At 53.2% G+C, this 57,671-nt stretch carries 49 protein-coding genes and 1 rRNA gene (1 of these 50 running past the window's edge); 20 read left to right on the forward strand and 30 right to left on the reverse strand.

Annotated features, from left to right (window positions below; all coding sequences use genetic code 11):
- Positions 1-109: ribosomal RNA gene (rrf, locus tag Q9245_RS00005) — 5S ribosomal RNA — on the forward strand; the annotation flags it as partial.
- Between the two features lie 201 nt (positions 110-310).
- On the forward strand, positions 311-688 hold the full coding sequence (locus Q9245_RS15935; RefSeq protein ID WP_371824773.1) for a hypothetical protein: 378 nt from the start codon (positions 311-313) through the stop codon (positions 686-688).
- A 678-nt stretch (positions 689-1,366) separates the two neighbouring features.
- On the opposite strand, the gene Q9245_RS00015 is transcribed toward Q9245_RS15935, so the two are convergent.
- The 11 genes from Q9245_RS00015 to Q9245_RS00065 all read right to left on the reverse strand — a co-directional run bounded on the left by Q9245_RS00015 (position 1,367) and on the right by Q9245_RS00065 (position 14,418).
- The gene (locus Q9245_RS00015) at positions 1,367-4,225 is read right to left on the reverse strand and encodes an EAL domain-containing protein (protein ID WP_371824774.1); all 2,859 of its coding nucleotides are present in this window, start codon (positions 4,223-4,225) and stop codon (positions 1,367-1,369) included.
- Between the two features lie 18 nt (positions 4,226-4,243).
- The gene (locus tag Q9245_RS00020) at positions 4,244-5,479 is read right to left on the reverse strand and encodes a hypothetical protein (protein ID WP_305895239.1); all 1,236 of its coding nucleotides are present in this window, start codon (positions 5,477-5,479) and stop codon (positions 4,244-4,246) included.
- The gene (locus Q9245_RS00025) at positions 5,476-5,829 is read right to left on the reverse strand and encodes a substrate-binding domain-containing protein (RefSeq protein WP_305895240.1); all 354 of its coding nucleotides are present in this window, start codon (positions 5,827-5,829) and stop codon (positions 5,476-5,478) included. Before Q9245_RS00025 ends, Q9245_RS00020 begins: the two co-directional genes overlap by 4 nt.
- A 127-nt stretch (positions 5,830-5,956) precedes the next feature.
- On the reverse strand, positions 5,957-8,281 hold the full coding sequence (locus Q9245_RS00030; RefSeq protein WP_305895241.1) for a xanthine dehydrogenase family protein molybdopterin-binding subunit: 2,325 nt from the start codon (positions 8,279-8,281) through the stop codon (positions 5,957-5,959).
- On the reverse strand, positions 8,274-8,777 hold the full coding sequence (locus Q9245_RS00035) for a (2Fe-2S)-binding protein (protein ID WP_305895242.1): 504 nt from the start codon (positions 8,775-8,777) through the stop codon (positions 8,274-8,276). Before Q9245_RS00035 ends, Q9245_RS00030 begins: the two co-directional genes overlap by 8 nt.
- 36 nt (positions 8,778-8,813) lie before the next feature.
- Positions 8,814-10,100 carry a cytochrome c gene (locus Q9245_RS00040; RefSeq protein WP_305895243.1) on the reverse strand — a complete coding sequence of 429 codons (1,287 nt, stop codon included), beginning with the start codon at positions 10,098-10,100 and terminating at the stop codon, positions 8,814-8,816.
- Positions 10,101-10,219: 119 nt separating this feature from the next.
- Complete coding sequence (locus Q9245_RS00045; RefSeq protein ID WP_305895244.1) at positions 10,220-11,146, reverse strand: LysR family transcriptional regulator; 927 nt, start codon at positions 11,144-11,146, stop codon at positions 10,220-10,222.
- Between the two features lie 135 nt (positions 11,147-11,281).
- Positions 11,282-12,532: an outer membrane beta-barrel protein gene (locus Q9245_RS00050; protein ID WP_305895245.1), complete on the reverse strand. Its 1,251-nt coding sequence runs from the start codon at positions 12,530-12,532 to the stop codon at positions 11,282-11,284.
- 185 nt (positions 12,533-12,717) lie between these two features.
- Positions 12,718-13,167: a hypothetical protein gene (locus Q9245_RS00055; protein WP_305895246.1), complete on the reverse strand. Its 450-nt coding sequence runs from the start codon at positions 13,165-13,167 to the stop codon at positions 12,718-12,720.
- On the reverse strand, positions 13,164-13,820 hold the full coding sequence (locus Q9245_RS00060) for an anti-sigma factor (protein ID WP_305895247.1): 657 nt from the start codon (positions 13,818-13,820) through the stop codon (positions 13,164-13,166). Before Q9245_RS00060 ends, Q9245_RS00055 begins: the two co-directional genes overlap by 4 nt.
- Positions 13,821-13,830: 10 nt before the next feature.
- Complete coding sequence (locus Q9245_RS00065; protein WP_305895248.1) at positions 13,831-14,418, reverse strand: RNA polymerase sigma factor; 588 nt, start codon at positions 14,416-14,418, stop codon at positions 13,831-13,833.
- Between the two features lie 276 nt (positions 14,419-14,694).
- Here Q9245_RS00065 and Q9245_RS00070 point away from each other — a divergent pair, with 276 nt between their 5' ends.
- From Q9245_RS00070 to Q9245_RS00100, 7 genes are all read left to right on the forward strand, one after another.
- Positions 14,695-17,694 carry a hypothetical protein gene (locus Q9245_RS00070; RefSeq protein ID WP_305895249.1) on the forward strand — a complete coding sequence of 1,000 codons (3,000 nt, stop codon included), beginning with the start codon at positions 14,695-14,697 and terminating at the stop codon, positions 17,692-17,694.
- 132 nt (positions 17,695-17,826) lie between these two features.
- A complete protein-coding gene (locus Q9245_RS00075) occupies positions 17,827-19,719 on the forward strand; it encodes a DUF1302 domain-containing protein (RefSeq protein ID WP_305895250.1) in 1,893 nt (630 codons plus the stop codon).
- A 28-nt stretch (positions 19,720-19,747) separates the two neighbouring features.
- Complete coding sequence (locus Q9245_RS00080; RefSeq protein ID WP_305895251.1) at positions 19,748-21,109, forward strand: DUF1329 domain-containing protein; 1,362 nt, start codon at positions 19,748-19,750, stop codon at positions 21,107-21,109.
- A 75-nt stretch (positions 21,110-21,184) separates the two neighbouring features.
- Positions 21,185-21,727 carry a hypothetical protein gene (locus Q9245_RS00085; RefSeq protein WP_305895252.1) on the forward strand — a complete coding sequence of 181 codons (543 nt, stop codon included), beginning with the start codon at positions 21,185-21,187 and terminating at the stop codon, positions 21,725-21,727.
- A 141-nt stretch (positions 21,728-21,868) separates the two neighbouring features.
- Positions 21,869-23,428 carry a DUF4139 domain-containing protein gene (locus Q9245_RS00090; RefSeq protein WP_305895253.1) on the forward strand — a complete coding sequence of 520 codons (1,560 nt, stop codon included), beginning with the start codon at positions 21,869-21,871 and terminating at the stop codon, positions 23,426-23,428.
- A 124-nt stretch (positions 23,429-23,552) separates the two neighbouring features.
- Positions 23,553-25,532, forward strand: coding sequence for a diguanylate cyclase (locus tag Q9245_RS00095; protein WP_305895254.1), 1,980 nt, complete (start codon positions 23,553-23,555; stop codon positions 25,530-25,532).
- Positions 25,533-25,560: 28 nt separating this feature from the next.
- The gene (locus Q9245_RS00100; protein WP_305895255.1) at positions 25,561-26,400 is read left to right on the forward strand and encodes a putative RNA methyltransferase; all 840 of its coding nucleotides are present in this window, start codon (positions 25,561-25,563) and stop codon (positions 26,398-26,400) included.
- A gap of 19 nt (positions 26,401-26,419) precedes the next feature.
- Here Q9245_RS00100 and Q9245_RS00105 read toward each other — a convergent pair whose 3' ends face one another.
- From Q9245_RS00105 to Q9245_RS00145, 9 genes are all read right to left on the reverse strand, one after another.
- The gene (locus Q9245_RS00105) at positions 26,420-27,112 is read right to left on the reverse strand and encodes a pseudouridine synthase (protein ID WP_305895256.1); all 693 of its coding nucleotides are present in this window, start codon (positions 27,110-27,112) and stop codon (positions 26,420-26,422) included.
- Between the two features lie 13 nt (positions 27,113-27,125).
- Positions 27,126-27,836, reverse strand: coding sequence for a DUF3581 family protein (locus Q9245_RS00110; protein ID WP_305895257.1), 711 nt, complete (start codon positions 27,834-27,836; stop codon positions 27,126-27,128).
- A 9-nt stretch (positions 27,837-27,845) separates the two neighbouring features.
- Positions 27,846-28,706: a PA4780 family RIO1-like protein kinase gene (locus Q9245_RS00115; protein ID WP_305895258.1), complete on the reverse strand. Its 861-nt coding sequence runs from the start codon at positions 28,704-28,706 to the stop codon at positions 27,846-27,848.
- Between the two features lie 173 nt (positions 28,707-28,879).
- Positions 28,880-29,086 (reverse strand): cold-shock protein, encoded by a 207-nt coding sequence (locus Q9245_RS00120; RefSeq protein ID WP_011784828.1) that lies wholly within the window; start codon positions 29,084-29,086, stop codon positions 28,880-28,882.
- Between the two features lie 258 nt (positions 29,087-29,344).
- Positions 29,345-30,904 (reverse strand): FGGY-family carbohydrate kinase, encoded by a 1,560-nt coding sequence (locus Q9245_RS00125; protein WP_305895259.1) that lies wholly within the window; start codon positions 30,902-30,904, stop codon positions 29,345-29,347.
- Between the two features lies 1 nt (position 30,905).
- On the reverse strand, positions 30,906-32,486 hold the full coding sequence (locus Q9245_RS00130; RefSeq protein ID WP_305895260.1) for a glycerol-3-phosphate dehydrogenase/oxidase: 1,581 nt from the start codon (positions 32,484-32,486) through the stop codon (positions 30,906-30,908).
- Between the two features lie 7 nt (positions 32,487-32,493).
- Complete coding sequence (locus Q9245_RS00135) at positions 32,494-34,098, reverse strand: FAD-binding oxidoreductase (RefSeq protein ID WP_305895261.1); 1,605 nt, start codon at positions 34,096-34,098, stop codon at positions 32,494-32,496.
- Positions 34,099-34,215: 117 nt separating this feature from the next.
- Complete coding sequence (locus tag Q9245_RS00140) at positions 34,216-34,875, reverse strand: transglutaminase-like cysteine peptidase (RefSeq protein WP_305895262.1); 660 nt, start codon at positions 34,873-34,875, stop codon at positions 34,216-34,218.
- 8 nt (positions 34,876-34,883) lie between these two features.
- On the reverse strand, positions 34,884-35,540 hold the full coding sequence (locus tag Q9245_RS00145) for a type II secretion system protein N (protein WP_305895263.1): 657 nt from the start codon (positions 35,538-35,540) through the stop codon (positions 34,884-34,886).
- A 203-nt stretch (positions 35,541-35,743) separates the two neighbouring features.
- Between Q9245_RS00145 and gspE the strand changes: the two genes are divergently transcribed.
- The 10 genes from gspE to gorA are packed head-to-tail and all read left to right on the forward strand — an operon-like array spanning position 35,744 to position 44,886.
- A complete protein-coding gene (gene gspE, locus Q9245_RS00150; protein WP_305895264.1) occupies positions 35,744-37,252 on the forward strand; it encodes a type II secretion system ATPase GspE in 1,509 nt (502 codons plus the stop codon).
- Between the two features lie 3 nt (positions 37,253-37,255).
- Entirely contained in the window at positions 37,256-38,467 is a 1,212-nt protein-coding gene (gene gspF, locus Q9245_RS00155) for a type II secretion system inner membrane protein GspF (RefSeq protein WP_305895265.1), read from the forward strand.
- Between the two features lie 58 nt (positions 38,468-38,525).
- Positions 38,526-38,993, forward strand: coding sequence for a type II secretion system major pseudopilin GspG (gene gspG, locus Q9245_RS00160; RefSeq protein ID WP_305895266.1), 468 nt, complete (start codon positions 38,526-38,528; stop codon positions 38,991-38,993).
- Positions 38,994-38,999: 6 nt separating this feature from the next.
- On the forward strand, positions 39,000-39,530 hold the full coding sequence (gene gspH, locus Q9245_RS00165) for a type II secretion system minor pseudopilin GspH (protein ID WP_305895267.1): 531 nt from the start codon (positions 39,000-39,002) through the stop codon (positions 39,528-39,530).
- Positions 39,524-39,901, forward strand: a complete 378-nt coding sequence (gene gspI, locus Q9245_RS00170) for a type II secretion system minor pseudopilin GspI (protein ID WP_305895268.1) — start codon at positions 39,524-39,526, stop codon at positions 39,899-39,901. Before gspH ends, gspI begins: the two co-directional genes overlap by 7 nt.
- Positions 39,901-40,638 (forward strand): type II secretion system minor pseudopilin GspJ, encoded by a 738-nt coding sequence (gene gspJ / locus Q9245_RS00175; RefSeq protein WP_305897137.1) that lies wholly within the window; start codon positions 39,901-39,903, stop codon positions 40,636-40,638. The genes gspI and gspJ overlap by 1 nt, the downstream gene beginning before the upstream one ends.
- The gene (gspK, locus tag Q9245_RS00180) at positions 40,635-41,642 is read left to right on the forward strand and encodes a type II secretion system minor pseudopilin GspK (RefSeq protein WP_305895269.1); all 1,008 of its coding nucleotides are present in this window, start codon (positions 40,635-40,637) and stop codon (positions 41,640-41,642) included. Before gspJ ends, gspK begins: the two co-directional genes overlap by 4 nt.
- 2 nt (positions 41,643-41,644) lie before the next feature.
- A complete protein-coding gene (gene gspL / locus Q9245_RS00185; RefSeq protein ID WP_305895270.1) occupies positions 41,645-42,952 on the forward strand; it encodes a type II secretion system protein GspL in 1,308 nt (435 codons plus the stop codon).
- Between the two features lie 3 nt (positions 42,953-42,955).
- Positions 42,956-43,489, forward strand: coding sequence for a type II secretion system protein M (locus tag Q9245_RS00190; RefSeq protein WP_305895271.1), 534 nt, complete (start codon positions 42,956-42,958; stop codon positions 43,487-43,489).
- Positions 43,490-43,509: 20 nt separating this feature from the next.
- Complete coding sequence (gene gorA / locus Q9245_RS00195) at positions 43,510-44,886, forward strand: glutathione-disulfide reductase (RefSeq protein ID WP_305895272.1); 1,377 nt, start codon at positions 43,510-43,512, stop codon at positions 44,884-44,886.
- Here gorA and Q9245_RS00200 read toward each other — a convergent pair.
- Genes Q9245_RS00200 through Q9245_RS00210 form a run of 3 tightly spaced genes read right to left on the reverse strand, consistent with a single transcriptional unit; the run spans position 44,879 to position 49,534 of the window.
- A complete protein-coding gene (locus tag Q9245_RS00200) occupies positions 44,879-46,375 on the reverse strand; it encodes a HAMP domain-containing sensor histidine kinase (protein WP_305895273.1) in 1,497 nt (498 codons plus the stop codon). The two genes, gorA and Q9245_RS00200, sit on opposite strands and share 8 nt — an antisense overlap.
- Positions 46,368-47,315: an ABC transporter substrate-binding protein gene (locus Q9245_RS00205; protein WP_305895274.1), complete on the reverse strand. Its 948-nt coding sequence runs from the start codon at positions 47,313-47,315 to the stop codon at positions 46,368-46,370. Before Q9245_RS00205 ends, Q9245_RS00200 begins: the two co-directional genes overlap by 8 nt.
- Positions 47,312-49,534, reverse strand: coding sequence for a TonB-dependent siderophore receptor (locus tag Q9245_RS00210; RefSeq protein WP_305895275.1), 2,223 nt, complete (start codon positions 49,532-49,534; stop codon positions 47,312-47,314). The genes Q9245_RS00205 and Q9245_RS00210 overlap by 4 nt, the downstream gene beginning before the upstream one ends.
- A gap of 126 nt (positions 49,535-49,660) precedes the next feature.
- Here Q9245_RS00210 and Q9245_RS00215 point away from each other — a divergent pair, with 126 nt between their 5' ends.
- On the forward strand, positions 49,661-50,284 hold the full coding sequence (locus Q9245_RS00215) for a J domain-containing protein (RefSeq protein ID WP_305895276.1): 624 nt from the start codon (positions 49,661-49,663) through the stop codon (positions 50,282-50,284).
- On the opposite strand, the gene Q9245_RS00220 is transcribed toward Q9245_RS00215, so the two are convergent.
- The 7 genes from Q9245_RS00220 to Q9245_RS00250 all read right to left on the reverse strand — a co-directional run.
- Entirely contained in the window at positions 50,237-51,259 is a 1,023-nt protein-coding gene (locus tag Q9245_RS00220) for a bile acid:sodium symporter family protein (RefSeq protein ID WP_305895277.1), read from the reverse strand. The two genes, Q9245_RS00215 and Q9245_RS00220, sit on opposite strands and share 48 nt — an antisense overlap.
- Positions 51,260-51,273: 14 nt before the next feature.
- Complete coding sequence (locus tag Q9245_RS00225; RefSeq protein WP_305895278.1) at positions 51,274-52,758, reverse strand: NAD(P)/FAD-dependent oxidoreductase; 1,485 nt, start codon at positions 52,756-52,758, stop codon at positions 51,274-51,276.
- Between the two features lie 122 nt (positions 52,759-52,880).
- Positions 52,881-54,002, reverse strand: a complete 1,122-nt coding sequence (locus Q9245_RS00230; protein ID WP_305895279.1) for a sulfate/molybdate ABC transporter ATP-binding protein — start codon at positions 54,000-54,002, stop codon at positions 52,881-52,883.
- A gap of 1 nt (position 54,003) precedes the next feature.
- Complete coding sequence (cysW, locus tag Q9245_RS00235) at positions 54,004-54,861, reverse strand: sulfate ABC transporter permease subunit CysW (RefSeq protein WP_305895280.1); 858 nt, start codon at positions 54,859-54,861, stop codon at positions 54,004-54,006.
- On the reverse strand, positions 54,862-55,734 hold the full coding sequence (cysT, locus tag Q9245_RS00240; protein WP_305895281.1) for a sulfate/thiosulfate ABC transporter permease CysT: 873 nt from the start codon (positions 55,732-55,734) through the stop codon (positions 54,862-54,864).
- A 9-nt stretch (positions 55,735-55,743) separates the two neighbouring features.
- Positions 55,744-56,745: a thiosulfate ABC transporter substrate-binding protein CysP gene (gene cysP, locus Q9245_RS00245; protein WP_305895282.1), complete on the reverse strand. Its 1,002-nt coding sequence runs from the start codon at positions 56,743-56,745 to the stop codon at positions 55,744-55,746.
- Positions 56,746-56,856: 111 nt separating this feature from the next.
- Positions 56,857-57,671: the 3' portion of a beta-ketoacyl-ACP synthase III gene (locus Q9245_RS00250; protein ID WP_305895283.1), read on the reverse strand. The gene runs 154 nt beyond the window's last position; only the last 815 of its 969 coding nucleotides appear in the window; the start codon falls outside the window, past its right edge; it ends in the stop codon at positions 56,857-56,859.

Genomic DNA, 57,671 nt, shown 5'->3' on the forward strand with positions numbered 1-57,671 from the left:
ACCATAGCGGCTTGGAACCACCTGATCCCATCCCGAACTCAGAAGTGAAACAAGCCTGCGCCGATGGTAGTGTGGCACTTGCCCATGTGAGAGTAGGTCATCGTCAGACTCTTAATACCAAAACCCCAGCTTCGAAAGAGGCTGGGGTTTTTTCATTTCTGTTTGCTTGAATTATGAACAGCCGCACATCTATCGACTGAACGTTAAGTTAATATTTCTTTCAGTTCGCCACAATAAAAGACAAGAGCGAGCATGCAGAGACACTCATCAGCTTATTTTCGCCGTTAAACGTTTTTATGGTGGATGGGCTATGAGCATACCAATAAAGGCTACGCTGGCGATTACGTTGGTATGGCCTGCCGCTGTGGTTGCAGGGCTTGAGCCCATCAGCGACCGCCAATTGTCCGAGGTAACCGGTCAGGCATTCGTGTCTGTCGATCGCCAGTTTCATCCTGATCCTGCAGATAATACCGCCTACACTCGTGTGAACCTTGGTATGGATATAGAGGTTCAGACGAATGAGGCTGATTTCCAGCGCCGAGTTTTCCGGCTAAGCTATTACCTGACGCTACCGATATGTCAAACATCGCCAATCGGCAATGTGAGCGAAGCGCATTGTGGCTCTCACGCCAGCCGGATCGAGAATCTGTTCGGCTCCTTTCATACCGGTCAGCAGCATCGGCTCTGAAAACCAGTCGTGGTTAGGGTAATCAATGGTATGCTTCAATCCGCGCGCTTTTAGGTAATCCTGTTTACCAGGGCTTGCGGTGCCTATGGTTTCAGCACCAATGTGTTGTGCAATATCCAAGTGCTGCGAGGCCCACTCCGCTGCCAGCGTTATTAATCAGAACAGTATTTTAGGACTGCTGAGCGGCGCAGATAACGATGGCCTGCCATGCTATCAGGTAATTAAGGGAAATAACGGCCGTCTTTTGAAAAGAGAGGCTATCGGGAATTCAAATATCTGAGACTGCGGCACCTCCACCTGTGAGGCGTGCCCGCGGAATCTTGATAAAGCGAACACAAATGTGGCTTAAGTCGTGGCTCGACTCCGAAGCCAATTTAATCGATCACTCCAGAGACCTCGTCACTCTGCAATAAACGGAAAGGCAGGAATTTCCTGATAGAGGCGCTTGAAGCGCCATGATGCCAGCTAAATTAATTCTTGCTGCATGTACGGCGATGCGACTTTCTTTGACCGGGTTGCAAGTCAGGACACTCTTCAAAATTAAGAACGCCGCTTTCGCCGGCTTTAGGAATGGTTACGCGTTTCATGGAGGCTCTAACGGCTGAAAGAGGATAGAGTTCGAGCACCCCGAAACGCAACAGTTAGTCAATAATTCAGGGACAGGTAATCAATGCCATTTTACGTATGTGCCTGACGGGCGTTAATCTTGGCGCTGTTTCCTTTGGTCATCATGTCATCGAGAACAGGCAAGGGTTTCCCGATGTAATAACCCTGAGCGTATGCCACGCCGAGTTCGTGGAGTTTCTTCAACGTGGCGGCGTCTTCTACAAATTCTGCAATTGTTTTCATACCGAACGCATTGACCATATTGGTTAAGCTTTCAACGAACACCTGATTGTCCGGGTTTTTCTCAAGATCGAGAATGTAAGACCCGTCCAGCTTTACGTAACTCAATGGCAACTTCTTGAGATAGCTGAAAGAGGAGAATCCAACTCCAAAGTCATCCAATGCGACCAAAACGCCTGCTTCGCTGATCTTTTGCAGGTTACTGAGCACCATTTGGAAATTTTCGATGTATGCCGTTTCCGTCAGTTCCACAACGATATATCTCGGCGCTACCTGGTGTTTTTTGAGTAGACTGGAGAGAACTTTCGGGAAATCTGCCGACTGGAGGGTAGGGGCCGAGATGTTGATCGAGAAGGTATAGCTGGCTCCGTTTTGATGGTCTTTCGCTAATTTTTCAACCGCACTGTCTAGCACCCATTCGTCCACCAGGCGAATGAGCCCCATACGTTCAGCCGCAGGAATGAAATCGCTGGGATATACCGCGTTTCCATCTGTGTCCTTTAATCGGAGTAATACTTCGTAGTGGCTGACGGAGGCCTCTTCGATGGCGTAGATCGGCTGGAAATTCAACTGAAACAGATCGTTGCGTTTCAGAGCTAGTTTCAGTAGCGACGTTAAATCATGGTCGCGCCTCAAATTGGCGAGATCGTTGTTGTCCGGGTCGAAGATCTGCCAATGGCCGTTTCCCTTTTTCTTCGCCTGATACATAGCCATGTCAGCGTGGACAATGAGGTCTTGCTCGGTGGTTCCATGCTCATTGACCAGCGCTGCACCAATGCTCACGTTATATTCAACGCTGCGGTTTTCATTTTCCAACACGACCTGACCGGCTAGATTGTGGGACAGTTTTTCAAGGAATTGACTGAGCCGAGAGGCATCGATGTTTGGCAAAATCACGGTGAATTCATCACCGGCTAAACGGCTAATCGAATCACTGGACCTTACACTGTCACCGAGAGTGTTTGCGATTTGGATTAATACCGTATCACCGACAGAGTGACCATAAAGGTCGTTAATCTGCTTGAATCGATTAACATCGATAAAAATGACGGCGCCGGTTTTTTGCGTGTCGAGTAGGTTATGCAAATCATGTTGGAAACACCTGCGGTTACCGATGCCGGTGAGCGGGTCGTTATTGGCCAGCCATTCTAAAGCCTCTTCGTCTCGTTTCCTCTGGGTCAAATCAATGCCAATGGCCAGAATGGTATCCCGACCTTTCTCATCTTCTACGATCGAACATGTCCAATCGAAGTATATGGTTACGCCCTGATCGTTGACGAACTCGGCATCGAACTGAATAACTTCGCAGTCCCCCTCACGGAGGTGGGCCAATTTTCGGTGATACTCTTCCGTAGCCGTATCGTTTGTAAACAATCGGGAAAAATGGCGTAGCGGGCGTTTGAATTCTTTGTCGAATCGCTCATTGCTGGTAAGGATTTCGCTTTCGGGTGTCATGGTGACGATGAACAAATGAGAACTGTCGATGAGTCGCTCAAGAAACGCCCTGGAACGTGACAACATCGCGATCTGACCTTCAAGTGAGAGGCTTTTTTCCTCAACCTCAAGATGCAGAGTTTCAAGCTCACGGATGACGTAACGGGTGCTGCTTTCAAGTTGGGTCACTTCGTCTCGAAAACGAACACGACGTTTCGCGACCTTCTGCAATGCCTGACGGTACTGGTGTTTCGGTAAAAGGGTAAGCGCCTGAACAACCGCGGTAAGGCGGCGCAGCGGGGTCAGCATGATGAATAGCAACACCATTTCGGAAATGATCAGTATGAACAGACCAATGGCGACGCTGGACGTTAAAGCATTGACGAGCAGCTGATGTTGCTCTGTTTCGTCGCTGACCGTAAGCAACACAGGCCTTTCCCCGTAGGCCCAATATTCGGCTAGGTTAAGCTTATCGAACAATAGGCGTGAGCCGTTATGCTCTAACTCGTTGTTAACGATCTGTGAGAAAGGTGCGCGCTCCTGAATCTCACGGAGCTGGGTCAGGGATTCTTCGAAATTGCTTGCAGCCCAAAGTCGGAGCCACCAGCTATCCAGTATGCGTGATGCGGATTCGGAAGATTCGGTGATCGGTGGCAGCAGAACGGCTAAATCCTGGCCTGATATTTGGTGAAAGCGCAGTATGATATCGGCCATATTTTGAGCGGTAACGATGAGAGCCTCGTCACCACTGTCTAGCACAAAGGGTTCGACCACGAACTGAGAGCAACCGGTATAACAGAACAAGAAGGAATCCGGCGAACTGTCCCTGTTGGTTCTCATCGCGGTTGAGATGGCTTCCTCGAGGGCTTTGGTGTTCTGGAATAACGCTTGGTTGTAGCCACTGGCAACATGGGTGCCATCGATGCCGTATATTCCAATGAAGTCGAGCCCGGTGTGTATGTTTAGTTGACTCCATTGCTGTTGTAGCACGTCGGCAAGGGCTGACGGGGTTTCGTTAAAGTCGGCTTGCTGTATGGCTGGCATTTCAGCGATGAGCTGGGACAATTGAGATAATCTCATAAAATTGTCATCCAGCAATTGCATCAATAACTGTTGTTGCTTTACGCGGTTTTCATCAACGCGAGAGTCATACGTGTTCAGGGTGTTATATATATGGTGTGAAACCCAAGCCCCGGTTATCACCAAAAATACGAGGCTGAGGAAGATCACCGCTTTCCATTTGACGCTCAAAAACATGATCGTGCTTCCTGCTGATCAGAATTGATAGTTCAGTGACAGAACATAATAGTTCCAATACTTTTGAAGCTGTTCGTCTTCAATGCCTTTAAAGTCAGGCAGCCAGGCCGTGCCTTCGTTAAAGCTCGCTTGCCCAATGAGTAACCAGTCTTCAGCAAACTTCCATCGGCTGCTAATGGTCCAGCCTTTGCCGTAGCTTCTATGGGGATTGTATTCGAGGCCGCTCTTGCCATCGCCGAACTTCAGCTCTTCGTATCGTAGCAGCCAGGTTGTCCGGGCTGTGGGCAGCCATTCCGCCTGAACGTAGAACCCGTTACTTGTTTCTCCGCTTTGAACGGGGGAGCCGATAATTTCACCTTCGAACTCGGCATCTAGGTAGAGATACTCCGACGTTAATACCCAATCATTGAGGCTGTACTGGACAGAGAAGGTGGTAAGTAGAGCTTCGAATTCCGCAGCCGTAACGTAACGATAGCGGTTGGTTTGTACGTCGCCGGGCGGTGACATCATCATTCTCTGCTGAGCTTCGGCAACGGAGAGTGTGTTATCAAGCTCGATGGTTGTCGATACGACACTGGCACCAAGACGCAGGTCCCGCAAAGCGGCGGGCACAACGTTAATATTCAGCAGATAAATGGGTACATCATCGGCATCGGCCTCTTCGATAGGATAACCAAACGTAAAGTACTCAAAATCTTCACTGTCGATTTCCCTGCGGCCTAGGGTGGCTTCCCACGTTATCTGGTTGTCATATAACAGAGCTGATCCATACAGGTTCAGCCCGTCTGTGGACAGGAGAGGGTCGCGAAACGCGTCAAAATAGATGGAATCCGGAACATTGTAGCCCGGCCGTGCTGAAGGAATGTCCCGCGTTGAGTTGTAAAAGCCGATGTTGTTTTTAACCCTCCCGGCTCGCACCCCAAAGGCTGCATACTGATTACTCCAAATCAGGTAGTCGGCTAACAGGAAGTCTACGCGAACATCGCCGTCATCCAATTCGTCGCGTTGACGACTGAGTATTTGGCCGGCGAGTCGAAAGCCGGTATCGAACTCGATATAACCATTAAGGCCAATTTCACGGAATTTCACCGATCCGTTGTTGGCATCGGTGCCTGCATAGGGGTTGTCAGGACTATACACTGCTGCCTGATTCACAAACCCGTGTATGTGTATATCCTCGTGAAATTCATGTGCACAGGCTTGAGTGCCAATCATTAAAGAGAGCAGAGTGAGGCTTAATTCATGTTTTCTCATTTTTCTTTTTCTCCCAGCACGTGCACGTCTTCGACCGGGTAATCCGCCGATACGTAACCTATTGCTCCTGGCGTGTTCAGAATCTTCACATACATGTCACGTTCGGAGCTCACGACTGTTGGTGGCTTGCCTGTGCCGGTAAACAGCATGCGATTCCATATACGATCCATTTGATGGGCCTGGCTTTTCAGGTGATTGACCACAAATTCCCTGTGTCGAGGATCGGTGCTCGGTAAAACAAAAACATGAATGGGGGCACCGTTCGGCCAGCGTCTGGTTTGCATCGCAAATATTTGATTGAGATACGATGTATCAAGATCTCGGGTGGGAATGTCTTTGTTAATCAGCACTTTCGTTTCTGCAAAAGCACCCCCGCCTGAGAACAAGCCGATACACAGGGCCAGTGCAAAAGCAGGGGGTACCCGGAGCCGTTTAAAAGGTCGTCGCATTATTGTCTTTCACGTTAGTCAACGATTGTTATGCGTTTAGAGCGTTACGTACCGCCGCAGGCGTAATCGGGATTTCCCGAATTCGGACGCCGATAGCCGAGTGTATTGCGTTGGCAATTGCAGGTCCGGTGACCGTGGTAGCCGGCTCGCCCAATCCGACGGGCACTTCGGTACTTTCGACAAATTCGAGCTCCATCTCGGGAACATCTCGTATTCGCATCGGGGTATAGGCGTCGAGGTTCTTGGCCGTAGGTTCGCCGTTTTTATAGTGAGTGCCTTCGTGCAACGCCATGCTGACGCCCCATAATGCCGCTCCTTCCACTTGTGCTCGGGCACCATCCGGGTGGACGACGGTACCTGCGTCGGTCACCAGCGTGAGTTTCTCGAGCTTCACATGGCCGGTTTGCCGGTTTACGCTCACTCTGGCCACGCAGGCCGTCCAGGTGGGCATGTTACGCTCCTGGCCATAGGACGTCGCAACGCCCAGTCCCGTATCTTTTGGCAATTTCTGCCCCCAGCCAGACAGCTCTTTTACGCGCTTCAGTACGTTGGCCTGGCGTGAGGCGCCCCCCACGGAGTTTGGGGCCTCACCGGCATTCTTGCCTTCCGCTTTCAACAGGTTCAGGCGGAAATCGATAGGATCTTTACCGGCGTGCCGCGCTGCTTCGTCCATAAAGGATTCGAGCGCAAAGTTGATCCATCCGGAACCGACGGACCTGAGCCAGCCGGGGCGAAAGGTCGCATTGGCCAAATCATTGGAAATGGCGCGAACACGATGTGGCCCAACGGAATACCAGTGCGCCGCACCCTGAATCGAAAACGGGTCGTAGGGTTCGTCGTTGGCTCCTTTCGGCATAAAGAACGGTGCCATCACCTCGGTGGGCCAACCCGCCGTTGCATGGTGCTCCATGCCTGCCGGTTTGCCATTGGCATCAAACGCCATACGCATGCGCTGATATGAGGCGGAGCGCGGTGAATCAAAGCGAACATCGTCTTCGCGGGTAAAAACCAGCTTCACAGGCTTGCCCAGCTTTTGTGAGGCGAGGGCGGCTGGTACCGCGTAATCGCCGTTCAGTCGGCGTCCGAAACCACCGCCCAACATATAGGTGCGCATCACCACTTTATCTTCTTTTACTCCCAATGCTTTTGCCAGTACCGGAATGATCAAGGATTGCCACTGGTTGCCGGTATGAATTTCCCAAACGCCATCTTTTTCATAGGCCAGGGCATTCACCGGCTCCATTTGTACGTGCAGAACGGTATGAGTAATGTAGTCCTGCTCAAAGATATCCGCAGCATCGTTGAAGGCTTCGTCTACGCCATCGTCGGGGAGCATGATGGAGCCCTTGCCCGGAGACTCGATCAGTTTCACACCGTGATCGAGAATGTCCTGTTCGCTGACATCGGCGGTATCCCCAGCGGCCCAATCTACCTTCATTTTCTCCGCGGCTTTATTAGCGGCATGAAACGAATCGGCAATAACCACGGCCCAGCCCGGGACTGTATCTGTTGGATCATCCAGCACGATGGTTTGTTGATAGCCTTTTACGGATTTGGCTGCATTGTCATCAATGTTGTTGATGGTCGCGCCATACCGGGTGGGCGGAATAAGCGGTCGGCCATAAACCATACCGTCTACTTTTGCGTCCAGTCCGTAGCGACTGGCTCCGTCGGTTTTATCGGGTATATCCAAGGCCCGGGATTCGCGGCCAATCAGACGACGCTGGGTTGCCGGTTTGATGGGCATCTGCTTGAGGTCGTCTGCGGTGTAGGTTCGGCTAAGGTCACCGCGGCTTACGATGTCGCCGTAACTGATGGATTGATCGCCGGCTACAACTTGGCTATTGCGTGCTTCGCACTGATCCGGGCTCACGCCAAGCAAGCGTGCGCCTTCTTCGATGAGGGCCTTGCGTCCGGCAGCGCCGGCCTGACTCAGCGGCGTGAAGTTTTCCCAGACCGACCAGCTGCCACCGGTCACCATCAATCCCCATTTCGGATCACTGTCCACATGATTGAGCTCTACCATGGACCAGTCAGCTTCAAGTTCATCGGCGACGATGCGGGCAAGAGCGGTACCCACATGTTGACCCATTTCGGCCTCGGCAATGTTCACTACAATGCGACCGTCTGGCTCAATGTGATACCAGATGGTGGGCTCGAAGGTTCCTTCTTTAACTACGTCTTCGGGTTGCGCAAAACTCAGGCCTGCGCGGAAAAATGCCAGCGTAAAGCCCGCACCCGCAGCACCGATGAGAAAACCGCGACGACTAACCCGCATGCCTTCATCGGAATCTTGGTTAGCTTCCGTTTTAACGCCTTCGGGCTGGTTGAGATAACGGTAGAACTTACTCATGGGCGGCCGCTCCTGTTTCCTGTGCGGTGTTGCTGCGGGTGTTCATCTCTTCGGCGGCCATTTTGATCGCTTTGCGAATACGCACGTAGGCCATGCATCGACACAGGTTTCCGCCCATGGCGTGGTTAATCTGTTCGTCGGTTGGCTCAGGAAAGTCCTTCAACATTGCCGCCGCCTGCATGATTTGGCCGCTTTGGCAGTAACCACATTGGGGTGTCTGTGTTTCAACCCACGCCTTTTGCAGCGGGTGGTTCCCCTCTGGGTGAAGGCCTTCAATGGTGGTGATCGACGCGCCGGATACCGCTTCGACGGGCGTTATGCAGGAACGAATCGCGCGGCCATTCACCAGCACGGTACATGCCCCGCACATACCAATACCGCAGCCGTATTTGGTTCCGGTCAAATCCAGGTCGTCCCGCAGGGCCCAGAGCAGGGGAGTGTCGTTTTCAATATCAACTGTCACTGCCTGACCGTTGAGTTCGAATTCTGTTGCCATCGTGCTTGCTCCGTTTCGCTAAAACTAAGTCAGAGTTTATGGACGTTGGTCGCGAACCTGTTGCTCCAAATTTGCCCAGGCAGGCTGGTCAGTGTGAGTAGACCGCAGGTACGCCAACAGGCTCGCGATTTGACGGTCGTTCAGAGCCTGACTGAAACCTGGCATCATCGCCTCTGGCATGCCTTCTTTCAGCGACACCCCATTTAGCGTTACACGGATGAGATTGACCGGTGTGGGTGCGCTGATCGCGCTATTCAACGCCATGTCGGGGCGGAGCGCGTTAGGGCTATCCGGTTCGTTGTAGTGACAGGCAGCGCAGGCGTAGGTGAACAAGCGCTCGCCTTCGTCCATCATCGCGGAGGGGTTTTGAGTGTTTTGTGCGTCGCGGATAGCGCTGGCCGAGCTATCGCCGGCTTGTTGCTCACCGGAGGCTTGAGCCAGATCGCTCAGCCAAACGGATAGTGCCCGGAGATCGCTATCTGGCGCTTGCTTTAATCCGTCATGAACGACATCGGCCATTGAGCCGACCGCCACGCCGTGGAAAGGGGAGCCGCCGTTGCGAAGGTATTCATAGGCTTCAGTTTCCGTCCAGCCTGCTGGCGTGCGGTTGCTTGCATTTAAAGCAGGTGCGTACCAGTTATTGATGATAGCGCCGTCCCAAGCTTTGCCAGCGTCTTCAGCGCCTAAAGCGTTACGAGGTGTGTGGCAGGCACTGCAATGGCCGGCGCCTTCCGCAATATAAGCGCCGCGGTTCCACGCCACGCTTTTGCTGGTGTCGGTTTCGTAACGGCCTTCGTCGAAAAACAACAATTTCCAGCCTGCCAACAACAAGCGAATGTTAAAAGGGAATTCCAGCGTGTTCTCAGGCGGTTCCGCCTGAATCGCTGGCTGGGACATCATATAGGCGTATAAGTCGGAGATGTCGTCATCCGACAGTTTGGTGAAATGGGTATAAGGAAAAGCAGGAAACAGATGTGAGCCTGATCGCGTTACGCCTTCGCGCATGGCTCTGGTAAATGCCGCTTCTGACCATTGGCCGATGCCTGTATTCGGGTCAGGCGTAATATTGGTGGAGTAAAGGGTACCGAAAGGCGTTGGCATTGCGCGCCCACCCGCCAGAGGTTTGGTTGGATCGGTTGTGTGGCAGGTTTCGCAATTGCCCAATCCTGCCAGCACTTCACCTCGTTTGATTTGCTCTTCGCTGAACGCGTCAGGATTGGGAGGAGTAATCGGATCTATGGAAGATTCCCAAGCAATTATTAAAAAAATAGCCAGAACCAAAATGCCAAGCGCGACCAAACCTCCAACGATCTTTTTAAACACTGCAGTTCTCCTGTCTGAGCCTGATGACGGTACGGGGTACCTATCAAACCGGTGAGTGACGACGGGATCTGAACAACAAGTGTAGTTTAAAATTAAGAGCTTGCAGGCCTTGTACGTTATTAATCTGTTTCTCGATTGACGATAACGCCTCGCGTTGAATCGAACTGCATCTGTTTAAGGCGATCAACAAACCATTTCAAGCCTTTTCCGGTGTTTCCTCGCGACCAGGCAACAGAAATCTCCGACGGGGGGCGGGGGGTATCCAGTGCAAGTATCTCGAGCCTGCCATCGGCCAGTTCTTGTGTGATTCGATGATGGGGCAAATAGCCTACGCCAAGCCCCTTACACTGAGCTTCAATTTTATGATCGATGGACGGAACGATAATTCGGCTACGCCCATCCAGTAATCCCGAGGAGCGAACAGGTAAGTGTTGCGAGCTGTCAGCAACGATGACGGTAGGATAGTCCAGGATTGCGCTGGTGGGGATTGGTTGGGGAATCTCTGATAGCGGGTGCCCCGCGGCAACGGCAAAATCAAAAGCCACCTGACCCAGCGAGTGGATGCCGAAACCGGTCGTTGGCGGCGCACCCGGCGCACCTATAACCAGGTCACACCGATCGTCGCTCAACGCATCCCAGCTACCACCAAGCACTTCTTCGGTGAGTCGTAACTCGGTTTTGGGTTGTATCCGTTGGAATGCTTCAATCAGTTCATAGATGGCGTCGCAGTTTAATACACTGTCTATCGCAATCCTCAGCTCCACTTCCCAACCATCGGCTGCTCGCCGGGCCATTGCCGTCAGCTCTTCGGTGGCCTTGAGAATCTGCCTGCCTTGCTCCAGAACCAGTCGTCCAACCGGTGTCAGTTCGGCTTTGCGTCGACTACGGTCAAAGAGTGGGACTCCGAGATCTTCTTCGAGCTTATTCACCGTGTAGGAGATGGCTGACGGCACTCGGAATAGCTCTTCGGCGGCTGCCGCAAAGCTTTGTCGGCGGTCAATGGCGTCCAAGGTGAGCAGTGCATCCAGTGTAATCGGGGAAATCATAATCCAGTTTTCCTGATTATATGTTTCAAGTCGTCCCGCTGTTATATTCCGGTGTCATGGACTAACGAATTTGCTGGGCCAAGGTGGCTTTCCTGGCTCAGTGACTAAAGCAATTATGCGATAGCAATCAGATATTCAGAGCCGGACGTTAACGCCGAGTGTGACCGTGTCCCGGTCGTATTGGTAGCGATCGATATTGCTGTCGTTACTCATGTGGCTAAGCTTGGTGGTTACCGCGAAGGTTTGATCGAATTGATATTCCGCATTAATGCCATACGAAAGACGTTGGTCTGATCTTTTCGTTGTTTCGCCGTTCTTGAATGTGTGGGACTGGGCGTAATCACTGTGCCGGAAACTCGCATCCCCTCCTATCTTTAGCGTGCGGGTAATTGCGTAGGAGAGTTTAAGTGCCAGCATATGGCCCATGGGCGACACGCTGTAAAACTCATCTCCGAAATCTCGGTCCTTACGGTCGTTAAAATCAAACCGATACTGCATTTCACCTGACCAGGCGCCTTGTTGAGCCCGGTAACGAGTATCCAAGCGATAATGCTGGCCTTCGTATGCCTCGTATCGGGCTTTATCCGCAAAGATCTGTTCGGCCTCAAGTTTAATTTGGCATCTTGCTTTCAGCGTTTGAGCAGAGCAAGCAGGGGTGGTCCATCCCGCGCTCATGCGAGCCCGCTGTTCCCGGGATGTATCGGCCAGCCAAAGCTGATCGCCCTCAAGGCCGAGGCTGATTCTGTTTAGCCCAAGATTGTAGTGCCAAGCGGTGCCAAGGCGAAGAAGATGTGTGTTGAAATCGTCTTCTTCGAAGTAGTCGCGAATGTAGAACTGTGCCTTCCATTTAAAAGCACTGTTGGCGAGCCGATACGCGTAACCGGAAGCGGCACCGACCGACTCAAGAAAGCCGTCATCGAGGGCGCTTGCGGCAGTATCGGGAAACAAGCCGATGTTTTCTTCATAACCGACGCCTAACGACAGAAATGCTTGCCATTGTTTGGAGGATAGGCGGGCGCCGCCCAGACGTTGAAGTTGCGCCTGGGCGAGTTTTGTCAATTTGGCGTGCTCGTTATCACTTGCAACCAGGTTAAAGTGGTGTCTGGCCACACCTCCGTTGCCTTCCGCCAGCGCAATTAGCCCCAGATTGTAATGGGCCAATGACGATTGTTTTGTGCCGACAAGCTTTGAGAATGCTTGTCTGGACTGCTCATATTCCGCCAGCTTGTAGTACACAACCCCAAGGTTGTAGTTCAAAGCGAGGGATTGAACTCCTTTGCGTTGGGCGGATACGAGCAGCTGTTTTGCTTCAGTGAGATTCCCTTGCTGAAACGCCATTACACCAGATCGGAACTCACGTTTGCCTTCAACCTGTTCGGTCGCCATAGCGACCGAACACAGGCTGAAGCTGAGAGCGAAAATCAGAGATTTAGTCAGACGACACGACAAAAGCAGATCCCTTAATACTGGCACGGTGCTGGCACATTAAGGGATAGCTTATCTTATTAGCGAGGAAAAAGAGAAGATGCTTGTAAATCGCAGATAAATTGGGGAATTAGCGCGGATCTATATTAAGGGGTTGTACTTTGCGGCAAATCTACCGGCGCGTCGATCGGCAATTCCAAACCAGGATCCGGAAGGTTGTCCGTAGGCAACTCTGTGCTGGGCAACTCCGGCTCCGTTAGTTCAAGTTCCGGCAAATCAGCGGGCTGTTCCTCGGGAAGCTCCAATTCGAGAGCGTCTCGGGTTTCTCTTGCTTCGGAGGCCAGTGATTCCTGCATTTCACGAGCTTCGTTTGTAAGCTCATCGATATCGGGCCCTTCAAACGAATCGCCCAGCGTCAGCTCGTTAACGGAATCGGGGAGTTCCATCTCCTGGACAAATGAATCGTCCAGCGATTCGTCGTCCATCACCATTCGCATGGTCACATCGAGGTCTGGCTCAGCGAAAGCTGCTCCAGAGCCCAATGCGAGGGCCAGTGCAAAGGCTGCATAAATCAGTGGGTTTAGCTTGGTCATCATGTTGACGGCTCCTTTGTCTTACCGATGTCCGCACGGAAGGTTTTCCTTTTGTTGCCGTCATCAAGATGGGCAACCAGCGTGCCTGCGCCGGGAAAGAGTACATTCAGCGGCAGCGCTAACAAGTTGTCTCCCGGTTTAAGGTCAACCTTCCAGCTGACACGATGCCGGCCAGGGAAGGGGGTCAGCTCCATGTTGGGAGGTAACTCCAGCGTAAGGGTAACGTTTTCCACGGCTTCGTGTGAATTGAACGCCAATTTCACGGTTTGTTGCTTAGGCGATGTGCTGGCCATTTCGACCGCGGGAACGGCTTCTTGGGCAACAACCGGATCGCTCTCCGGGGTGGGAGCAGACAGCTCACCACCGATAAACACACCAACCACCAACGCAGCAGCAATTGCACCACTCCAGGCAGGAATATGCCAGTTCCGGTGGCCGGTTTTGGAATCGCCACCGGTAGCCGCCGTAAGTACCCGGCTTTCAAAATCACGGGTAGGCTCCGGTATCGCTATGCTTTGCATGCCTGCCTGCAGCTCCTGAGCTGCTCGCAACGCCCGCGCGCAATCAGGGCACAGATCTGCATGCTGCTTCATGTCGGCCGTAAGGGTGCAGTCGGCTTCAATGTCGATGTTGGTAATAAAAGTTTCGCAGTTCATTTTGTCCACCTTACTGAAGCTCACGTTGCCCACCTTCAAAAGGTTCCAGTTCTGCTTGTAAAAATTTTCGAAGGGCGGCGCGGGTACGATGCAACCGCGATTTGATCGTGCCCACAGCGACCTCCAGGACCTCGGCAATATCGTCTTGCCGCCAGTCATCAACATCGTGAAGAAGTATAAGTGTGCGTTGATCCGGGGTCAGTTGATTCAGTGCTTTGGTCAGCGCGACATTGTTGGACGCATGAGTCAGGCCGTTGATCGGGTCAGCGGAATCACTTGGCAGTGTGTCCAAATACGAAGTTGCCGATTCGGTGTCGTCCATCACGCTGGCATTAACCTCTCTGCCTGCCGGGCGTTTGCGAATCGAATCAACAAACTGGCGGTATAGCACCCGGTTTAGCCAAGGCCGTAACTGATCGATGGTCTCGAGTTCGTCCAATTTCGAATAAAGCTTTACCACCACATCCTGAACCAGGTCTTCCGCATCATGCTGCCTTCCGGTCAAACGATACGCGAAGGCGTACATGGCTTTGAGATGCGGCTGGACAAGACGTTCGAAACGCTTTGATTTGGACTGGCGAAATGGAAGCAGGGCCAATCGGGTACCTCGGTGATGCGCCGTTGGAAATGACAACAGGGCGGTGGTTATTTTAGTTCTGAACCTATGTTACCAGTCTGGGCGGTTTGTTGGTATCCGGATAGTTAAATTTTTTTTGGTAAGTTTTGTGCAGGTATTCAATGGGTTAACCATAGTTTCGGCTATTCCTGATTAGAAAAACTTGAAAAATTGGGAACCTTTGGCATTAGACCAACGTGGGGGCTACTAAAGGCGCATAAGACGCCGAATTACAAGAAACCCCGAGGTATAAAAACTATGTTCATCCGCAATGCCTTAATTGCCGCTATATCTACGGCTTCTCTGGGACTCACTGGCTGCTTGGACAGCGGTGGTCAAACCAATAAAAACGCCAACCCGGTTTACAAAGTTAACGGCGGACCCAGCATAGAGCGTGGTACCCACCCTTTATTTGCCCCTCTGAACACAGAATTCGTTATTCCTAGCGACGCACTTTTTTATCTGAGCGACGTTGATGACGGCACGATGCTTAACGGTACCGATCCGGCGAACCCGGTTACCCAAGGTATAGGTTACCTTGATGGTGCGTCCGTTCTCGCCCCCATTGACGTGAAAATCAGTGCCAGCCTGGATGCCGGGCAAACTCTGGATGCGAACGAATTTATTTTGACCGAAGATGGTAAAACCATCCCCAACCCGAACCAGAATGTTTTCCTGATTCCGGTTGATTATGCCGGTGGCGATCCACTGAAGACAGTTGACGGCGAAGCCCCGGGGCTGACAACGGCCGCACAGTACCGCCAAGCGCTGAGGCTGCAAGAGGCGGGCGATACTGCGGGCGCGGAAGCCATTTTTGCTGAACTTCGCGCTGAAAAGCTCCGCGTTGAAATGCTCGACATTGACGGTGGCGCGAATAACCTGATCCGGATTCTGCCGCTGACCCCACTCGACGAAAAAACGCAGTATGTGTTGGCGCTGAGTGATTCTATTGTAGACGCTGAGGGTAAGCCTCTGGTCGGGTCTGTGACTTATCAGAGCGTTGCGAACCCTGATCGCGTGCTGTCCAACGCCCTGTATCAGCCGTTCCGGGATGCGATGTTACCTGCTCGCAAGCTGGCGGCCGATTACTTTGATTTTAAACGCGAGCACGAAGCGTCGGCACAATTTGCAGCGACCTTTGCCGACATTCCTTACGCCACCATGATCACCACCACGGCCGTGGATGATGTGCTGTTGGCCAATGCGGCACCGGTTACTTACTACCAGGAAATGCTGACCATCGAGCAACGTAAGACCGAGCTGCAAAAGCTGTTTGACGGGTTTTATAACCTCAGTGGCCAGACTCTTGCCGAAGGCAGTGAAGCAGAGCAAAGCTTAAACGCCGCGATTTACACCAAACTGACCACCTCCAGTGGCGAATTCTACGACGCAGAGCTGGCTGCGATTCTTGAAGCCGCAAATGCCAATAGCGTTGCGGTTCGCTATAGCGATGTCATCGTAAACGCAGAGCGCAACCGTCGCTTGGCTCACGCAATTCAGGCTGCGACAGCAGAAGCCAGCGATGAGAATATCGATATCTCTGCCGATGCCCAGAGCATGGCCAGCGCGGCGGAAGCAATTCTCGACACGCCTAAGCCGAGAACGGTGAGTGTTTTCAGTCAGCGCACAGGTGGCGATGTTAATCCAGCGCTGGAACAAGACCCTTCGACCATTGGTGCTACGCCAATCAATATTCGTGTTTACGAAGGCGAGATAACTCTGCCATATTTCCAATCTTTGCCGGCTGATGGCGACGGTTCAGTGCTGAAGACCAATAGTTGGGCGCCAGCGGACTTTAGCGCTGACACCTCTCTTGAGCAGGCTCCGTCTGATCGCATCAGTTACCGGTTCCCGTTTGCCGCTAAAACGGCTGATACCACTGTGCCGATTGTGGTTGCCGCTCCGTCACCCACATCGTCGGCTCCTGCAAACGGTTTCCCCGTGATCATATACCAGCACGCTGCTACCCAGGACCGGTCGGCTATTCTACCGATGGCAACAGCCGCAGGACTTACGTGTATCACTTCAGATGATCAATGCTTTGTGACCGTTGGTATTGACCAGCCATTGCACGGTATTTTTACCGAGAACGGTGGCGCTGTAGGTTTGAGCCCCATTTCGACTCAGGCAGGTGCATCGATAGACGCCACCGAACGTCACTTCGGGTTTGCAGCTGACGCGGAATTGAATGCCGTACCAGCTGCGAGTCTTAAAGAGCCCGGTTCCGGTGATTTGTTCCTCAACTTCGCCAACTACGCCAATACCCGCGACAATATGCGTCAGAGCGCGCTTGATCTCCTCAACGTGAACGCATCGTTGCAGAACATTGAAGACGCAATCAATGCTTGCTCAAGCACATCTGACTGCTCTAACGGTTTGAATATCGACACCAGCCGTGTCTATTTCATGACCCACTCACTCAGTGGTATGGGCGGCGCGGCAGTGCCTCACCTTACTAACATGGCAATCGACGAAGGCAACAATACTGAGTTGAACCGCATCCAGGCTTCTGTGTTCTTTAACACCGGCGGTAATTTCACACGCCTGGTCGAGAACTCGCAGTCGGTCGCACCCCGAGTGTTGCCTGGTTTGGATGACGCATCCGATGGCCTGCTGGCACAAGGCCGTACCGAGCTGAACATTTACTTCAACGTGTTCCAGTCGTTGTTGGATTCGGTTGACCCAACTGCGTTCGCACCATTCTACGCAAACCAGCCGGTGCTCCTGACCGAGATAGCGGGTGTCGCAGACGATCCTGAGCGCCCAACCGACAACACGATTCCGAACGCTGCCGATGAGCAGGCTGCTCTACCACCGCTTGAAACCACAATTGCGGAAACCGGCTTCGTTATCAAAGGCGAAAACATGCCTTTGGCAGGTACGGATCCACTCGCAAAAGCGATGGGTGCGGATGCTATCAAGGTGAACAACAATACCTTCCCGGTCATTACACGCTACACCGAAGGTGCCCACGGTAATCCGATATCTGCAGGAACGAAGAGTGCAGAAGCGTATTCCTCAAGCGCCGTCTTTACCGAAATGACCGCACAGATGTTGGAGCTGTTCACCTCAGCAACAGCGACGACAACGGCAACGGTATCCGTAACAAACGGCTGCGTCGTACAGAGTGTGGAAGAAACCGACTGCGAGGGACAAACCGATTCGGGTGAAGGTTCTGACGAGCCATCGAACCCAGATGATGGAGACAATGGATCCGGTGGAATTGGCGACATCATAGATGTCCCCCTGGGCGGATAAAACGGGGCATAGAACTAGTAGCGCCGCCACACCCGGCGGCGCTCAAAAACCTCTCACAATGACAACGATAACCACGGCGTGTTTCCCGCTTGGCGGGACCGCTTGCGCCAAAAAATGTGCGGAGTAATTGCAATGACAACAAAAAAATCCATTTTAGCGAGGTCTATCCAGCTCGCGCTAACGACCCAGATCGCGTGCCTTGCACCAACCGCAGCCGCTTTTGATTTCAGCTTCTACGAGATCGACGCGTCGTTCAGCACCACGCTGACCGCAGGTACAGCTTACCGTTTGGAAGATCAGGATCCTGATCTGATCTCGCAGGGTAACCTGGGGCCCGAGTTTGCTTACAGCGACACCGGTGCGTCTTCCAACAACTTCGATGACGGTAACCTCAACTTCAAAAAAGGCGATCCGTACTCGACCATTCTTCGTGGCCGCAGTGAGCTGTTTCTGGACTACGTGCCCGACAGCGATGTACTGACTCGTGTCGGCTTCCTCGGACGGGCCAGCTACTACTACGATTTCGAGCTTAAAGATAACGAGCGCGCTGTGGATCCGGTCGGTCAGCAGCGTGAGCTGAACTCCGAAGCGAAAGACAACGCCTCCGGTATTGACCTGCTCGACGCCTATATCTTTACGGACTGGCAAGTCGGAGATGTTCCGGTTGCGGTTCGCTACGGTCGTCAAGTGGTCAACTGGGGTGAAAGTACCTTTATCCTGGGCGGTATAAACGCGATCAACCCAATCGATGTGCCCGCGTTTCGTGCGCCGGGTGCTGAATTGAAAGACGTGCTTCTGCCGGTAGAAATGCTGTACACCTCGGTTGGTTTGACGCCTGAGGTCACACTCGAGGCGTTTGTTCAGACCGACTGGGAACCGTTCCGGATTGATGACTGCGGCACGTTCTTTTCGACTGCCGACGTAGCGGCCGATGGATGTGGCCCGGTACTGCTGGCAGGCCAGGTTCCAGACAGACAGGCGTTTGAAGAGGGCTTCATTGCGCCCCGAATTGGTGACAAAGAGCCCGGTGATAAGGATCAGTTCGGCGCAGCGGTGCGTTGGTATGTTACCGAGCTAGAGGCCGACGTGGGCTTCTACTACACCCGTTATCACAGCCGCCTGCCATACATCAGTGGTGTGGTGAATAACCCGGCTGCGCCAGAAGGCAGCCAGATGCGTGACGACAGCAAGCCGGATTCTCGCTTTCCAAGCTACTTTATCGACTACCCCAAGGGCATCGACCTGTTCGGCGTGAGCTTCAACACCACACTGCCGACCGGTACATCCCTGGGTGCGGAGTACAGCTACCGGCCCAACATGCCGATTCAGTGGAACACCTTTGAGCTGATCTACGGTGGCCTGCAGCAGCGCGGCCCGGATGGTCAGGTGATCAGTAAGCTTGAAAAGCGTGAGCAGGCCAAGGGTGGCAATTACGCAGGTAAAGCGGTGGATGGATACGATCGTTATGGCGTATCCCAGTTCCAGACAACTCTGATTCATTTTATCGATCAGATTATGGGCGCAGACCGTTTCATCATCGTGGCTGAACTGGGTGCGACTTATGTGCACGATCTGCCTGACTTGTCGGAAGCCCGCTACGGTCGATCCGGTATGTTCGGTGTCGGCCCGGTGCCCCTCGACGGCCCCAATTTCTCTGGCGATTTCTGTAGTCAGGGCACGGACAGTGAAAAACGGCTGAACATTAACGCCACTAACTGTACGAACGATGGCTTTACTACCGACTTCTCATGGGGCTACCGAGCGTTGTTCGTTTGGGATTATCCAAGTGCAGTAGCCGGTGTGAACCTGCGTCCTAAGCTCTTCCTCTCGCACGATGTTGAAGGGTACGCGCCGGATCCGGGCGGAAACTTTAAAGAAGGTAATAAGTCGGTAGGACTTGGCCTGGATGCAACTTACCAAAATGCCTATAAGGCCTCGATCAGTTACACCAACTATTTTGGTGGCGATTTCAACGAAACCAACGACCGCGATTTCGTGGCCGCTTCAATCTCATACGCTTTTTAATACCCGGGAACTCAAGGAGACCTGATTTATGAAAATGATACGTACGTTCCTATACAGCGCAGTCGCCAGCGCCATGCTGGCTGGAGGCTCGGCATCTGCCGGAGTGTCTCAAGATGAAGCTGCCAAGCTTGGCGATACGTTGACCCCAATGGGCGCGATCAAAGCCGGCAATGGCGATGCCATCCCAGCCTGGGACGGTGGCTTGGTCACTCCGCCCGCTAACTATAAAGGCGACGGGCGATACGTTGACCCGTTTCCGAACGACAAAGAGTTGTTCCGGATTGATCAGACCAACGTTGATGAATACGCCGACAAACTGACGCCTGGTCAGGTTGCGATGATCAAAACGTACGACAGCTATTTCATTCCGGTGTACGAAACCCGCCGTACTGGCGCTTATCCGGAAGTCGTACAGAACAAAACGAAAGAAAACGCCACGAACGTGTCGCTCATCGAGAGCGGTAATGGTCTCAGCAATTATCAAACGGCCATTCCTTTCCCGATCCCCAAGAACGGTCTTGAGGCGATCTTCAACCACATCACTCGCTACCGCGGCGGCTCAGTGACCCGTAACGTTGCGCAGGTGACTCCGCAGCCCAACGGTGATTTCAGTGCGGTTAAGTTCACCGAATCGTTCACCGAGCGAGTCCAGTTGAAGGACTACGATCCGTCGGAAGACGAGAACGTAATGTTCTACTTCAAACAAACCATCACTGCTCCATCTCGCTTGGCGGGTAACGTGTTGCTGGTTCACGAAACCATCAACCAGGTTAAAGAACCTCGTCGTGCATGGCTGTACAACTCAGGCCAGCGTCGTGTGCGTCGTGCTCCGAGTGTTGCCTATGACGGCCCGGGTACAGCGGCTGATGGACAGCGTACGTCCGATAACCTTGACCTGTATAACGGTGCGCCGGACAAGTACAACTGGGAACTTAAGGGTCGTAAAGAGCTTTACATTCCTTACAACTCCTACCGTATGGCGAGTGAAGACCTGAGCTACAAAGACATCATCAAACCAGGCCATGTCAATCAGGAACTGGCTCGCTACGAGCTGCACCGCGTATGGCATGTGACCGCCACTTTGAAAGACGGCGAGCGTCATGTGTACAAGAAGCGTGACTTCTACATTGACGAAGATACCTGGCAGATCGCTGTGGTTGATCACTATGACGGCCGCGACAATCTGTGGCGCGTAGCGGAAGCTCATGCCATGCAGGTATATGATGCCCGCATCCCGGCTTACGCCTTTGAAACTCTGTATGACCTTTTGTCTGGTCGTTACCTGGTGATGGGTATGACCAACGAAGAGAGCGATCCGTACTCCTACGGTGTCGAGCGCAGCTCACGGGAATACACCCCGGCGGCTCTGCGTCGTGCAGGTGTTCGCTAATAGCGTGACAGTGTGAAGCAGGCCCCGGCTGACGTAAGTATGGCCGGGGCCTTTTTCCAGGGTAGGAGTTCACAAATGTACATACTCGATATAGAAGCAAGTGGCATCGGTAACGGCAGTTACCCGGTTGAGATCGCCTGGAGCCGTGTGGACGGGTCTCAGTCTTTTTCAGCTCTTATCAACCCGGACAGTGTCGATGGCTGGGAAGGCTGGAGTGATGAAGCAATCCGCCGAGGACTAACCCGGAAAGATTGTTGTGAACGGGGTGAGCCGGCCGCTTATGTTGCCCGGCAAGTATCACGACTGTTGACCGACTATCCGGTATTTTCCGAATCGCCGGATCAAGATCAAAAGTGGTTAGATGCACTCTTCACCGCTATCGGTAAACCATGGCCTGTGCAGTTGATTCCGATTGAGCATGCTGTAAAGGCATCGCAAAGATGCGCCTTGAGTAGCCGCCTGAAAACTCGCCGGGACGCCCATAATGCAGCGGCTAACTGCCTTCTTCTGATCCGTGAGATTAAACAAATCAACGCCGAACCAAAGCCAGGCAAACACCACCAAACCGTTTTAAACTCGCCCCTTAAGTGGTTGAAAGATTTCTCATTTGTAACCTGAAACCCTAGCATTTGATCTCATCATAACGCCTGTTCTGCTATCCTTCCTTGCATTGCACAAATTTCTCTGGCCGTGGCGCGCGCCTCTGGGTACTGAAGGTCGCCTCCTGATTTTTCTGGCTACGAAGACAAGGAATTTTACATGAACAAGCCTGGCTTGCTGGCATTAGCGATCTCGATTTCCACACTACCGACGACGGCGCTGGCGAACGTTACCGAGGCAACGCTGTATCCCTCCCATGCCGAGCTAACGTGGACAGAATCCGAGCAGATTAGCGCAGGAGCCGGCACCATCGACATCCAAGGCCTCCCGGTGAGCCTGCAAGATCAGTCGTTGCAGGTCATGCTCGAAGGGTTGCCCAATGTGACGCTGCAACAGGTTCAGATAAGCCGGGCAGAGCGCGAGGAGTTCGTTGCCGAAGAAACCCGACAACTCCGTAACGCGTTGTCAGAAGTAACCTTGCGCATTCAGGAAAAAGAAGACCTCATCAGCGCCTGGAAACAACAAATCACGCTGATGAACCATGCTGCAGAATCCCCACACGAATTAACAGCGTCAGAATTAAGCGATCTGGCCGCTGCCTTGAAAGAGACAACGCAGACTGCACTGACTGAGATACGCCAGGCGCGCGTCAGCATGAAGGACGATGAGGCTTTGAAAGATCGCCTCACGCGGGAGCTCGCCCAGGCCACTCAAAGAGCCAAGGCTAGCAAGAACGTAAGAATTCATTATCGGGCACCGGAAAATGCCTCTGTGCATGTCAAACTCCGGTTTCAGACGTCCGAAGCGCGTTGGCGGAGCGAATACAATGCGCGCTTGAACACCGAGGCGGATTCGGGCGGGCAGCTCACATTGGAACACGTGGCGGTCGTACAGCAGACAACCGGCTCCGACTGGGATAATGTGCAACTGGAGCTGGCGACCGCAAACGCCCGCAAGGGGACCTCCATGCCGAAAGTCCACCCATGGGTTGTGAGCCCGGGCCAACCAGAGCGTTACCAAGCCAAGGCGCTCGCGCCGATGGCAGAGATGCGAGCAGGGTCTTCAATGGCCGACGCTGCGGTTGCTCAACAAGCCAGCACTTTCACGCAAAGTTATCGACTGCCGGAAAACGTTAACGTACCCAGCGGGTCATCAGGCCAACGCTTTAAAGTGGCCGATCACGTATTGCCGGTAGAGGTGGCCGTGTGGTCGGCACCGGTGCTTGACCCTACCGGATATATCCATGCAAAAGGGCAGTTCAGCGGGGAAGTTCCGATACCGGCCGGGCCTGCGACACTGTATCGGGATGGACAGAGCGTCGGCCAAACCCACCTTGGTGAGCTCGCTGAAGGTGAAGTGGTTGATTTAGGGTTTGGTGCCGATCAAGCGGTTCGAATCAAGGTGGTGAACGAGCTCGAACGAACCGGTGAAGAGGGTATATGGAAAAGCGAGAACGTGCAGCGTCGGCAGAATCGGTTCGAGATTACCAACCATCATGATAAACCGGTTCAGGTTCGGATATTCGACCGGCTTCCTGTTTCAGAGCAAGACACGTTGACCGTCAAGCCGCTGGAAATCAGTGAGCCGGTCCAGCGTGATTTCGAAGATAACAAGGGCGTTTTGGTCTGGGACCGCGAAGTAGCTGCAGGCGAGACCAAAAGTGTGAAATCCGGTTTCGAGGTGAGGGTGCCGGAAGGGACTGCATTGCCACCCTTGTAACCCTGAAGCTTTCTCGCAATTATCGAAAAGCGCCGGTTTTCCGGCGTTTTCGTCGTTAAATCATGCGCATTCAAGCGCTATGCCTCATAATTACTGAATGACTCCGCACGTTTAGGTTGTACGAATGCGCATACCAATTATTTCTTGGAAAGAAAAAGGATTTGTAAAATCGGCCCTTATAACCGGTTTGGTTTGCGTATTGGTGTTTACTTTGGCTGTGTACGGCGCCTTGCAGTATCAAGCAGTGCTCCAGAGCGACGACTTGAAGGTGGCAGAGCAGGCAAAAGCCAGGATGACTTCGGGGTTGCTTGAGCAGGTGTTTGAGTATACCGCCAACGACTTGTTGGCAATTGCGAGCTTGCCTGCGGCCGTTCGTTTTAATCGCTACAGGAATGCCGAATGGGAAGAGGCGCTACAGTTGGTGTTCAAGGCTCAGCTAGGACAAAAGCCGACCTACAGTCAGCTGCGCTTCCTTGATCATGACGGCATGGAATTGGTGCGATTAGATAAAAACGGTCGGCGGGTTTTCAAGAAGTATGAAGATACATTGCAGCACAAAGGTGGGCGCTACTATGTTATTGAAACAGCGGCGCTGGCAGAGGGCGAGGTCTACGTTTCGCCGCTGGATCTAAATATCGAGAAGGGGCAGGTTGAAGCTCCGTATAAGCCGATGATCCGCTTTGGTGTGCGGGTTGTGGATGAAGACACCGGTAATCAGGGTTTGATCATTCTGAACATGAAAGGGCAGACGCTTCTGGACACCTTTGATACCGGCATGGCCGGATCACATCCCGCTTTTCTTCTGAACTCGGAGGGCCACATTCTTGCCGGGCCTGACCACAATGACGAGTGGGCCTTTATGTTCGGTCTTCCTTCGTCTTTTGCTCAATATTACCCGGAAGCCCTTGAACGCATCTTAGAGGATGATCATGGCTGGATAGAAACAAGCGACGGGCTTTTTGTATATGAGACCGTTCATCCGCTGAAGCTGCCCAACGGAGACACCGAAGGGAAACATTACACATGGAAAACGGTTTCGTTTATCCCGAGCGCTGCGCTGCCGTCTTCGGCTTTGATGAATCATTCCTGGGTTGTCGGTTTCTACGTGATTGGCGTTTTTCTAACACTTGTGATTTCTTTTTATACTCACTTCCTGATTCATAAAAGACGTGAGCTTCGCCGTGAAAATGAGCGGCAATCCAAGCGTTTCTGGAAAATATCCAGTGTCTTGGGTGATGGCTTGATCGTTATGGATAAACACGGTGTGCTGACGTATATGAACCCGGAAGCGGAGCGGATATTAGGCTGGGACGCGCAGGATCTTGTGCACAAACAAGGGCATGAGGTTTTTCACGTTCATGAGCAAGGCAACCCCGATTGTTCAGTCATGGACGTGATGAAAACACGCCAGCTTTATCGCAGTAAAGACGAAGAGTTTCGCCGTAAAGATGACTCAACCATTCCGGTGATCCTCAATGCCGCACCCCTTACCAGCGATACCGGTGATGAAGGGGTTGTGATTTCCTTTCAGGACTTTTCAGAGATCAAGGAATACCAGGAAACCATTCACAGCTTAGCTTTCCAGGACAGCTTGACCGGGCTTCCGAACCGTCGCGTTCTGGAGGACCGTATGCAATTGGCCATTGCGCTTTCGGGGCGACATGCTCGTCACTTGGGGCTCATGTTCCTTGACCTCGATCACTTTAAAGAAGTAAACGACACCTACGGCCATGATGCCGGAGACATCTTGCTGAGAGAAATCGCAGAGCGTCTTGAACGCAATGTGCGTGAGACGGATACCGTAGTGCGAATGGGTGGGGATGAGTTCATCGTGTTGCTACCCGAAGTATCGTCTACCGAAAACGCAATCGTGGTCGCTGAAAAGGTTCTTCATGCGGTGTCGCAGCCGGTGGTGTTGCCTTTAGGGGTGGCCCGGGTGGGCGTAAGTATCGGTATTGCAATCGCAAGGGGCGCTGGCTTAACGGTAGAAGGTGTCATGCAAAGCGCTGACAAGGCCATGTATGAAGCCAAACGCAGGGGCAAGAACCAGATCTTTGTGAACGAATATCTCTTGCCCGACAATGAAAGTCACAGCCACAGTTAATTGTTCTTCTTAGATTCAGGAATCATTCATGAGTGTTCTACCGTTCGAAAGCCTTGCGTGCCCGCTGGATGGCATGGCTCTTTGCCGTGTAGAAAAGAGCTGGCAGTGTGAGAACGGCCACAGTTTCGACGTTGCGCGACAAGGGTACGTGCATTTACTGCCCGTACAGAAAAAACGCACCAAGGACCCGGGAGATAGCAAGGCGATGGTCGCCGCCCGTCAGCGATTTCTTGATGCCGGATTTTACCAGCCCATTGCGGATGCGGTGACGCGCGCAACCTTAGCCGATTCCCCTGCCGCTTCTACATTACGCTGTCTCGATGCGGGATGTGGTGAGGGTTACTACCTGAGGCAGCTTGGATCGTCTTCCGGCAGTATTGGCTTGTCTTTGCTGGGGCTCGATATCTCTAAGTGGGCAGTGTTGTCAGGCGCTCGGCAAGATCGGCGTGCTAGCTGGGTGGTGGGCAGCAATGCGAACCTCCCGGTTCTTTCCGGATCCCTCGATCGGGTGCTTTGTCTGTTCGGCTTTCCGGTGTATCCGGAATTTGCGAGGGTGCTACGCCCCGGTGGCCGGTTGATTCAGGTCGACAGCGGGCAGGATCATTTACGTGAATTAAGAGAGATTATCTATCCTGAAGTCCGAATGGAATCGAAACAGGTTGCGGAAGCTCCTGACGGTTTTCGTCGGATAGCGAGTGAAGATATTCGCTTTTCCCTGCACCTTGCCGGAGCCGAACCGATCGCGGACTTGCTTGCAATGACGCCTCATCTATACAGAGCCAGCCAGGAGGGCAGGGAGAGGGCTGCCTCCCTTGATTCATTGTCCCTGACGGTTGATGTTTGTCTGCATACCTTTGAGCGCAAGTAGTGAGTAGGCCGGGCAGCCTTCAGACCGAGGCAATTTCTTCGGCGGTGAGTGAGCGGTACTGACCAGGAGGTAGCTCGTCGTTAAGCTGAATTTTGCCCATGCGTTCTCGATGGAGCGAGGTGACTCTATTGCCCACCGCATGAAACATGCGCTTCACTTGATGATAACGGCCTTCGTAGATCGTTATCCTGGCCTCACGCTCGTGAATTTCTTCAATCTGCGCCGGCGACGTGGTGAGTTGTTCGTACTCGAACCAGATACCTTCTGCAAACCGTTGGTGAGTCTCTAAGGTGATCGGCTGTTCCGTGGTCACTCGGTACACTTTCGGAATCTTGATTTTGGGTTCCGTTAGCCGGCGCGACCAATTGCCATCGTTGGTCAGTATCAGAAGGCCAGTGCTGGCCCGATCCAGGCGGCCGCCGATATGCAAGCCATCATGAAGAGAAGAATCAATCAACCGGAACACGGTGGGATGAGTGTCGTCGACGGTTGCGCTCAGGTAGCCCGCGGGTTTGTTGAGCATGAGGTATCGGGAAGGCCGTGCCTGTTGGATGGCCTTCCCGTCTACGCCGACCGCGCAAAACTCGCTGACTTCGTTCTGTGAGTCCCGGCACACCTGACCATTTACGGCTACACGTCCGGTGGCAATCAGAGCGTTGGCACGTTTACGGCTCACGCCGTTTTGATTGCTGAGAATGCGCGATAGCTTCATAAGAAAGCGCCGGTTAAGCGCCCGTACCCTTCGATTTCAGGCGATAAAACTCTTCAATAACCTGTTCCATAGCCTGCGGGCAATATTCCCGGAGGCCGCCCAGCATGATGTGCTTGGACACTTCGCCCACCGGTTCGCCGTGTGACAGCAGATCGTAATCCAGCGTAACGTTGCCGCGTTTTCCGGCCGCTTCCAGTTTTGAATCGCGCAACTGCAAATCCGGATTAGAGGTGTCCAGCTGTCTGAGCGTAAAGCTCATGCTCTGATACATCACCATCGGGCGTTCCGGGTTGAACATCACACCATGGGATTCCATAAGCGGTTTAAGTGTGTGTGGAAAGTTCTTACCGGATGTGGAAACGTAACAGCGGATAAATTCTTCGATGGCTTTTTCATCGTGGGTTCGCTCGCCGCTGCGGCTCACCTCTATGTAGATTTTTCCGGCTTCATCGCAAACCTCTATCGTGCCGTCTCCGCTTTCACGAAATTCCAGCGGCACCTCGGCACCCAGCAAGTTCTGGAACTTGAAGGTCATGGTGCTGGACAAGCCAAATCGCGACAGCACGATGGCGAATAGCAGGTCGCCCGGTACGCAGAAACGGCGCGCATCCACATCGTGGATCGGGTTAAAGTCGCCTGCTACTTCCTTGGCAAAGAGGCTGGCCTGCCCCGCCGTGATTACAACGCGGTCATTTTCCATAGAGTAAAAGCGGTCTAAAAACATAGTGTTCCTTTAATCATTACCGGCTTCCGCCGCTTGCAGGCGTTCCTGGCGATCTCGTTCTTCTTCCTTCGCGGATTCGATGATTTCAATCAGCTCATCCACATCCGCACTTTTGATGTTGTGCTCAAAGCACCCGGTAAGTTTGGTATCCGGGTAGAGATCACCTGCCTCATAAAGCGCCCAGATTTCTTTACCATAGTCTGTGTTCAGCAATTCGGGGGCAAAGTGCCCGAAGTAGCGCCGCATGTTGTCGATATCGCGCTCCAGCATTCGCTCGGCGTTATTGTTTCCCGAGGCGTTAACGGCCTGTGGCAGGTCGATAATGACCGGGCCCTTTGGGTCGACAAGAACGTTAAACTCAGACAGGTCTCCATGGATCAAACCTGCGCACAACATACGAACGACATCGGATAAAACCTGGCTATGGTAAACCTTAGCTTGCTCTGGTGTTAGTATCACATCGTCTAATCTCGGCGCGGCTTTTCCGTCTTCATCCGAGATCATTTCCATCAGAAGTACACCGTCAACGAACCCGAAGGGCTCCGGTACTCGCACTCCGGCTTGAGCCAGGCGATAGAGGGCATCAACTTCCGCGTTCAGCCAGGCATCTTCCTGTTCTTTCTGACCGTATCGCGTTTTCTTGCTCATGGCCCGGGCACGGCGGCTGTTTCGTACTTTTCGACCTTCCTGATATTGAACGGCTTGCTTGAAACTGCGTTTCTTGGCCTCTTTGTACACTTTCGCGCAGCGCACGCTATCACCGCAACGTACCACGAAAACTTGAGCTTCTTTCCCGCTCATTAACTGATACAGCACTTCGTCCACCATGCCGTCATCGACAAGGGGCTGTAATCGCTTGGGTATTTTCATGCGTTTATGCTATCCGATGGTTTCTGTTGTGAGTACGCTTGTCGGATTGTGTCCGTTATAAAGCAGTTTAACAATTGAGGAGAGATGTGCAGCGGTAGGGGAGAAGAATTAGCAGCCAAATACGCAAAAAGGCAGCCGAAGCTGCCTTTTTTAAAACGCTGGAGGGCTGTAAATTACAGACCTACTACGTTTTCCGCCTGAGGACCTTTCTGGCCCTGAGTTACGGTGAACTCAACCTGCTGGCCTTCTGCCAGAGTCTTGAATCCGCCGCCTTGGATGGCGCTGTAGTGAACGAAAACGTCAGGGCCGCCTTCGCGAGTAATAAAGCCAAAACCTTTGGATTCGTTGAAAAACTTAACAGTACCGGTAACAGTAGACATATATATAATCCTGAACTCAATCATTTTATGTGCTGTCTAATCGTCTATCTGACGTTAGATCAGCGGGTTGTGCGGAAACAAAAAACTTGCGTGATCAAAAACAGGACGATGCGCTACTGATGACAACAGGTATACGTCTTATTGATGAATGCTTTGCTAAATCTTTCCAACGACCGACACTGTACCCTTACTGAATGAGTTTGCAAAGTTTTTTTTGATAGGCAATAACCCATAGCCGCGAAGCGGTTTGCTGGCCTGTTATTTGGGGTATCCGGTGATCTTTCGAATCTTCCGGTACAGGGGTTGTAAGCGGTCATACATTTCCAGATACACGTCCGAATACAGCTGTTCGTAAAGGGCGGAGGCTTCGTCTGATGGTTCGAAAACCTCGCCCACACGCGTCATGGCGCGCACTGCAGATTTGAAATCAGGGTGTAGCCCCAAGCCTACCGAGGCGTCGATCGCGGCGCCCAGCCCCGACGTTTCATAGGTATGCGGGCGCTCGGCGGGCAGCCCGAAAATATCGGCCGTTAGCTGCATGGCGGCATCACTTTGGGATCCGCCGCCGGCCACGCGCAATCGTTTGATGGCTTTCCCGTTACGCTTTGCAAGCCTTTCCTTTCCTTCGCGCAAGGCATAGGCCAAGCCTTCCAGAATCGCTCTGTAGATGTGGGCACGTGTGTGAACATCGCCAAAGCCGATAATGGATCCTTTGGCCTCGGGGCCTGGCTGACGCACACCGGGGCTCCAATAGGGTTGCAGCATCAGGCCCATGGAGCCGGGCGGAACGGAATTGACCAACTCGTCGAACAGGGCTTCCGCTTCAATACCTTTTTGTTCGGCAATGTGCTGCTCCCGCAAACCGAATTCCTGCTTGAACCAACTCACCATCCAAAAGCCCCGGTAGATCATGACTTCAGAAGAATAGTGGCCCGGCAGCGCGGACGGGTAGGGCGGCATCAAGCGGGTTGGCTCAACGTAGTTCCGGTTGGTGGTGTTGATCGTAGCGGTTGTGCCATAACTCATGCAGGCTGTGTCTGGGGCGAGGCCACCAGAACCGAGAATCTCGCACGCTTTGTCTGAAGCGGCGGCAATCACTGGCAAGCCGCTCGGTAAGCCCATATGTTCGGCGGCCTCGGGCAGTAACTCACCGAGTTTTTCTCCGGGCTTGACCAGGTCCGGCAACATGCTGCGGGTAATGGGCGTGATCTGCCATTTGAAGTCGTGCTTGCCGGCCCAGCGGTGTTTCTTGTAATCAAACGGCAGGTAGCCCACCTGGCTGCCGGTGGAATCGCGGTATTCACCCGTGAGTCGATAGTTCAAATAGCCCGAAAGCAATAAATACTTGTGGGTTTGCGCCCAGATTTCGGGCTGATTTTGAATAATCCAATTGGCTTGTGTTTTTTCCCTGAACCGCTTGATCGGCTCTTCGGCGCCGATCAGCTTGAACACGGCACCCCAAGGCCCCTTCACCGGACCGTCTACTTTTGCGTGTCGTTGGTCCAACCAAATGATGGCGGGGCGAAGCGGCTTTCCGCTTTTGTCCAGATTGATTACCGTACCGCGCTGGGTGGTCACCGTTACGCCCAGAACCTGCTCTGGTTTGGCACTAGTGCTCTGCCACAAGGCCTCACACGCCAGTCCCAAATTGTGCCAGAAGTATTCAGGGTGCTGCTCGGCCCAGCCGGGCTGTTCGGAGAAATAAGGTTCTATTTCTTGTTTGCCTTTGCCAATAAGATTTCCCTGCTTGTCGAACAGCAGTGCGCGAACGCTTTGGGTGCCATTATCGATGGCAAGTATCAGGGAGTCGTTGGCCATCTCAGGCGCCTCCGGCTGTTGGCAAGCTGTAGGATTGGCGGTAAAGGGTCAGGTAGCGGTCAACTTCCTGCTGCCACTGTGTGTCGCTCCAACCAAGCAGTGGTTGGCAGTGTTGACGAAGGGTTGGCAACAGTTTTTCTGCGCCATTCGGCAGCACCAGCCCCAGACGCGTTCTGCGGAGCAACAGATCATCCAGATGAACTACTTGTTCACGGGTACAGGCCCATTCCAGTTCTGCCCACAGTGTTCCCGAGCCATCAACAAAATCAGAGGATTTTCCTGCAAGCATCGAAGTGAGTTCCTGTCCGTAAAAGCCCTTGAGCCGGTTCCAGGTCAGCCCGCTAATATTCGCCTGCTTAGGGATTTGAGAGGGCGCCGTAAAAACACGCGCTCGGTCGCTTCTTAAAAGGGTTGTATTGCCGTCGAATACGGCAACCAAAGATTCGCGGGCAATTTGCCGGAAGGTTGTCAGCTTCCCACCGGCAACGCTGACCAGCCCTCTGTCGCTGCGTAAAGCGTGTTCGCGGTTTTCTTTCGACGGCGATTTTCCTTCACCACTGGTCACGACGGGACGCACACCCGCCCAGCTCGACAGTACATCCTGCGCTTGAATTGAAGAGCCGGGGAAAAGCTTCGATGACACCTCCAGCAAATAAGTGACCTCTGCTTCGGTGATACTGGGCTCACAGTTCAGATCGGCGTTGTGGTCGAGGTCGGTCGTGCCCAAAACGGTTGTACCACGCCACGGAAAGGCAAAGACCGGGCGACCATCTTGCGGATGCAACAGTGAAACCGCGCAGGTAACCGGTAGCCGTTGCCAGGGAAGTACAAGGTGGCTGCCACGCAGAGGTCGTATATGCAGAGGCGTATCGTGAGGGCCTTGCTTTTGCAGTCGGTCGGCCCACGCCCCGGTGGCATTAATAACACGCCTGGTTTGAACGTGAATCGCGTTGTCACCCTCCGGTTTTAGCTCGACGCCGCTCACATGGCCATTCTGGTCTCGAGTGACCCTTGATGCGGCCACGTAATTCACGCATGTGGCGCCGTCTGCTTGTGCCTCGGCAATTAACCGCTGCACCAGGCGCGCGTCATCGGTAAGTGCATCGGTAAAGCGGCTGGTGGCAACCAGATTGTGGTTAACAAGGCCGGGCACCCACTGAAGGGTTTCACCGGGAGACAGCCGCTCTCTCGTTCGAACGCCAGCGAGTTTGTCGTACACCGCCAGCAGAATCTGAAAAATGCGAGGCCCCGGGAACTTGCCTTTGTAGTGAGGCATCAGGAACGGTAGCGGATCAATCAGCCCGGGCGCTTCTTCCATCAGGCGTTGGCGTTCAAGCACGGCTTGCCGCGTCAAACCAATGAGTCCGCTGCCCAGATAGCGAAGGCCGCCATGAACCATTTTGGATGACCGGCTGGACGTTCCCCAGGCGAAGTCTTTCTGTTCCACCAAAAGAGTGCGTAAGCCGCTGCCCGCTGCTTCTCGCGCCGCGCCCGCTCCGGTAATGCCGCCACCGACGATAACGACATCAAATTGAGCGTTATTGCCTAGCTCTGCCAGGTTCTGCTGCCGTGTCTTAGTCATCGCCCTATCAATCCAGTAGCGTGGTCGGATTCAGGCGCTTTTCCGGGTCGAAACTGGTGGTCAGGGCTCGAATGGCTTGCATGCCCAGCTCACCTTTTTCTACCGGCATGAACGGCGCGTGGTCTTTGCCTACGCCGTGCTGATGGCTGATGGTGCCGCCGTTACGGACGATGATTTCGGAAGTGGAGTTCTTGAGGTGCTTCCAGCGCTCAAGCGTTTCGCCGTAAGTGTCCGCAACGCGGAAAACGTACGTGGTATAAATCGAGCAACCCTGACCATAAAAATGGGATAGATGCGTGAAAACGTGAGACTTCTCTTGTTTATCCGCTAGTCCGGTGCGCAGACTGGTTTCTATCTTTTCCAGCAGGCTGTCTACGTTATCCCAGTCGGTGGCTGTCTCCAGCGTGTCTACGGCATAGCCCATCTGCCAAAGCGCCTCACGAAGGTAGGGCATCGTGAAGCGTTTTTCCGCCCACTTAGAGCCGAGCTTAGTGCCTGTGTATACGCCGCTGTACTCTTTGCACACTTTGCGGGCCTGTTTCAGACTCGCCGCTGCTTGTTCTTTCGAACCGGTCACACCAAAGGTCATCATGCACTTGCCGTCGTCTGCGCCGCGCAGTGACAAAAACTTCTCCAGAAGACTGATAAGACCCGGGTGCCCAGCCAGTGCCAGTTGGGTTTCCGTTTCAATCGCATTGCTAAGCCGAAGCATAGATAGCTGAATTCGGTTCTGAACCAGCATGCGGGCCGCTGAGCGCGCTTGATCCCAGTTCGGGAAAAACACCACATGGAATCGCTCGTGTTCAGGTAAGCGGGTAATGCGGGCTTTAACTTCTGTAATCAGGCCGAGACGACCTTCTGAGCCCAGAATCATTTCGCGAATGTCGGGGCCGGCGCTCGAGGCGGGGATGGTCGGGATATCAAGCGTACCCTGTAGCGTTTCAATGCGACCGCCCGCGAAGAGCTGTTCGATGCGGCCGTAGCGAAGCGATTGCTGTCCGCTGGAGCGAGAAGCCACCCAGCCCCCGATAGTGGACAGCTCGAACGACTGCGGGAAGTGCCCCAGAGTATATCCATGAGCACGCAACTGAGATTCCACCAGAGGCCCGGGCGTGCCTGCTCCGAATGTGGCCAATTGGCTTTCCCGATCAAGATCGATCAGGCGATTCATGTTGGCCAAGCTGACTGTCAGTACAGGTTTGCCCTGATCGACGGGGTTAATGTGTCCGGCAACGCTGGTACCACCGCCGTAGGGAATCAGGTGGACGTCGTTTTCCTGGGCGTATTTAAGGAGTTGCCGGACTTCGGAATTGCTGTTGGGTAGAGCGACGCCGTCGGGGAAGATGCCGATCTCGCCACTGCGCATCGCCAACCAGTCCGGAAGGCTCTGGCCGCGGGCATGGCGCACCCGGGTTTCGGGGCTGGTGTCGATCAGTTCATCGAATCCGTCAAGGGCAGGTAAGCGGGAATCAGGAACCTTGGTGCAAACCTCCTCCAGTGTGCAGTCGTTCAGCGCGCTGGCTTGCCCGATACGTTCGGCCAGAAAGTCTTGACCGCCCTCCGGGATATCCAAGTTGAATTTATCATCGCCCCAACCATTCCAGCGTCGCATGTATACCTACTCCATGAATTATAAGTTGGCGACATTCTATAGAGTGGCAGGCAAAGGTGTGTGTCGGTGTGCGACAAGTTGACTGTCATTTTGCGACACGTGTCGTAAAAAGATGGTTTAAGGGGTAAGGGCGCTGTTTAGCCGGTCATTAAGATCCTGCCAGCGTTCGAGCTTTTTGGCGTCGCCAATCCGGGACCGGCCACCGGACTCTTTATTCAACCAAAGGCCGTCGCCGTTAAAGCTGTATACTGGTTCCAGGTCAGTACGTTGGGATGCAGGCTTAATCTCGTTTATCAGGTTGTCGAGCACCAACGGAACAGAACTTGGGGTTTCGTACCAGGCTAGCACCATGTGCGCTTGATTCAACTCGAGGGCTTTAACGTACACGATGCGCAGTTGCTCATCGGGAACGCCCATGGCGCGCAAGGTCAGGTACTTTGCGATGGAAAAATCTTCGCAGTCGCCGCCGTTGGTGGTGAGCAATTCGATAGGCGTTGCCCAGTAGTCCTCTTCGCCCCAATGGCGGATGTCACTGATAAAGCGAACGCGATTAAAGAACGAGTTCACCAGTTTAAGCTGACGATCGACTGGCGCATTGGAAGCAAGGGCGTGCAGGCGCTGCCAGTTTTCGAGGCGCTGATGAGCTTCCTCGCCAAAATCTTTGAGGACATAGCTCATCAGCTGATCGCTGAGTTCCAGCGCGCTGACAAAGGTTACTGCTAACAGGAGCGGCAGGATGAAGGAACGGCGGGGGCGAATTATGGCAGCCGTTTCCATAATGGGCCTCAGTTGTTGTTCCGCAGTCGCTGTCGCAATTGTTCCAGACGCTTCCGAATATCTTCCCGTCGTTGTTGCTGGCTGGTGGATTGTGGATCAGGTGAATTTCTTTGTGCTTGCGTTTGCCGTTGCTGGGCAGGTGCTGAGGATTGTTGCTCTGTTTCGGTTCCGGCCATGAATACACCGGTACTCTTTTCAGCCTCGGGGAAGTACAGGTTTTCCAGTTTGCCTTGGCGCTCGATAATCACCCGGTTTGGAAATACGGTTCGGAGGGTCGCATTGCCGGGCAGCGGTTTACCTACAAGGTAAGCCTCGGTATTGCCCTTGTCGTCCTCGATCAATGCACTGCCTGGAAATTCGCCGTCCGCCGCCAAAACACCCCGCAGGGAGAGTCTGAGATTCGTTTCGGGCAGGTTTTCGGTGTTTTCGTTTGGCGATTCTGAAGCTGCAGAGGGGCTGCCAAAGACGGGCAGACTGGCCAGCTTTACCTGTGGGATGTTATCTGTTGACTTGGCTGGAGAGGCAACAGCTTGGCCGGGCCCAGGTGCCGACGCCTGTTGCTCGGACTGCCAGAACTGATAACCCTGCCAGGCGGTAAGGCCAACCATGGCCAGCGCAACCGCAATCGTAAGAATAAGTGACATCTGTTTCGGTGTGGCTAGCATCGGTAATCCTGAACACGAATGGTGCGAACTGAAAAGCCCACAGGTTATCAGACTCAACGTAATTAGTGGCAGTATAGTGTACAGAGTTGTTTAGTGGTGCCCATTCCTGTGGTAGCCTTTTTGAATGCTGACAGTATGACAGGTTGGGATAACACTGGCCCTATAACAAAAACCAGTGACCAGACGGATTTAACGAGGGAAAGTTGATCACCGAAACCGAAATTCAGCCGCAAGATTCGCCGCTGGGCAGGCTCCCGTTCACATTTGCCAAGCGTAACGGCGTAATTCTTACCCGGAACGAACAAGGCGAACCGGTGATCCTTGTTCGGCCTGGCGCCTCCCACACCGCGCTTGCCGAAGCCAATCGTGTGAGTGGTGGACGAGCCCGTTTTTCCACCATCGAGCCCAGCCGGTTCGACGAAGCCCTCAACGCCGCATATCAAAACGATTCCGCTGAAGCCATGCAGATGGTGGAAGGCATCGGTGACGATATGGATTTGGCGTCGCTGGCAGATTCGGTGCCTGAAACAGAAGACCTGCTGGAACAAGAAGACGACGCTCCGATCATTCGTTTGATCAACGCCATCTTGACCGAAGCCGTTAAAACCAGCGCGTCAGACGTGCACATCGAAACCTATGAAAAACAACTGATCGTTCGCTTCCGCATTGATGGCGTGCTGCGTGAAGTTGTTCAGCCTAAGCGCGCGCTGGCACCGTTACTGGTGTCTCGTATCAAGGTAATGGCCAAGCTTGATATTGCCGAGAAAAGAATCCCGCAAGATGGGCGCATAGCGCTTCGGGTTGCGGGCAGGGAAGTGGATATTCGGGTGTCCACCATGCCGTCCTCAAGCGGTGAACGCGTTGTTTTGCGATTACTCGACAAACAAGCCGGCGCTATTCGCCTTGAATCCTTGGGTATGGGCGAAAGCGACCTGAAAACGTTGCGCAAGCTAATACATCGCCCCTACGGAATTCTGCTTGTCACCGGGCCAACCGGCTCTGGTAAGTCAACATCCTTGTACGCAGGCCTGCAGGAAATCAACGACCGAAGCCGAAATATTCTTACGGTGGAAGACCCCATCGAATATAACTTGCCGGGCATTGGCCAGACCCAGGTAAACCAAAAGGTTGATATGACCTTCGCCCGAGGTTTGCGGGCCATTCTGCGTCAAGACCCAGATGTGGTAATGATTGGTGAGATCCGCGACCTTGAAACGGCAGAGATCGCCGTTCAGGCAAGTTTGACCGGCCACCTGGTGCTGTCTACTTTGCACACCAACACCGCAGTCGGCGCGATCACCCGCTTGATGGATATGGGCATCGAGCCGTTTCTGATTTCTTCCAGTCTGGTGGGCATTGTTGCCCAGCGCTTGGTGCGTGTGTTGTGCGACCAATGCCGCGAGCCTTACGTTCCGACAGAAGAGCACTGTGAGTTCTTGCAGCAAGACCCTGCAAATCCGCCTACCATTTTCCGGGCGAAAGGATGCGAACACTGTAATCAGTTGGGCTACCGGGGCAGGGTTGGTATCTATGAAGTTGTGGAGGTTACCGAAGCAATAGGTGCCCAGATTCACAAGCGGGCAGGAGAGCTAGAGCTCGAACACGAAGCCCGCAAACTAAGCCCCAGCATTCACGCTGACGGTGTCCAGAAGATTCTCGATGGCGTTACCACTGTGGAAGAAGTCCTGCGCGTTACCCACCGGAGCAAATAACCCATGCCAGCATATGAGTTCAAAGCGCTGGACCCGAGGGGGAAGCAAAAACACGGTGTTGTAGAAGCGGATGCCGCGCGGGCCGTCCGCCAGCAGCTTCGGGAAAAAGGCCTTACCCCGTTGTCGGTGGAACCGGCGGTTGAGAAGCAGGCTCGGAGCAACCCGTTGAGTAGTCGGGGTTCGTTATCAGCAGCAGACCTGGCGTTGGTTACCCGCCAATTGGCGACGCTGATTCAATCGGGCATCCCCATCGAGCAGGCATTGAGTGCGACCGCCCAGCAAACGGCAAAACCCCGCATCCGGGGCATGTTAATTGCGATCCGTTCGAAGGTCATGGAAGGTTACACGCTGGCGGACAGTTTCGGGGAGTTTCCCAAAGCGTTCCCGCGACTCTATCGCTCAACCGTCGCGGCGGGCGAGCATGCCGGGCACCTTGACCTCGTACTAAACCGTTTGGCCGATTACACGGAAAGCCGGCAGGAAGCTCGACAGAAAATACAGCTTGCCGCGATCTATCCGATCATTCTCAGCATCGTTGCCATCTCCATTGTTGTGTTTCTGTTGACCTACGTGGTGCCAGACATCATCGAAGTATTCCTGAAACAGGGGCAGGAGTTGCCAGCGCTGACCATGGCGATGCTGGCCGTGTCGGATTTTTTGGGCGATTTTGGTGTCTACCTCTTAATAGTATTGGTGCTTGGAGTAATCGGATTTCGAATTGCTCTGACCAAACCTGGATTCAGATTGAAGTTTCACAAGCAACTTCTTCATTTTCCGTTGTTTTCAGGTATGGTTCGTGGGGTTAATACAGCCAGATATGCCAGCACCCTAAGCATTCTCACCACCAGTGGTGTGCCCTTGGTGGAGGCCATGCGTATTGCTGGCGAAGTACTATCGAACGATTTTCTTCGGCAAGAATTGCGCGAAGCGGCTCGTAAGGTGAGTGAAGGTGGATCGCTCCACCGCGCTCTGGATCAAACGGGTTACTTCCCACCGATGATGCTGCATATGATTGCCAGCGGCGAATCCAGTGGCGAACTGGACAGCATGCTGGAGCGCACGGCGCGAATGCAGGAAAATACCTTGCAATCGAAAATCGCAGCGATCGTTGGCCTGTTCGAACCGATGATGCTGTTGATCATGGGCGTGGTGGTGCTGATCATTGTACTGGCCATCATGCTTCCGATTCTGAACATGAGTAACCTGGTGGGCTGATGAGAATCCGCAAGTTATCAGACCTACCGGAAGTTTTATAATCAAGAACCACGAGTAAATGACGAGTGACATTATGAGCAACAATCTGAACCGTAAATTCGCTGCTGTAAAGGGCTTCACCCTGATCGAAATCATGGTTGTGATGGTCATACTGGGGCTGCTGGTCGCCATTGTGGCGCCGAACATCATGGGCCGTAGCGATCAGGCGAAAGTGACCGTTGCCGAAACCCAGTTAAGCAACATCGCTAATGCGCTGGATCTGTATCGTCTTGATAACAGCCATTACCCGTCCACTCAGCAAGGTTTGGAAGCCTTGGTACGCAAGCCAAGCGGTAGCCCTGAACCCCGCAACTGGAACCCGGATGGTTACCTGAAAGCCGTTCCGGAAGATCCCTGGAATAACGAGTATCAATACGTTAGCCCGGGAACGGAAGGCCCTTACGATTTGTATTCATACGGCTCTGACGGGCAGGAAGGCGGTGACGGCGACGCCGCAGACATCAGCGTTTGGAATACCGAGCAGTAATTGATTGTGAACCATAGGACAGCCCATTCCGGTTTTACGCTGATCGAGATTCTGGTTGTCCTGATCATCGTCGGGCTGCTGGCTTCGCTTGCCGTCTTCAGCATGGGCGGCAATTCCCAGCAGCGCGAACTTGAAAGCCATGTACGCGAACTCTACCTGCTGATGCAAACTGCGTCCGAGCAAGCGGTTCTCAATAATCTGGAGCTCGGTTTATTACTGGAAGATGATGGCTATCAATTTGTCGCGTTTCAGGATGAAACCGGTGAGTGGAAACCCTCCGGTGAACGTCTGTTTCACCAACGTACATGGCCTGAATGGTTGTCGCTAACTCAATTCGTTGAAAGTGATGCTCCTCGGTTAACCTCCTCGGAAGCCAAGCTTCGACCTACGCTTGTGTTTTTCTCAAGCGGCGAAACCACGCCCTTCGAAATCGAATTTACCATCGGAAACGACAGCGACCTCGTGCATACCCTTGCTTCAGACGGCGTTTCCCCGCTGGAGTGGCGTCAGCCTGGCTCCGGAGACGAAGAATGGTAAGGCAACAGAGGGGCTTCACATTACTGGAAGTGCTTGTCGCGCTGCTCGTTTTCAGCCTTATTGCTACGGCTGCGGCGGAGGTGGGCAGCCAATATATTTCCAGTTTTGAGCGAGTTCGGGACAAGACCCTGGCGGGTTGGATTGCCGAAAATCGTATTAATGAGTTGCGTCTTCAAGAGACGCTCCCCGGCACCTCCGAAAATTCCACCGATACCGATTTCGGGGCTTACCGCTGGCAAGTCACCACGGTTGTTCAAGGCACTGCAGATCCCTCAATGAGACGGGTCGAGGTAACCGTGGCCAAGTACCCCAGTGAGACTAACGAGCCCTATCCGGTGCACTCGTTGTCCGCTTTTTTGGGGGCGAAGTGATGCAACCGAGCGGTTTCGTACGAGCACAATCGGGCTTCACCCTGATGGAAATGCTCATTGCTGTCACCATTACCGCCGTTATTGGTCTGGGGGTATGGCAGGTGGTCAGCAGCGTGGTGAACTCCAGAGACAGGGTAAACGCCTTGGCAGAGGAGTTTGACGGACTGCAAAAGGCCATGCTGTTACTTGAGCGGGACATAACACAAGTCGTGAACCGGTCCGCCCGAGATGTTTATGGGGACTTTAAACCGTCGCTGACCTCCAGAGAGGACGCCTTTGAACTGCTGCTGACACGCCAGGGCTGGCGCAACCCGCTTGGATTGCGTCGAAGCGGGTTGCAGCGTGCCGGATGGGAGTACACCGGTGCCGAACTCAGGCGGCGATACTGGCCTGCTGTGGACCAAGGTCAGGATGAGGACAGTCGAGACATCCTGCTACTAAACGATGTTAAGACGCTCGAAATCCGCTTCTTGGACGAAGAAGGCAAGTGGCACGACCACTGGCCCACCGATCAAGCCTTAGCGGCAATGACGCCGGGCCAAAGACCCGTTATCGCATTGCCGATGGCCTTGGAGGTTACGCTTGAGCACGAGCGGTTCGGAGAAATTGCCAGGCTATTTACGCTACCTGATTTCTCCCCGGAGCAAGCGCAGGCTGTCGTCAATCAACAGCAAGATGCTGCGTCAGAAGAGGCTGGAGAAGATGCTGATGAAAACACAGCCGGGGGTGGAGCGTGAGCTCGTTCCGGCCGGTTAACCGAAGCCGTCAGGCCGGTGTGGCTCTGATCATGGTTTTGTTGGCCATGGCGTTAGTGGTTTTGCTGGCTACCGGCATGACCAAACAACAAAGTTTGCGGATTTATAAGGCCGGGCATTATCTGGCGCAGCAGCAAGGGCACAGCATTGCCTTGGGGGCTGAAGAATTTGCCAAAAGAATACTGATTCGCGACTACGAAGAAGACAAAGAAAGCGGCAATATGGTAGATAGCCCGGATGAATTCTGGGCCATGCACGCGGCGGTTTTGCCTCTTGATGAAAACGGTGTCGTTGAAGTTCAGATTGATGACCTCGGCGGACGCATCAATCTCAACGATTTGATTACAGCCAGTGGTGAAGTGGACCCACTGACCAAAGACCGGGTTTCCAGACTGTTGATGGCTTTGGGCATCAATGGTGTGAACGTCGACGCACTGATCGACTGGATCGATGCTAATGAGCAGACAGCCAGCGCCTATGGCGCAGAAGATGGCCAGTACCTGATGGCCGATCCCGGTTTCAGAGCGGCAAACCAGCCCTTCGTGTCGGTCACTGAGCTAAGATTGATTGAGGGTATGACCGAAGATATCTATGTCGCTCTTCGCCCGCATGTCGCAACGTTACCGGTGAGCGGTATCGGCATTAACGTCAACAGCGCCACAGCACCGGTACTGATGTCTCTCCACAGTGAGCTCAATGAGGCGCAGGCAGAGGCCATTATTGCGAAAAGGGAAGAGGAGCGGTTCGAGAATCTTCAGGACTTTCTGGCGCTTCCTGAGTTCTCGGGACTGGGCCTGAAACGAAATGGCCTGGCACTGCAAACGCGGTTTTTTGAAGTTGTATCACGGATTACCTACGATAATCGTGTCGTAAATATGGTCAGCACGGTATTTCGTAATCCGGAAGGTGAGGTCCGAACGGTCCACAGGGATACCGGACAAAAGAACAGGATCTCCAAGGAACCTTACACTTTCTCAGAAGGATAACCATGTCTTATCGTCTCTATGTGCGGCCACTGCCGCCCTTTGCTGACCCGGAGCAAAGCCCGGACGCCCAGCTTTATAGCTGGGTGTTGCACGATGCCAGTGGCGACGCCCAGGCGCGGGGCAGTGCGGATCCCAAAACCTTGATTGAACAGACGCTGGCGCAGAACGCATTAGACAAGGTTTTGCTCATCGGCTTGATACCCGGCGACGAAGCCGCCTTTTGCATGGCTGATATTCCTGCCAAGCAAAGTCGTTTCGTGCAACAAGCCCTTCCATACGCTGTTGAGGAGCAGATTGCGCAGGACATCGAGACGGTTCATTTGGCACTCGGGAAGCATTCCGATGAAGGATATCTGGTTGCAGCAATAGACTCCGGCCAAATGAAACGTTGGCAAAACCTGTTTTCGGGTTGGGATCAGGTGCGCCTTGAGGCAATTTATCCTGATGCTTCTTTGTTACCGGCTCCCGAGACAGGCTGGATGATGTGCCTGGATGATAATTTCGTTCTGATGCAGAGCCAGCGGGGCGAATGGTTAAGAATGCACGGCGACAATCTGCCATTGTTCGCAATGACCATGGCGGTTCCGCCTTCAGAGGAGGTTGTTACTGAAATACCGGTACAGCTTTACGGATTGGAAACGGAATTAGAACGACAGCAACCTTTGATAAACGAACTATCGGGCTCAACAGGCCGTGTAAACGTTCAGCAGAAACCCATAGAGTTGTCGGTGATTGAATTCCTGGCGTGGTCTCACCACCAACACCTCTGCGAACCTGTCAATCTGTGTCAGGGGCCGTTTTCCGTCAAAATCTCCGGTTCCAGCCCGTTAAAGCCCTGGAAGCCCCTGATCGCCGTTGCATCACTTTGGTTTGTCATACAGCTTGGCCTGGACATCGGAATGGGCATGTACCACGAGCAACAAGCCGATGAGCTGAAGTCTCAGGCCATGGCAATATACAGAGAAGCCTTTCCCGCCGATCGCCGAACCCATGCGGGAAATGTTCGGAGGGTCATTGAAGGCCAGTTGCGCGTTGCTGGGTCACAGGGAGCCGATGTGGATTTTATTACGTTGATGAAGTTTACCGGAGACCAGTACGGGCGACTGGCAGGCACTGGTGCCGTCACATTTAATTCGATCAACTACAGCCGTAACCGCGGTGAGCTGGTCGTTGATGTCAGGGCCGACAGTTATGATCGCCTTAGCCGCTTGCGGAATGGGTTGGCCGATGAAGGCCTGCAAGCACAGATCGGTTCGGTGGTTAACGAATCGGATGGTGCTCGCGGTCGTTTGACGGTTTCGGGAGGGTAAACCATGTTTCAGCGTCTAAAAGATCAACCCGCCATTGAAAAGCTGATTGCTCGTTACGATCAACTGCCCCAAAGAGACCGGCAGGCTTTGACAGTTCTGCTTATAGCCTTGGCTATTGCGGTGCTGTATTTTGCTATTTGGCGTCCGGTTTCGGAGTACCGCAACAACGCCGAAACCAGTCGTGAGAATGCCACTGAATTATTGGCCTGGATGCAGGCTAATGAAAGCGCCATACAACGGCTTGGCAGTGCAGGCGCTGGCAGTTCGGCTTCCAGCGCCGCCGATCGGCCCGCAGATGGCCGGGCGTTGATGGCTTTAGTGACCCGTTCCGCCGGCGAAGCGGGCCTTTCGCTTCAGCGTTTCGAGCCTTCGGGTAACAACGCCATTCGAGTTTGGATGGAAGATGTCCCTTATGCCGATGTGGCCGCTTGGTTGGAGCGTTTAGACGCCCAGCATGGAATTCTGATAGATCAAGCCGCCATGGATAGAGGCAATGAGCCCGGGATAGTATCCGTCCGATTGACTCTCGCCATCTGATTGGTTGGCTGTTTACACGAATGACAGGAGACAGAGTGTCTAGTTCCCACGATTTTGACCTGATTATTATTGGTGCCGGTTCTGGCGGCGTTCGTCTGGCCAGAATGTCGGCTCAAACGGGCGCCAGGGTCGCCGTTGTCGAGTCCCGGTACCTTGGTGGAACCTGCGTAAATGTCGGTTGCGTGCCTAAAAAGCTGTTTGTTTACGGCGCCCACGTCAGGGATGAACTGGAAGATGCGCAGGGATACGGATGGGATATCCCATCCGAAGATGTGAGCTTCGACTGGCCCACACTGGTCGCCAATAAGAACGCTGAAATTGAGCGTCTTAACGGAATTTACGGCCGAATGCTGGAAAACGCGGGTGTTACGATCATCGAAGGAACGGCAAGTATTGTGGATCCGGAAACGATTTCGGTTGGGGACAAGCAATACACCACCAAACACATTACGGTTGCAACAGGGAGCTGGCCGGTTATACCGGACATTCCCGGAAAAGAATGTTTGCTGACCTCGAATGAAATGTTTTACCTCCCGCAACTGCCGCGTCACGCCGTGGTATGGGGCGGGGGTTACATTGCCGTCGAATTTGCAGGCATCCTGGCGGGGCTTGGTGTAGAAACCACCTTGTTGTATCGCGGGGATTTGTTCTTGCGCGGTTTTGACGACGATATTCGTCGATTCACCGAACAGGAAATACGTAAAAAAGGCATCGACTTGCGCTTTAATGTGACCATCGATTCCGTAGAGCCCAATGACTCGCTCTACACAGTGAATTTGAGTGATGGCAGCAGCCTAGAAACAGGTCTTGTTATGGCAGCAACCGGCCGCTGTGCCCTTGTTGATGGCTTGGGGCTTGAAAAGGTTGGGGTCGAACTGAACGCGTCGGGGCATATTGTCGTTGATGAACATTTCCGTACCTGTGTTCCGACTATTTCTGCACTTGGCGATGTAATTGGCACGCCTCAACTTACGCCAGTTGCGTTGGCTCAGGCTATGGTGCTGACGCGACGCCTGTTTGGCGATGGAGAAGGGGATATGGATTACAGTGCCATCCCGACTGCCGTGTTCTGTCAGCCCAACATCGGAACGGTGGGGCTGACCGAGCAGGAAGCGATTGAAGCCGGTTACCGATTACGCATTTACCGGTCAGACTTTCGTCCGATGAAATATACCCTGAGCGGTCGAGATGAGCGGTGCCTGATGAAGCTCGTTGTTGATGACCACACCGACAAAGTTCTGGGAGCTCATATGGTTGGGCCAGACGCCGGGGAAATTACCCAAGGTCTGGCCGTCGCTATCAAAGCCGGGGCGACCAAAGCGCAGTTTGACGCTACGCTGGGCATACACCCGACCTCTGCGGAAGAGTTCGTAACCATGCGCCAGCCGGTCAGTTAACGGGCAAATCGAAAGGGATTTCAAATCGGAAAGAGTTGCCTTGGCCCAGGTCTAACTCAATGTGAACATGCCCGCCCATCAACTCGATTAACCGTTGGACCAGGGACAAGTTAATTCCTGGTCCGCCATATCTCGAGTGGGTGTGCGGATTATGCAGGTTACCTGCTTCCCCCATGCTCGAACTGGAATCCCTTACCGTGCAGCTCAGAGTTGCATGGCCCGCGTTCACGGTCACCCATGTGGCGAGGACCGTTATAAACCCGTTGGTGGTGAGTTCAAGAGAGTTGTCGAGTAATCCGCTCAACACTTGGCGAACCCGTGGCCCATCGCCAATGACGATTGGCGTCTCGGGCCAATCCCCTAAACAAATAAGCTCAAGCGACAGTTCTTGTTGCTCGGCTGCGTACCGATACGATGCGATGCAATTCGTTAACAGTTGTCGAAGATCAAACGGCTTGGAATCTACCGCCAGGGTACCGCTGTCCAGATGCGCATAATCCAACATGTCGGAGATAACCGTTAACAAATCCTGAACGGACTGCCGGGCAGTATTCACCTTGTCGGCCTGGGTAGCCGTTAAAGGTTCGTTCTCGATGTGATTGAGCAAACCAATGACGCCTTTCAAGGGCGTATTGAGCTCATAGCTCATGGTGGTCAGAAACTCCGATTTAACTCGGCTGGCATGCTCGGCACTGCTGCGCTCTGACTCGGATGCTGCAAGCATTTCATCACGCGTCGTCTTTAAACGCTCCAGATGTTCAGCCAACTGATTAAGTTGGTCCTGAAGATTAACGATTTCCTTTGAAGAACCTTTTAGAGCAACCGGCTCAATATGATAGTTACCTTCTATTAGCTTACCAACGCGCCTGCTAAGTTTGTTCATTGGCCTGAGCAGATTGCCAAGATACAGGTTTACCAAGAGGACGGTGAGCAACAACATTCCACCACCCACCAGCATTGACGACCACCAGATTTCCCGGAGTTTTAGCTCCAGTACCTCTGCTTTGACTCCAACCTGGACTGTGCCCACACGGAGGATGCTTGTGCCCGATTCCCAACCGGATCTAAACCATGCACTGCCGTCATCTGCGTTAAGTGACAGCGGCTCCTGAAACACTTCTGCCTCGTAAATCGTGAATTCCGGAGCGGTGAAATCAGACGGCCTGCCCTGTTTGCCGGTGTAGCCGATTTCTTCATCGACCACGTCCAATACCCTGATCCAGTTAGCGTCACTATGCTGCAGCGCATTATCGAGTATTTGCCTAAGTGCCACGTTGTTGCCTGAAACAATGGCGTATTCAAGTATTGGCGCCAGGTTATCGGCAAGAATCTGGCTACTCTGCGCCATATTCGCGCGCGCGTCCTCGAGCCGAACCGAAGTAAAATAAGAAACAAGAACCGTAAACATGAGTACTGCAGGCAGAACGCCCAGCAGCAATAGCCGCCGAGAGAGTGTGGGTTGGGATGACTTTCGTTGGCGGTCAGTCATCAAGAACTCCCTGAAGTGTGTCCTCCAGTAATTCGTCAACGGCCTCTGAAATCCGAGGACGTTCAGGTAGTGGGATATTGAGAGAGCGAGCTACCTGCTCATTGAGCTCGACTCCATAGGCATCAGGGTATACGGCCGCAGGAAATACTTCGTTCTCACGATAATAAATCAGGTGACTCGCTGTTTTCTCCGCGATGGCGCTGAACGGAGCGTAACTGGATGCGATGGCCCCTGCTTTAACGAACGCCTGGCTGGGGCCAATTAAAATTTTGTTGCGACGATAAGCGGTGAGAAGAATGTGTTTGATGTTTCGCGGATGGTATATGTCATGGTCAGGCGTCCCCAATATAAAGTCGCCATAGCTTAACGCCCTGATCACCGAAGGGATCAACTGCTCTTTATCGGCAACAATAAAAACCTTTCCTTCGAGCCCGTAAGCGGACAGCTGCTCGATGAGTGCCCCATAGGAGTTCCGATTGACATAGCTTGCCAATATCGCAACTTTATCAGCCTGTGGAAGGATCACTTTGCCGGTCAATGCTTGTCGCAACAAAGGAACATCGTAGTAAATCGCCGTGATGCGGGAGTTTTGTTCAGTGGCGTATTTGTCCATGAACTGGCGGTCAACAAAGGTGCCGATCATCACTGTGTTTGGGTTGCTGCGATAGATACGTTCGAACGCTTTCGGGCCAATGGCGATAATCGGCGCATTTTTTTTCGACGGTGGAGAATGGGTGGGAAGTGGCTTCACCTTAAATCCAGGGCCTAGATTTTCGACAACCAGATCGATGAAATACTTGTCCAAAGAGAGGTTTCCGGAGCTGGCAAAATAGACCGTTTGGGCTGTCTCGCGTTTTGACTGGGCGAATGTGCCAATCGGCCAGCTCAGTGATAGAGCAACCGTTACGATCCATAAAACAACGATCTGCCCAAGCTTCAAAACCGGACACCTGCTTCCACGAAGAACTGGTTATGATCTTCTATGTTGTTGTCGGAGCTCAGCTCGTGTTCACGGTTAAGATAATGTTGCAGAGTAAACGCAATTTCAGCGGTGTAATGCGGTTGTACAAAGCTTTTGGCCAGCCGGACGTCGAGTCTCTCAAATTGGTTATTGGTTCTAAGGAATTCATCCGCCCAGTAAAAAGCGGATGAAACTTTAAACTCCGAGGCCAACTCCTGAATTACGCTCAGGCTGCCTGAGTGCCTTACCGACATACGGGTTAACAGGCCGGCTTGGTAGTCTTGCTCGCGTGTGTCAACGTTTCCAGTTGCATCAATAATAGGCGCCCCTGTGTAACGGGTGTCCTGGTCCAGATATCCGTAGCTGGCGCGTAACGCGGTACCGGGGAATTCGAGTGTTGTTTCTACCTCAAAGCCTTTCTGATCAACTGCTACGTTGTTTCCTAGCGTCCAGTTTACGAGCTGTATTACGCCGCTCACCATATCCCGCATTTCATCCTTAAAGCCACGAACTTCGAGCGAGAAAATCGCGGTATCGAGGGGAAACTGTCCAAAGTAACTGATTTCTTGTGAGGTAATACGTTCTTCTTCGAGGTCGTGGCCGAGGGTTAGCAAAAAGGGGCTATGTGCCGCATCTTCGATGGTGATGCGTCTGCCTTCAAGATCGGAATACTGGGCCGGCTGCACATCTGTCAGCGTAAAGCCTGTCTGAGGGTTCTGTTCAAAACTGTCAGGCGTGCGCACAGCCTCTGAATAAACCAACCGAATAGCATGGTGCTCATTGATAATGAAATTCGTCGCCAACCGAGGGGAGAAATAATCCTCGTCGGTGGTGCTGGAGCGCTCCCAGTTTCCGCCGGCATTCAGCGTCAGCCAAGGCCATGGCGTGTACTCTAAATTACCGAAGAAACGGGACTTATAATCGTGTTCTCGGCCATTAAAATAGGTCTCGGAGCGAAGCGTATCTTTGCGGAAGCCCGCACCGGATACCAGCTTGAGGTCATCGGTAAACAGCAACGTGTCCTGAAACTCTACCTCTAAACGGGTGTCTTCGTAGTCCCCATTAATCTGGGCTTCTAGAAGTGTTTCTCCTTCGGTTCGTGCCTGGCAGGGGGCATCGCCACTGGCGTCTTCTTCGTAAAGGGTGGGGCCGCCGGCGTTGCGGAGGCAGTCCGCCGCGGCTCCGCCCAACTCAATACCGTACCGTTCAAGACGTTTGAAGTTAGAGACACTTACGAGAAAATGGAAAAAATGGTGTTCTGAGGTGCTGTAGTTGAGCTGTGATTGAATGTAGTAGTCACGAACATCAATATCTGGGTGTTCTACCGGGTCCAGTACTCCGCTTTTTCCGCGATCCTGGTTTTTGACCCCATCTACGACGCCAGCCACCACCTCAATATTCAGATCGGGGCTGAGTTTTAAACGCCCATCATAAGAAAATGAATTGATGTTATGGCCATCGTTGAACGGAGTTTCTTCTCCGCCGTCAATCTGGTAATCAAAGCCGCCAAATTTTCGTTTTTCGTAGGACAACCGCCAGTCGAGATCCTGGCTGGCACCCCCAACCGCGCCGAACGCTCGCAAATGATCCCGGCTACCATGGCTGATGCGTAACTCAGTGCCTGCGGTGTCCGCCGGATCACGAGTGATGATATTAATGGTACCCAGAAACGCATTGATACCGTAAGCGGCTGAATTAGGGCCCCTGGCGACTTCAATACGTTCGATAAGCTCCAGAGGAACCGGCATGGTTTCCCAGTCCATATCTGACAGCGTGGCGCGGTGGGCGGTTCGCCCATCAACGAGCACCTGCATGCGCCGTTGCTCATAATGCACCGTTCCGTGGTAGGTTACGACAGGCTGGTGGCTGCCGACGAAATTAACGACCATGCCGGGGACCAGGCGGAATACTTCGTACAGATTAACGATTCCTAAATCGCGGATCTGGTCACCGGTGATCACAGTCGTACTTCCCGGTACGCGGGTTTTAGGTTGCCGTAACCGCGTTGTCGTCAGTACCTCGGGGATATCGTTGTCATAGGTTAACAGTGCATTGTCGAAGGTCGGTTCCGTATGCGCAGCGTTAGCTGAACATACCGCCATGAGGCTAAGAGTGATCGACAGGGCACATTTGAAGACGAGACGTTGTTGCCTTGTCGCCTGGGTTGTGGGTTCGAACACGCAATTCGTCTCAGGCATAGTAGTCGTTCTATAATTGGCGTTTGAGCCATAGTTTTAGTTGCATTTGTTCTCTAATCCTAGGAGAACCAAAACCATTTGTCTCTAGAAAGTTTACAGAGGCGACACATTTGGAGTGATGACTGTATGAGCTGCTGGGAGATTCTGGGTATTGAGCCGACGGGTGACCGCGAAGAGATTCGTCAGGCTTATGAACGCCAGATGAAATTTGCGTCTGCTGAAGAAGCTCGCAAATTGGACGAAGCCTACCGCGAGGCGGCAGGAGGGGAGGCCATGGTTAACCCGGTTTCGTCACCCGAGCCCCGCACCTCAGAGGACCGTCAATTAGACGCCAACCAATCGCAAATTGTGCGAGAGGTCGTTATTCAGATCAAAGCGCTGATGAACGACTCGGGCCGCCAGCAGGATGCAGGTATCTGGAAAGCCATTCTGTGCGAGCCACCCGCGGACCAGCTGCCACTTCGCCGAGAAATTGGTCAACAACTGGAGCCCTGGATTCGCCCGATGGCTGAGAACGGTTCGTTACCCCAGCCTGTGGCCCGTTTTTTGGGCGAATGGTTTGAGTGGTTCAGCGTTCAGGAGGCGATTACTGAACAAGAACAGCAATCGCCTGAGCGTGAGGAGAGTGATCCGCGGGACGAAATAGAACCGCTTTCTCAAACCGCTAACTTTTGGCCAGCGGTTATAGGCTGGATCATCGGATTAGTGATTCTGACCATGATTTTCGGTGGCATGGGCGTTGGCGGCTGAAGCCTGCTCAATCTTAACCCGGTACTTCTGCGCCAAAATGGCGCCTACGATCACCTGGATCTGGTTGTAGCACATGATCGGCAACACGATCATCCCGAACCCCGGGTGTCCGGAAAACAGCACTTTGGCCATCGGCAACCCAGACGCCAAACTCTTCTTAGAGCCGCAGAACACCACTGCGGCTTCATCCTCCAGACTGAATCCGAATTTCCTGACCATCAAGGTCGCCGCCAACATAAACAAACCCAACAACGCAAAACACAAGATAATCGCCAACACGATGGCTTGCACCGGAAGATTCTGCCACAGGCCGCTGACCACGGAATGCGAAAAGGCAGAGTAGACGATAATCCAGATAACGCATTGATCGTATCGGGACATAAGAGATTCATTGCGCCCGAGAAATCCGCCCAACCAAGGCCTCATGGCATGGCCCACTGCGAAAGGCAACAAAAGCTGAAACACAATGTCTTTCAGAGCCTCCGCGATTGAAAAATTGCCATCCCCAGAGGTAGACACCAGTAAAAGCAGCAGAAAGGGCGTGAGCATCATGCCAAACACATTGGATGCCGCTGCGCTGCAAATGGCGGCCGGGACGTTACCTTTTGCCATAGCGGTATAAGCGATGGAAGACGATACAGCGGACGGCAACACACCCAGATAAAGAAAACCAAGGCCGAGGTCTTTTGGCATCCATTCAGGAATGATGTTACTAAGGCCGTTAATCGGCAAAACCACTAACGGGAAGAAAACGAAGGTCAGTGAAGTGATCAGAATGTGCAAGCGCCAGTGGGTTGCGCCATCAATTATTTGCTGGCGAGACAGAGCTGCACCATGAAGAAAAAACAGTAATGCCACCGCCCAAGTGCCGATGGTTGCGAGCGCATCAGCAGCTCCGCCGGTTACTGGCAAAAAAGATGCTAAAACAATCGCACCCAGAAGCAGCAACGTGAAGGTGTCAATACGAAACTTCATGATTAAACCTTAAGTCAATTGCCGGAATCCGGTGTGATAAATCTATAATCAGCCGTATCTACGGAGCGTGTTGCAAATCGGTAGCTGAACGTAAAACCGGGCCAAAGGGCGGTGTTTCTTCCGTATTCGTCTAAATACCAGGAGTGACAACCGGAGTCCCAGACGGTGCCATCCAACCCCTTCTGAATCACCGAACAATAACGGGTTTGACGATCTTCCCGCACGTCCATAGCCGAGTTCGGGTACCTTGCCAACGCATCCACTGCACTGATGACATACCTGAATTGAGATTCGAGCATATAGAGAATTGAGTTGTGGGCCAAGTTGGTATTCGGACCATAGAGCATAAACAGGTTTGGAAAGCCGTTTACCGTAATGCCTTTGAAAGCCTTGGCACCCTCTGACCAGACATCGTTGAGCAACAGGCCATCACGCCCTGTGATGGTCATGGGGGATAAGTATTCGCTCGCCCGGAACCCGGTGGCAAAGATGATCGCATCGGCTGGCCTGTGATGGCCTTCGGTCGTCACGATGCCTGTTTCATCAATGTGGGATATGCCATCGGTAATTAGATCAAGATGAGGTTTGTTGATCGCAGGATACCAGTCGTTGGAAATCAAAATGCGCTTACACCCGATTTGATAGTCCGGAATGATGCGTTTGAGCTTGGACGGATCCGTAACCTGGGATTCCGCTTCCTTGATGGCTTGGCGGGCAACAGCGTCCAAAAACTTTCTAAATCGGGTGAAGGCCAAGGCTCGGGACTCGTTCTTCACGTAGATCAGTGCGCGGTATAGCCGGTCCCAGATTGGAAGCTTGTCAAATAAGGTTTGTTCTAACCGGGTAAAAGGACGATCCGATTTGGGAACAACCCACGCGGCCGATCGTTGGTACAAATCCAACTTCGACACTTCGGGAACAATTTCCGGCACAAACTGGATGGCACTGGCGCCCGTGCCGATCACGGCAACGCGTTTGCCTGACAAATCGAAATCGTGATCCCAGGTAGCCGAATGAAAGGTGCGGCCTTGAAAACGGTCTAAACCGGGAATGGCTGGCATTGCGGGCCGATTGAGTTGCCCCGTCGCGGTAATTAACACGTTGGCAGTATAGGTGTCGCCGCACTCGGTCGTGACCGTCCATGAATTGTCCGATTCGTCAAAGCTTGCACCGGTTACAGCTTTATTGAAGCGGATGTACGGCTGTAATTCATACTGAGCAATACAATGCTCAATGTAACCCTGAATTTCCGGTTGCGGCGCGAATTTCCGACTCCAGTCATGCTTTGGTTCGAAGGAATACGAATACAGGTGGGATTGCACGTCGCATGCTGCACCGGGATAGGTGTTTTCTCTCCAGGTGCCGCCCGCTTTCGAAGCTTTCTCAAGCACGGTCAGGTTGGTATACCCAGCTTTTAGCAGCTGAATGGCCATGCCAATACCGCCAAAGCCGGTACCAACAATAATGATGGAGGGTTTGTGCTGTTCACGCCGAGTCATGTTAACTGCCTGATTATTATTTTGTTGTCAGACTATAGCGCCCAATCCAGACAACAAAAAGCCCCGAGCCTGTTTAAAGGTCTCGGGGCCTATTAAGCCAACAGTGCTATGCCAGCAAGGGTTTACATGCTGCTTGCGTTCGCCGCGTCTCGGAAATGCCAGTCTACCGTGCGCGGCTGATGGCTATCCGATTCAAACAAATGGCCAACACTGGGCACTGCATACCAGAGTTCACCTCGGGTAGGATTTTGCTGTGCAAACTCAGCGTGGTTCATACCGGTTTCCCATAATTCCAGGCTTTCCCAGCCCTCCGGCGCCAATTCCAGTCGAACTTCCGATCCAATCAAGCTGATGGATTGGATTCGCAACGGGAGACGAGCATGGGCGCTAGGCGAGCGCGACAACTGAACTTCATGTGGGCGCAGATACAGCTGTGCTTCCTGATCACCCTTCGTGCCGGGTAATGATACCCAGGCATCGCCTTGAACCAGCTTCTGGCTTTTTACTACGCCAGAAAGCACGTTCACATGCCCAAGGAAATCGAATACGAACCGGCTGTCCGGGCGAGCGTACAATTGCGCCGGGTTATCGACTTGCTCTACTTTGCCTTGGCTCATTACAACCACTTGATCGGACAGTTCTAGCGCTTCTTCCTGATCGTGAGTCACGAAAATACTGGTGAAGTGGTACTCGTCGTGCAATGCACGCAGCCAGCGGCGCAAATCTTTTCGGACTTTGGCATCGAGTGCGCCAAACGGCTCGTCGAGAAGCAAAATACGAGGCTGTGTCGCGAGGGCTCGTGCCAAAGCGACCCGTTGCTTCTGACCACCGGACAGCTGGGAGGGATAACGATCCGCCAGCTGCGGCAACTGGATCATTTCCAACAGTTTTTCGACGCGCTGCGTGATTTCCGGTTTGGAGGGGCGCTCTTTGCGCGGTAAGGATTCCAGTCCGAAAGCAATGTTCTGCGCAACCGTCAGGTGGCGGAACAGCGCGTAGTGTTGAAACACAAAACCGATGTTGCGGTCCCGCACGTGTAGATCACTGACGTCTTCTCCGCCAAACAGAATTTTGCCGGCATCTGACGATTCCAAACCGGCAATAATCCGCAACAGCGTCGTTTTACCCGAACCGGAAGGGCCGAGCAGGGCGGTTAATTTACCTTCCGGAATATCCAAAGACACATCGTTAAGCGCCTGAAATTTCCCGAAGGTTTTGTTGATGTTCTGGATGGTGATGCTCATGTCAGACACCTCTTGTTTCCGGCGCGGAATGTTCGGATTTAGCCTGTCGCCATTCGACAAAGGCTTTGGCTACCAGCGTAAGAATCGCAATGGCAGCAAGTAACGAGGCGCTGGCGAATGCCCCGACGATGTTGTAATCCTGATACAGCAGTTCAACGTGCAGGGGCAGGGTGTTGGTTTGGCCACGAACGTTACCAGAGACCACCGACACCGCGCCAAACTCGCCGACCGCGCGTGCGTTGGTGAGGATCACCCCGTAGATAAGCGCCCACTTGATATTGGGTAGCGTGATTTTCCGGAAAATACGCCAGCCTGACGCGCCCAGAACCACGCCCGCTTCCTCTTCTTCGCTGCCTTGCTGTTGCATGAGCGGTATCAGCTCTCGTGCCACAAACGGGCAAGTCACAAACACCGTGACCATGACAATGCCTGGCCAGGCGAACATGAGTTGAATATCGTGGGTACTGAGCCAACCGCCAAGCCACCCGTTTCGGCCGTACAGCAACAAGTAGAGCAGGCCAGCGACAACGGGAGATACGGCAAACGGAATGTCGATCAGAGTAATCAGGAGTTTGCGACCGGGGAACTTGAACCGCGTGACCGACCAGGCCAGTGCTGTGCCGAAGACCAGATTCAAAGGAACGGTCAGCAATGCCACGAACAAGGTCAGCCCGATCGCATGCAAGGTGTACTCGTCCATGATGTTACCGGCGAGGGTACTCCAACCGGCACTGAGCGCCTGAGTGAAGATCACCACAACCGGTATCACCAGAAAGACAACGGTTAAAATCATCGCCAAGCCGATTAGCGTTCGGCGCACCCAGGGCTGGTCGCCAACCCGGTTCGTATGGAACGACATTTATCGTCCCTCCAAGCGGCGCAGGAATCGGCTCTGCCAAACGTTAATCGCAAACAGCAGGATTAAAGACACCAGCAACACCATAGACGCGATTGCACTGGCGGCTGCGTAGTCGTATTCCTGCAAACGGATAAAGATCATCAGACTGGTTACTTCGCTGACGTAAGGCGTGTTGCCCGCTATGAAGATAATCGCGCCGAATTCACCGAGGCTTCGAGTAAACGACAACGCAATGCCGGTAACGAGCGCGGGCCACAAGGACGGGAATATCACTTTGCGGAACACACGGCCATCCGAAGCGCCCAGGCTTACTGCCGCTTCTTCATCGGCGGGCGAAAGTTCTTCAAGTACTGGCTGAACGGTGCGTACAACAAACGGAATACTGGTAAATGCCATGGCAACCACGATACCGATGGGCGTGAACGCCACCTCGACACCCAATTTATCAAGCCACTGGCCGTACCAGCCGTTTTGGGCAAACAGTGTTGCCAATGTGATGCCCGCTACAGCGGTCGGCAACGCAAAGGGCAGGTCCACAACGGCATCAATCAACCGCTTTCCGGGGAACTCGTAGCGCACCAAAACCCAAGCGAGCAGTAGCCCGAATACGCCGTTAAACAACGATGCTGCCAAGGCGGTCCATGCGGTCACTTTGTAGGATTCGATTACCCGAGGATCGGTGATGGTGAAAACGAACTGGTCCCAGGTCATGCCAGACGTTTCAACCACCAGCCCGGTGAGAGGCAACAGCAAAACCAGGCTGACAAAGAACAGAGAGATGCCCAGACTTAACCCGAACCCGGGCAGAACTCGCTTGCTACGACTGGAAAAGCGCCGCACTGGGGCGACGCTTGTTTGAGCAGATGCAGACATTAGAGGCTCTTACCGCCGACGCTGGAGCTGGTCGAGCTTACCGCCGCTGGCAAAGTGGGCTTTCATAGCTTTTTCCCAGCCTCCGGCAATTTCATCGATAGACTTCAGCTTGAGGTCACGGAAGCGATCAGCGTTCTCCTTCAAAACCGTTTCGTTCTGAACCCGGTAGTTGAAGCTGGCCAGCAGGCGCTGGGCATCTTCCGAGTAAAGGTGACTCAGGTACTCTTTTGCCAGTTCTTCGGTACCGTTTTGCTTGGTGTAATCGTCAATCCAGGTGACTGGGAACTCAGCCAGGAAGCTGACTTTCGGAGTGACAACTTCGTATTCACCTTCCAGACGATCCGCAATGTTCAGCACTTCGGATTCGAAGGTCAGCAACGCATCACCAATACCACGCTCAACAAAGGTGGTGGTGGCGCCACGGCCGCCGCTGTCGAAGACACGTACCTGGCCCAGTAACGAAGCGAGGAAGTCATCAATTTTGTCCTGGTCTTCGCCGAACTGATCCTGCGCAAAGCCCAAGGCTGCAAGATAGGTGTAGCGGCCGTTGCCCGAGGTTTTCGGGTTTGGCATAACCAAAGAGACGTCTTCACGAATCAGGTCATCCCAGTTCTCGATGTTCTTGGGGTTACCTTTTCGCACCAAAAACGCCATGGTGGAATAATAAGGAGAGCTGTTGTTCGGAAAGCGTTCCGCCCAGTTCTCTGGGATCAGACGGCCCCGAGTGTGCAGGATGTCGATGTCGGTAACTTGGTTAAAGGTAGCAACATCTGCTTTCAGGCCTTGGATAATGGCTTGAGCCTGCTTGGAAGAACCGGCGTGAGATTGTTTGATCTCGACGGTTTCGCCGGTCTTTTCTTGCCAGTGTTTCTGAAACTCGACGTTGTAGGCGGCGAACAGTTCGCGGGCAATGTCATAGGAGGTGTTGAGAAGCTCCCGATCAGCGGAAAGAGCTGGCTGAGCAGAAAGTAGGGCAGCGCCAAGCGCGATGCCTTTGAAAAAGGTCTTCATGTAAAGCTCCTCAAAACCTATTAGTTGAATCTGAGGAGCAATTTAACAAAGCTTGCTAAGAACTAAAAAGACTTTAAAAGACTAATCAAATTACTATTTCGAATATCCGGGTTAAAAGCGAAGTAGCGCAGAGCCCCACGTAAAACCGCCTCCGAAGGCCTCCAGTAGCACAACTTCACCGCGCTTGATGCGCCCATCACGTACCGCTTCGTCCAGCGCCAGCGGGATCGAGGCGGCTGATGTGTTGCCATGGCGGTTTACCGTGACCACCACTTGATCCATCGACATATTCAGTTTTTTCGCCGTGGCAGAGATGATTCTAAGGTTAGCCTGATGGGGTACGAGCCAGTCTATCTCGGATTTCTGCATCTGATTGGCTTCAAGGGTTTCGTCAACAATCTTGCCGAGCGTGTTCACCGCCATCTTGAACACCTCGTTGCCTTTCATTTCTACAAACGCCTGACCAGCCTTCACGGCGTCAAAATCGTTGGCCACGCCACAGGGAACGTGAAGCAAGGTTTCGTAACGACCATCGGCGTGCAGGTGAGTTGACAGGATCCCGGTTTCTTCGCTGGCTTCGAGCACGACTGCACCGGCACCATCACCGAACAGCACGCAGGTGGTTCGATCTTCCCAATTAAGGATGCGGGAAAACACCTCGGCGCCAATCACCAGTGCCTTTTTGCTACTGCCCGACCGAATGAATTTCTCGGCAGTCGCCAAGGCATACACAAACCCGCTGCATACTGCTTGAATGTCAAAGGCAGGGCAGCCATGAATCCCCAATCGCGCTTGCAGAATACAGGCGCAACTGGGAAAGACTTTATCCGGGGTGGTGGTGGCAAAGACGATCAGATCGATTTCTGACACATCGATGCCTGCCGCTTCAATCGCACGCAAGGCGGCTTGCTCTGCCAGATCGACCG

The sequence above is a fragment of the Marinobacter sp. MDS2 genome, assembly GCF_030718085.1.
In the GTDB taxonomy this organism is placed as follows: Bacteria; Pseudomonadota; Gammaproteobacteria; order Pseudomonadales; family Oleiphilaceae; genus Marinobacter.

Bases quoted from the DNA above. Each gene is read 5' to 3' on its own strand.
- Q9245_RS15935 (WP_371824773.1), top strand. From the start codon at position 311: ATGAGCATACCAATAAAGGCTACGCTGGCGATTACGTTGGTATGGCCT.
- Q9245_RS00015 (WP_371824774.1), bottom strand. From the start codon at position 4,225: ATGTTTTTGAGCGTCAAATGGAAAGCGGTGATCTTCCTCAGCCTCGTA.
- Q9245_RS00020 (WP_305895239.1), bottom strand. From the start codon at position 5,479: ATGAGAAAACATGAATTAAGCCTCACTCTGCTCTCTTTAATGATTGGC.
- Q9245_RS00030 (WP_305895241.1), bottom strand. From the start codon at position 8,281: ATGAGTAAGTTCTACCGTTATCTCAACCAGCCCGAAGGCGTTAAAACG.
- Q9245_RS00035 (WP_305895242.1), bottom strand. From the start codon at position 8,777: ATGGCAACAGAATTCGAACTCAACGGTCAGGCAGTGACAGTTGATATT.
- Q9245_RS00045 (WP_305895244.1), bottom strand. From the start codon at position 11,146: ATGATTTCCCCGATTACACTGGATGCACTGCTCACCTTGGACGCCATT.
- Q9245_RS00050 (WP_305895245.1), bottom strand. From the start codon at position 12,532: ATGGCGACCGAACAGGTTGAAGGCAAACGTGAGTTCCGATCTGGTGTA.
- Q9245_RS00055 (WP_305895246.1), bottom strand. From the start codon at position 13,167: ATGATGACCAAGCTAAACCCACTGATTTATGCAGCCTTTGCACTGGCC.
- Q9245_RS00060 (WP_305895247.1), bottom strand. From the start codon at position 13,820: ATGAACTGCGAAACTTTTATTACCAACATCGACATTGAAGCCGACTGC.
- Q9245_RS00070 (WP_305895249.1), top strand. From the start codon at position 14,695: ATGTTCATCCGCAATGCCTTAATTGCCGCTATATCTACGGCTTCTCTG.
- Q9245_RS00075 (WP_305895250.1), top strand. From the start codon at position 17,827: ATGACAACAAAAAAATCCATTTTAGCGAGGTCTATCCAGCTCGCGCTA.
- Q9245_RS00080 (WP_305895251.1), top strand. From the start codon at position 19,748: ATGAAAATGATACGTACGTTCCTATACAGCGCAGTCGCCAGCGCCATG.
- Q9245_RS00085 (WP_305895252.1), top strand. From the start codon at position 21,185: ATGTACATACTCGATATAGAAGCAAGTGGCATCGGTAACGGCAGTTAC.
- Q9245_RS00090 (WP_305895253.1), top strand. From the start codon at position 21,869: ATGAACAAGCCTGGCTTGCTGGCATTAGCGATCTCGATTTCCACACTA.
- Q9245_RS00095 (WP_305895254.1), top strand. From the start codon at position 23,553: ATGCGCATACCAATTATTTCTTGGAAAGAAAAAGGATTTGTAAAATCG.
- Q9245_RS00100 (WP_305895255.1), top strand. From the start codon at position 25,561: ATGAGTGTTCTACCGTTCGAAAGCCTTGCGTGCCCGCTGGATGGCATG.
- Q9245_RS00105 (WP_305895256.1), bottom strand. From the start codon at position 27,112: ATGAAGCTATCGCGCATTCTCAGCAATCAAAACGGCGTGAGCCGTAAA.
- Q9245_RS00110 (WP_305895257.1), bottom strand. From the start codon at position 27,836: ATGTTTTTAGACCGCTTTTACTCTATGGAAAATGACCGCGTTGTAATC.
- Q9245_RS00115 (WP_305895258.1), bottom strand. From the start codon at position 28,706: ATGAAAATACCCAAGCGATTACAGCCCCTTGTCGATGACGGCATGGTG.
- Q9245_RS00120 (WP_011784828.1), bottom strand. From the start codon at position 29,086: ATGTCTACTGTTACCGGTACTGTTAAGTTTTTCAACGAATCCAAAGGT.
- Q9245_RS00125 (WP_305895259.1), bottom strand. From the start codon at position 30,904: ATGGCCAACGACTCCCTGATACTTGCCATCGATAATGGCACCCAAAGC.
- Q9245_RS00130 (WP_305895260.1), bottom strand. From the start codon at position 32,486: ATGACTAAGACACGGCAGCAGAACCTGGCAGAGCTAGGCAATAACGCT.
- Q9245_RS00135 (WP_305895261.1), bottom strand. From the start codon at position 34,098: ATGCGACGCTGGAATGGTTGGGGCGATGATAAATTCAACTTGGATATC.
- Q9245_RS00140 (WP_305895262.1), bottom strand. From the start codon at position 34,875: ATGGAAACGGCTGCCATAATTCGCCCCCGCCGTTCCTTCATCCTGCCG.
- Q9245_RS00145 (WP_305895263.1), bottom strand. From the start codon at position 35,540: ATGCTAGCCACACCGAAACAGATGTCACTTATTCTTACGATTGCGGTT.
- gspF (WP_305895265.1), top strand. From the start codon at position 37,256: ATGCCAGCATATGAGTTCAAAGCGCTGGACCCGAGGGGGAAGCAAAAA.
- gspG (WP_305895266.1), top strand. From the start codon at position 38,526: ATGACGAGTGACATTATGAGCAACAATCTGAACCGTAAATTCGCTGCT.
- gspI (WP_305895268.1), top strand. From the start codon at position 39,524: ATGGTAAGGCAACAGAGGGGCTTCACATTACTGGAAGTGCTTGTCGCG.
- gspJ (WP_305897137.1), top strand. From the start codon at position 39,901: ATGCAACCGAGCGGTTTCGTACGAGCACAATCGGGCTTCACCCTGATG.
- gspL (WP_305895270.1), top strand. From the start codon at position 41,645: ATGTCTTATCGTCTCTATGTGCGGCCACTGCCGCCCTTTGCTGACCCG.
- Q9245_RS00190 (WP_305895271.1), top strand. From the start codon at position 42,956: ATGTTTCAGCGTCTAAAAGATCAACCCGCCATTGAAAAGCTGATTGCT.
- gorA (WP_305895272.1), top strand. From the start codon at position 43,510: ATGACAGGAGACAGAGTGTCTAGTTCCCACGATTTTGACCTGATTATT.
- Q9245_RS00200 (WP_305895273.1), bottom strand. From the start codon at position 46,375: ATGACTGACCGCCAACGAAAGTCATCCCAACCCACACTCTCTCGGCGG.
- Q9245_RS00210 (WP_305895275.1), bottom strand. From the start codon at position 49,534: ATGCCTGAGACGAATTGCGTGTTCGAACCCACAACCCAGGCGACAAGG.
- Q9245_RS00215 (WP_305895276.1), top strand. From the start codon at position 49,661: ATGAGCTGCTGGGAGATTCTGGGTATTGAGCCGACGGGTGACCGCGAA.
- Q9245_RS00220 (WP_305895277.1), bottom strand. From the start codon at position 51,259: ATGAAGTTTCGTATTGACACCTTCACGTTGCTGCTTCTGGGTGCGATT.
- Q9245_RS00225 (WP_305895278.1), bottom strand. From the start codon at position 52,758: ATGACTCGGCGTGAACAGCACAAACCCTCCATCATTATTGTTGGTACC.
- Q9245_RS00230 (WP_305895279.1), bottom strand. From the start codon at position 54,002: ATGAGCATCACCATCCAGAACATCAACAAAACCTTCGGGAAATTTCAG.
- cysW (WP_305895280.1), bottom strand. From the start codon at position 54,861: ATGTCGTTCCATACGAACCGGGTTGGCGACCAGCCCTGGGTGCGCCGA.
- cysT (WP_305895281.1), bottom strand. From the start codon at position 55,734: ATGTCTGCATCTGCTCAAACAAGCGTCGCCCCAGTGCGGCGCTTTTCC.
- cysP (WP_305895282.1), bottom strand. From the start codon at position 56,745: ATGAAGACCTTTTTCAAAGGCATCGCGCTTGGCGCTGCCCTACTTTCT.